Origin of the sequence: Asticcacaulis sp. W401b (assembly GCF_046503825.1) — a bacterium.
Lineage (GTDB): Bacteria > Pseudomonadota > Alphaproteobacteria > Caulobacterales > Caulobacteraceae > Asticcacaulis.
In genome coordinates this window covers 228,805-280,452 of sequence record NZ_JBKFEE010000006.1, presented here as the reverse complement: position 1 = coordinate 280,452, position 51,648 = coordinate 228,805, and the positions used below count along the sequence as shown (strand labels likewise).

The window sequence follows — 51,648 nt, the reverse complement described above, 5'->3', positions numbered from 1 at the left end:
GAGAAATTAACCCTTCAGACACACCACTCAACACAAAGACCGGTCCAAAAACTCAGGCCGGTCTTTTGCTTAACCAGACACCCCTCTGGTTATACGTGTCGCGGGATGGAGCAGCCCGGTAGCTCGTCAGGCTCATAACCTGAAGGTCGTCAGTTCAAATCTGGCTCCCGCACCCAAACTTCCAGTAAATACAATGCATTAGAGGCCTCCTTCGGGAGGCCTTTCTGCGTTTGTGGCTCAAATCCACCTAGCACGCGTCTAGCACAAAGTTTGACGAACTGACGCGAAGGTGTCATCGTCTCTCCTGTGACGCGAGTGGAGGGGTAAAGCGCATGGCCAGCCACGAGATTTTGGGCGGTAAGGTTCATCTGTATCGGCGTACTGGTCGCACCTGGCATTGCTCTGCCAGCATCAACGGCGTGCAGCATCGGTCCAGCACCAGGGAGGAGGACATCGTCCCCGCTAAGGAGATTGCCGAGGACTGGTACATAAATCTGCGCGGCATGTCGCGGGCCGGTCTGATCAGGAAGAAAGAGATCAGCTTCGATAAGGTGGCGGATCAGTTCGAGCTGGAATACGAGGTCATAACGGAGGGCCAGAGGAGCCCTCGCTGGGTTGAGGGCCACAAGCACCGTCTGAGGCTGCATCTGCGCCCCTTCTTCGGGAAACTGGGTATCTCAGAGTGTGGAACGGCGTCCACCCCGGGACATCCTCATCCTATTTTAACCGCCTGATTTGCAACAGTAAACTCTGGAATGCCGCGGGTTCCGATCGGCGCCGACCGGGGCCCGGCATTCCAAATATCTCATCGAAATCAGATGATTATTGAAATTGCCGTGGTCCCACTTTTGGCGCCGATCTACACCTTTGATTTTGTTAAGCCGAATGGTTAGCACAAAAAGTGCCAAAAAACCTGACGGCTTTACATGGCGCTGGCGGCGTCCGTCGAAGGTCGCCCCGGGGCGCCACCATCGGTAATTTGGGAAAGGGAGGGAGCGATGTGGCGAACAGTCGCGGGGAAGGGCGCGCGTTTCGTCTTCGATTAGGACAGCATTCTCCCTCGCGTGACGCGTCCTGTTGTCGGTCTCGGCGCCCTTACCGCGCAGCCAGGCCTCGGGGCACTTGGTCGCTGTTACTTCGTTCAACTGCTCCGCCCGAGAGGCAAGCACAGCCACGGTCGACTTAGCGGTCGTGGGCCAGATCCCAGCTCTTCCAGCATCAATATCGTAGGAATCATAGAAGCGGCGTTCCAATTTCATAGCCAAGGTTTCTGTAACCTGACTCGCGCTTTTGGGCCATTCTCGACAACACCGACTCGTTGCGGTCTCGATAATCATAGATGCGAACGTTGGTCTTCCCGGCGTACAGCCGGTGCAGCCGCCCGACATATTGAGCGAGTGTGCCGCGCCACGAAATTGGCATCGTCAAGAAAAGCGTGTCGAGGCGAGGATCGTCGAAACCCTCTCCGAGATAACGGCCGGTGGCCATGATGATGCGCTCTTCAGAAGGTGCTATTTCAGCGAGCTTCGCCGTTATTGCACGATGTTGCCGGATGCCCATGCCGCCGTGCAGCACGATAACATTGCGGGCGAATTTCCCAAGGCGTTCGGCCATCTGAAGCAGATGGTCCTTGCGTTCCGTGATGACGACCGGACTGCGCCCGTTCTCTAATGCCTCCAGGATGTCATTGAATATGAGATCATTTCGTCCCTGGTCGGCCGCAAGCTGTTTGTAGAGCTCCTGGATCGACAGCTTTTCTTCAGGCGCGGCTCGTTCGGCCCTAAATGTCGTATTTCGGAAAGTGACCTGGTGACTGAACGGGCGCAGAGCCGCCTGCGACTTTGCATCTACTCGGTGGCGGATGGGGCCACACTGCATGAATATGATGGGATGGTGGCCGTCCTTTCGAGCGACGGTCGCTGACAGCCCAACGACGTAACGGGCCTTAGCTTCGCGCAATAGCGCTTCGAAGCTTACCGCGGAAAGGTGGTGGCATTCGTCGACGATGACCTGGCCATAGTCAGCAATGTGATCGGCAACGACGCCATTCCTGACCAAGCTCTGCATCACGGCAATGTCGATCCTTCCGGTCGGCTTTTTCTTGCCGCCATGAATGACGCCGATCTGCTCTCCGGGCGCATCGAGGAAGGTTTTCAGCCGGGCGACCCATTGGTCCAGCAACTGGCGTCGATGCACGAGAATGAGCGTGTTTGTCCCGCGCGCAGCTATGAGGCTTGCGGCAACGACTGTCTTGCCGAATGCCGTGGTTGCAGCGAGCACGCCCGTGTCATTGGCCAACAGTGCTTTGGCAGCCCTGGTCTGTTCGTCTGTCAGATTTCCAACAAACGCGGTCGAGATCGGGGCACCGAGGTTTCGCTCATCCCTCACGTCCACCCGGACGCCTACGGTAGCAAGGAGACCGAGAACCTCGTCAAGGCATCCTCGCGGAAGCGCGATGTGCTTTGGGAAGAGTTCGGCGCAGGAAATGATCCGAGGCTTGCCAAAGGTCGGAAGACGCATCGCCTGAGCTGTGTAGAATTCCGGGTTCTGGAATGCGGCGATTCGGATCAGTCGATGGACCAGATTGGAAGGAAGGTCATCTCTTGGGATGAAGACCTGGCTGCCGAGCACGATTGTTATGCTCTGGGGCAGGGGGCCTGTGATGACCTCGCCCTTCAACCGACGCGACGGGAGCATCGTCCACGGTGTTTCTTCATCATCGACAGGGAGACTGACGCCCAGAATGTCTCCGGTTGACGCCGCCGCACCGACGAGTTGGCCCACGTGGGTCTCGTCCATGCGCTCGATTGTAGACAGGTAGGCCCACTGGTCGGCATACGGCCTGAAGGTCTCGTCGATGAAGAGGCTGTTTCCGTTTTCACGTGCCAGGTGCTGAAGTGGCAAAGCGATCAGATTGCCAAAGCCGCCCGTCGGCATCGTATCCTGATTGGGGAAGAGACGGTCGTAGGATTCAAAGCTCAGATCGGGATAGGCCTTCATTGTAGCGGTAATGAGCAGCGAGCCGAGACGTCGCGCCTCAACCGAAGAAATAGGCGCCGAAAAGAATATCCAGGCGTGGGCACCGTTTCCTGACCTCGACCGCTCAACGGCCACCGGAACGCCGAGATCTGTGGCCGTGTGGCGGAAGGCAGCCACGTCGGCTTGCCAGGTCCGTTTGTCGAAATCCACAGCCAGAAACCAGCAGGTTTCATCGGGGAGCATGGGATATACGCCTGCGACAAAGGCGTCCGATTTGCCAGCGGGCTTCCCTGTCAGATGTCGCAATGCTGCCACGTCATCAAAGGCTTTGAAGGCTTGATTAGGACAGTCCCCGCATTTGACACGGGGTTTGTCGCAGATCCCTTTGGCCCATTCATTGTGACAGGCCGGAGAATAGCCTGACTTGCCTGTTTTAGGATTGTCCCACCGTTGAGCGTAAACATCCGTCCGGCCACCAAACAGGCTGCGAAACAGTGCAAGCTTATCGGCTGTTTTAGAGTTCATCGAAACTGCAGGGGCCTGCAGGGTATGTGCTGGCGTGACCGCACGGAGGCGGAGAGTTTCAATTTCTTCGACCAGGTGAGCCCGCGCCGTATCGATCTCGGTCAATGCCTTCTCAAGTTTGGCAAGGCGCTGTTCGAGTTCCTCGGCCGACATGGCTATTAAATCCCGCGGCTTTTGCGCAAGGTCTTTGCCCAGAACACCGATAATGGCAGGGCAAACAATCGGTCACCGAGGCTGAGCGGTTGAGATCCCAGGTAAATAATAATGCCGGTCGTCTTCCAGCTTTTGCCGGGCCCCTCGGACATGAACCACTTCAGGTTTTTAAGGTCCGCCGGCGTGATCGTGGTAGATGCCTTGATCTCAAAGGCGACGAGCTCTCGTCCTGTTTCAAGCAGGATATCCACTTCGCGGCCAGCGTCGCCACGCCAATGCCATGGCCGCCATTCGGAATCCGCGTAAGGAAGGTTCTTGATTAATTCGCTGAAGACCCAAGTTTCCAGGAGGCCGCCCAACGCCGCCGGATGGGCGTCAGCCGCAAAGCTATCGGCGCCCAGGTTGCGTAGGGCGGAGGCAATCCCAGTATCTAGCATATGAATTTTGGGGTGACGGATATCGCGGCGTACCTCCCCAGATGCCCAGGCGGCCAGGCGCTTAACCAGGGATAGCCGTTCAAGGACATCGCAATATTGATCCGCCGTTTGGCGCTGAATACCGACATTTGAGCAAAGCTCTTGCATGTTCAGCTCATTTGCGGTTCGCACGGCTAATTGATCGATCGTGCGTCGCAGGGCGTCTGTTTTGCGGACTTTTAAAATATCGGCGACGTCGCGATCGACGATACTGTCAATATAGGCGCGGTACCGGCGCTGCCGTGCGCGCTCGCCGAGCGGTCGGATTTCAGGGTAACCGCCCTTTGTTAGGAGATCGATCGCCTCAGTGCGCGTGAATTTAGGCAGGTCTGGCAAGCTAGCGAGGTCGGCGGAATGCTGCGCCCAGTCCAAGAGAGCGGTCGGGGCTTCACGGTAGATTTCCGCAGCCGATAACGGGTGTAGCACGAGCGTTTGGACGCGTCCGGCGAGCGAATCCATGACCTCGGCACTCGAAAATATATTCGATGACCCCGTGAGCAGTATTTGGCCCATGCGGCGATGCAGATCGACATGGGCTTTGATTGCCAGGGCGAGGCGTTTTGACCGTTGCGCCTCATCGATGATCAGGGGAGTGGCGCCTTCGGCAATCAGGGCTTCGAGTTGGCCGTGCGGATCAATCTCGAATGCGGTAAGGGTCGCTTCGTGATCTAGCGTCACGAAGCGGCCACGCCCATAGAGTTCGCGCACGAGTGTGGTCTTGCCGGCCTGACGGGGGCCAATGACGTTGACGACGCGGGCCGATTGCAAAGCCTCTGTTAGTATCGACGTCATATGCCGGGGGAAAAGATCGTTGTCCATTATCTCGTGAGGATTCATTGAAACGTGCGGTTTGTATATTCCGCTTAATGCGGAATGTACATTAGATAGTGTGCGAAACGATCATTAGGGATGGCTTGCACGTTTGAAAATAGTTCTTTGCGCACTCGCGCACAATAGCTGCCAGCGCCCACTTCGCATTGGGTAGGAAAATGCCGAGTGCCGGGTAACGGTATTGGCGGTGTCATGGATGGCTTGACCCAGCACGCTCGTATGGGCGGTGGCCTTTAGTATAACCAGCTAAACTCATGACGAATGGGCTGAGCATCTCATGATTTTAGCACACAAGTTAGCACACTTATTAGTCAGGTTTCTAAATTTTTATTATATTCAATATAATATACGACTTTTCGGCAGGCTCATAACCTGAAGGTCGTCAGTTCAAATCTGGCTCCCGCACCCAAACTCACCAAAAGCCCGCCTCAAAATGGCGGGCTTTCGTGCGTCTGGCGCTTGGATTTATAAAAAAGCCAACCTCCCGACGGACTTCATCATCGTTAAGGCACCCGCCGAAGAAGGCCATGTTTTTGTCTTCAGGCAGAGACCGTTTTGAGGAAATCATCGATGGTCTGGACGAGTGTTTCCTTTTCCGCCTCCAGTTCCTGAGTGCTTTGACCCACGCGGGTGGCAGAGTGTTTGGTGCGTTCGACCGACTGTGCCATCATCTGTACGCTTTGTTGGGCATTGGCGGTGCAGCCCGCAGCTCTCGTGACATTGACGGCGATTTCCTGTGTCGCGCGGCTTTGTTCCTCGACCGCTGCCGATATGGCGACGGTAAAGTGCTGGACTTCATCCATCTTGCCGGTGATGGCCTTAATAGACTCAACCGCCGTTCGGGTTTCAGACTGAATTTCAGCAATCTGCGCCGAAATATCCTGTGTGGCCCGGCTCGTCTGGTCCGCCAGCGCCTTGACTTCGGTGGCGACCACGGCGAACCCTTTGCCCGCCTCTCCGGCTCTTGCCGCTTCGATCGTGGCGTTGAGCGCCAGCAGATTGGTCTGTGAAGCGATGTTCTGGATCAGATTAACAACGTCCCCAATGCGTTCCGAAGATTGCGCCAGACGATCGATTTTGGCCTGACTTTCCGCGCTGACCCGTGTGGTGTCCTGCACGACGGTTTGAGACATCGAAATCTTCTCGCTTATGTCGGCGATAGAAGCCGCCAGTTCCTCGGAGGCGGCGGCCACGATCTGTACATTATCTGTGGCTTCCAGCGTGGCGGCGGAGGCGCTTTGCGATTGCTCGGCTGTCTGAGCCGAGATGTCTTCGAGCGTCGCACTGACGTCCTGCATACCACGGGTGCTGTGGTGCAGGGCCGACAGGGCCTTGTCTATGCGGTCCTTGAAAGTCTGGATCGCCTTTTCCAGATTTTCACGACGCGTGCGCCGTTCGATGCGGCCGGCTTCGGCGCCGACCTCATTCTCTTCGCGCTCAATTTGTGCCAGACGAAAGCTGTCTATGGCGCGGGCAATCGCGCCGATTTCGTTCTGCTTATGTGTGTGTGCAATTCGTTGATCGAGTACGCCACTGGCTATGCGGCGTAGCTGGTCACTGAAATCGCTTAGTGGACGGATGATGAACCGCAGTACAAACCACAGGCCGCCGGCAACCAGAAGCGTGAGCAGAGCCCCTGCGAACAGCATGTAAAGCTGTGAGGTTTGTGCGTTACGCACACTGGTGTTGCTGGCGGTCTGCGCAAATTTCGAAATGGACTGGTTTTGCGTTTCGATTAGGCCCAGAACGGTATCGAGGGCCTCGTACTCCGCCTTTGCTGTCCCGTCAAATGTGCCCATGAAAGCGTTACCTGCGGCGGTACCGTCTTTGACATAGGCATCGGCCATAGCCTGACCGGTCTGATAGTAGGCGGGAAACCTCTCTTCCACTACCTCCAGTGCGGTCTTGATTTCACTCAGTTTGAGCGTGTCCGCCAGCGCCTTTGCATGGGTGATCTGTTCTTTGAATTCCGCCGCGTTTTTGGCCGCTTCACCGGGGCCGTCGTCGAGTCCGTCCAGTCCGCGTGTCGCAGACACATCCGTCAGGAACTGCTGAACCTGAACAATATGGACCTGAATTTGCTTGGCGGTCAGGGAGAGTTCACCCATCAATGCCCTGCGGTGGTTGGCTTCCTGCGCCGTGCGCGCCAGATGGATCTCGTGCTGTAACGAAAAGAACAAAAGGGCGCAGAACAATCCCAGGCTGCCGATGAGCAGGGCTCCGGCAATCTTTATCTGTGACGACAGTAAACGCAAACCGCTCTCCCCATGGTTGATAAGTCATTGTTATCTGGTTTGTTTTTAAGCGGATGCGGTAAATTGGGGATTAAATCGTTTTCAAAGAATGGTGTGCGGACTTGTGGCCACGGCCTCAACACAAAGGCCCACCTTCGCAGGCGGGCCTTATGGGGTGGCGGTGTGTGTGTCAGACGACTACACCCGCGTCAGGCGTTTGATCACGCGGTCGCGGCCCATGGCGGCCATGACCTCATGCAGGTCGGGCGTTTGCGGCTGGCCCAGAAGCAGGACGCGGAAGATCTTCGCCACGTCGGCGACCGTGCCTTTGTAGAGTTCGGGGTTACGCTTGTAATCGCCGGCCTTTTCGGCAAAGCCGCGGTCGCGGGCAATGGTCTTGACCTTATCGAACCACGCCTCCTTGCTGTCGGCTTCGTCATAGACGCCCATGAAGTCGCTCACGATCTCACGCACCTCTTCGGCGGTGCGATGGCCCAGAACGCTCAGCGCGTCTTCGGCCGTGGAGGTAAATTCGGAGTCGAAGAAGGGGGCCATCAGGGCCCTGGCGTCCTGCCATTTGGCGATGTCCTTGCGCGCGTTCGGGCCGCCGCGCTCGATCGACAGGATGGCGGTGGCGTAGGCCTTGTCGGCCTCGAGAACCGCCGCAAAGGGGGCGTCGTGCTGTTTGGCCCATTCGACGATCTGCGCATAGACCTCGTCGGCGCTCAGGCGGGCCACGATGTCGCGGCTGATATTATCGAGTTTGGTGAAGTCGAACAGCGGTCCGTTGCTCTTGGCCAGACGCTCGAACGACAGCGGGAAGCTGCGGTAATCGGCGGTGGGGTTTTCCTTGCGCCAGTCTTCGAAATTGGAGTTGGCCAGGTTGAGCAGGTATTCGATCAGGGCAGCGGGGGGATAGCCGTGATCCATGAAGTAGATGACGCTGGCTTCCGGGTCCTTGCGCTTGCTCAGCTTGCGCTTGGACGACCCGTCCAGCTTGTTGATCGGCGCGATATGGGCATAGGTCGGCGGCGTCCAGCCCAGCGACTGGAACAGTTGCAGGTGCGTCGGCAGCGAGGCCAGCCACTCATCGCCGCGGATGACGTGGGTGGTGCGCATCAGGTGGTCATCGACGGCGTGGGCGAGGTGATAGGTCGGCAGGCGGTCGGACTTCATGATGACGATGTCCTGATCGCTTTCCGGGAAGGTGCGCTCACCGAAGATCAGATCGGTGACGGCGACCTTTTCGGCTGGATTGCCGGGCGAGCGGAAGCGGATCACATAGGGCTTGCCCGCCTTAAGGGCCTCAAGCGCCTCTTCCAGCGACTTGTGACGCCAGATGGCCCAGTCGCCGTAGTAACCGGGGGCGACGCTGCGCAGCTGCTGGCGCGTGCGCAGTTCGTCCAGTTCTTCGGGCGAGCAGAAGCAGGGATAGGCCTTGCCCTGCTGCATCAGGTGGCGGACATAGGCCTGATAGAGGCTCATGCGGGCGCTTTGGGTATAGGGGGCATAGGCACCGTGTTCGACGCCCTGAACGTCGCGGCCTTCGTTTACGACGACGCCGAAGTGCGCAAAGGCGCTGGAGATGAAGTCCGTGGCGCCTTCGACCTCGCGCTTCTTGTCGGTGTCTTCGATGCGCAGGAAGAAGACGCCGCCGCTTTGTTGCGCGAAGCGTTCCGAGAGTAGGCCGACATAGAGGGTGCCAATGTGCATCATGCCCGTCGGGCTGGGGCCGACGCGGGTGACCATGGCCCCTTGCGGCAGGTCGCGCGGGGGGTAACGGGCTTCCAGCTCAGCCGGGGTCGGCAGGGCGTCCGGGAAGATCAGGTCGATCACTTCGGACAATAGCTCGGCATGGGGGGCAGGGGTCATGGGGTTCTAAAAATCAAGAGGCGTAAAAAAGGGTTCGGGTAGTTACATCACATTCGACAGGATGGCTACCCGTGGCAGGGATGCGGGCAACAGCCATGCAGAGATTTTTGAAGGAGAAGGTGGTGGTTGGAGGCGGGATCGAACCGCCGACCTGCGGGTTATGAATCCGCCGCTCTAACCATCTGAGCTACCCAACCAGCCGGGTTTCCTCAGGCGGACAAAGGTCCACGCCTTGGGAAGGCGCCCGCTATATCCAAATTGAGCCGGGGGTTCAAGTGCGCTTTTTCAGTTTTCAGGCTGAAATGAGTTGATAAGGCTTTTGAGGCGCGCGCGACCGGCGATCAGCCCATAGGTTTCCAGCGCATGAGCTTGAGCCTGAAAAGCGCGGTCGAGGATGGGTAGCCAGTCCTGCAGGATGGCCTCAAGGGCATCGGCCAGCGCTTGCGGGTCTTCGGGCGGGATCAGGGTGGCCAGTTCGCCGTCCTGAAGGATATGGCGAGGCCCGTCGATGCGGGTGGAGACGATGGGGACGCCGGCGGCCATGGCTTCGGCGACCACCAGACCGAAGGGCTCAACGCGCGACGACAGGACGAACAGGTCGAGCGACGCCACAAACTCATCTGCCGGTTCGATCCAGCCCAGAAGGGTAGCGCGGTCTTCCAGCTTCAGTTCGGTGATCAGCGCCTCCAGCGCCGCCTCTTCCGGGCCGTCTCCGGCGATGAGCAAGGAGACCTCAGTGCCGCGGTCGCGCAGAAGACCTGCGGCGCGGATCAGCACGTCAAAGCCTTTGTTGACATGCAGCCGCCCCAGCGAGCCGATACGCGGCGCATCGAGGGGAAAGGTCTTGACCGGGTGCATGACCAGCGGCGTGAAGTTTTCCAGAAGGTGCGTGTCCAGACGCGGATAGCGCGCGGAAATGGCGGCCTGAACGGCGGGTGACACGGCGATGGCGGCGCGCAGTTTGGTCAGGCCCGGCTTGAAGCGGAAATTGTGCACCACCCCCAGAGTCTGACGCCCCAGCCCCGCCAGCGGGTGCCCGGCCAGAGCGATGGCGCGGTTGCCGTGGGCTATGATCAGGTCGGCCTGAAAGCGTTTGGCCAGCGCTTTCAGGCGCAGCGCCGCCAGCGGGTCACCGGTAAAGCCGCTGTTGAGGCGGGCGAACTGTGCGGGTTTGAGCTTTTCGGCCAGCACGCCTTTGGCGTGACCGATGCTCAGCACCTCAAACCCTTCGGCCACCAGCGCCTCGTGATAGCGCACGGCCATGCTTTCCAGCCCGCCGCGTCCCCTGGCCAGCATCAGATTGACAATACGCATGAGTGGCTCCCTTTGCCCCGGTGTACTCCGGTGTGTGTGCCACGAAAAGGCCTCGCGCCCGAAAGGGACGGTTTTCTCGTCCCACAGACGGTCAGTCAGCGGAATAAGGGTGGATTTTTTTGCACAATGCGCTTTTATGGAAATGACTTTTCACAAAATGCAGGCGAGGGGGCAAAGGTGTCCGCTGATATCGACGAACTGGATGCGCGGATACTGACTCTGGTGCAGGAAGATGCCAACCTGTCGGTGGCGGAGATTGCCGAGAAGGTCAATCTGTCGCCCTCACCTTGCTGGCGGCGTCTGAAACGGCTGGAAGACATAGGCGTCATCCGCAAGCGCGTGACGCTGCTGGAGCCCGACCAACTGGGGCTGGGTTTTGAGGTCTATGCGGCGGTCAAGCTGTCTTTGCCGTCGCGCGAAAACCTCGAAGCCTTTGAGGCGCGGCTGGCCGAATGGCCGGAAATCGTCTCCTGCGCCACGGTGACCGGGCGTGAAGACTATATGCTGCGTATCGTGACGCGCGACATGCACGCCTATGACGACTTCATGCGCGACAAATTATTGGCCTCTGACCTCGTTTCCGCCATAGAAAGCCGTATCGTCATCCGCTCGGTGAAAACCACGACCGCCTTGCCGTTGAAACTTGTCGTCTCCGGAGCAGACGGTTAGGCTTTCGTCGGGTTGAATGGATGAGAGAGGACCGGATGAAGACGTCCCTGATCGCGTTGGCGGTATTGGCCGCGGTAATGGCGGGCCCCGCCGCCGCGCAAAAGATTGACCCGGCCTCTGACCTTGGCCGCTTTCATGCCCTGCGCGCCGAAGGCATGGCCGCCTTGCAGAAGGATGATCGGCAAACCGCGCTCGACCGCCTGACGCAGGCGGGAGAGATTTTGCCGGATTCGCCGTCGGTCCTGCTGCTGAAGGCGCAGGCGGCTTTGGAGCTGAAGCGCAAACCGGCGGCGCGGGCGGCGCTGATCGACTATCTGAAGCGGGGTCTGGTGCTCGATCTGGGGCGTTATCCGGAATTCAACGCGATCTGGGACGCCGATCTGGAATCGCTTCAGGCTGCCAATACGGCGCGCATCGGCAGCCTGAAGACGCTCAATCGCCTGACCGGCCTCACTCTGGTCGAAGGGGTGGCAGTGCTTGACGACGGGACGCTTCTGGCCACCAGCCTGCGCAACGGCGTCGTCGGGCCGCTCACCGACGCGGGCATAGACAAGCGCCTGTCGTTGCGGGCCGGTGTGGCCGCCAATGCCATCGCGGTCAGGGACGGCGTTCTGTGGGCCTCGACCTCGGCATCGCGTCAGACCGTGGGCTATGCGCCCGATGCCAAAATTGTCTCCAAGCTGATCAAGGTCGATCTGGCCACCGGCAAGATACTGGCGCAGTTCGAAGACAAGCGGCCGGACCGCCGGCTGGCCGACCTGCATGTCGGCAAGGAAGACCTCTATGTGTCCGATGGCAATACCGGTGAAGTGCTGCGCCTGACCGGCTATCAGGGCAAGCTACAGGTGCTAATCCCCGAAGGCTATCTCGGCTCACCGCAGGGGCTTGTGGAGAATGCTGACGCCAGCGCGCTGATCGTCGCCGACTATGCGTCGGGGCTTTACCGCGTCGATCTGGGCAAGGGGACCCTGACGCGGCTGGTTGCGCCTGCGGGGGCGGCACTGCTGGGGATTGACGGACTATATCGCTACGGCAATGATCTGATTGCCATACAAAACGGCTTTAAACCCAACCGCATCCTGCGCCTGCGGATGAGTGCCGACTGGAGCGCGGTGGAAAAGGCCGAGGTCCTGCTGCGCGGGCACCCCGACCTTGAGGAACCGAGCGGCGGTCAGGTGATCGGTGACCGCTTCGTCTTTGTGGCGCGCAGTCAGTGGTCGGAGTTTGACGATAAGGGCAATATCCGCCGCGATACCCCGGCTCCGGTGGTCATCGGCGAAATCCCGCTCAAGCCGTAAATCCGGACAAAGGACGTGCAACACGTCCCTGTACGGAACACAAAGCGTTAACCGCGTTACGTCGGATGCGCGAAAAATTCAATTGTCTCAATCCCGTGTTTGGTTAACGAAAGGTCTTTACCGCCGTTAACCTTTGTGGCAGTGGTTGGCACCGTTCCTGCTTGGAAGCAGGACACGCAGCCCATCCTGTACCCATACGGGATAACAGCGCTGCACAGAGGCGGAGACGAGGATGCGGGCACTGGCAGTCGCGATGGTGGGTATGATGTTAGCGGGTACCGCGGGTGCCGCCGATCTGCGCACCGATGTGTCCAAGGCCCCCTTTAACGGTCTGTCCACTTCGCTCAAGGGCGACTTTGACGGCGATGGCCGTATCGACGACGTGGTCTTCAGCGCCGAAGAGGGCGACCGTCAGGCCGTCTATATGCGTCTCGGTCGTGGCGAAGAGGTCAAGGTCATCAGCCTGGATGCGCGTCTGGCCGCGCAGGTGCAGCGTGCCCCGGCGGCGACCTATGCCGTCGATTGCGGCAGCTTTGCCGACCACTGCAATGGCAATATCGAAACGCACACCGACGGTCTGATCCTGTCTCTCGATGACGGCGTAACGGTACTGGTGCATTGGAACGGGCAAGCCTTCGATCAGGACTTTGTCCACAGCGATGAGGTGCGTTTAAGTCGCGCCGTGGCGACCCTGTTTGCCTTTAATCCGTAAGCAAAAACAATGCTCTGGTGCCTAAATACCGGCACGCTTGAGATAGTCCCGTTTTTTAGATTTAATCGCATTCTCAGGCCTCCGTTAGCCCTGAATTTTAGGTTTTCATCAACCCACTGTCCGTAAGCCTTGGACATGGGGTGTGGCGACGTCATGGCTGATGTCGCACAGAAGAAAAGACACATATTATGGGACGATCGGCTGACTATTCCGGCGAAAGGTGCGCCATTGCGGCGGCCATAGACATCGTCGGAGAACCGTGGACCCTGCTCATCGTGCGCAATGCCTTTCTGGGGCACAGCCGCTTTGAGCAATGGCAAAAGAGCCTGGGCGTGGCGCGCAATGTGCTGGCGGCGCGGTTAAAGCGTCTGGTGGCGCTGGGCCTGATGCAGGCCGTGGTGTATTCCGAACGCCCGCTGCGCCACGAATATGTGCTGACCGAAAAGGGGCGCAGCCTCAAGGGCGTGCTGGTGTCGCTCTATGGCTGGGGGCGTCAGCACGTCTATGATGACGACGATGGCCCCTTCTTTGAGCTGGTCCACGACGACTGCAAGGGCCTCTTTATCACCCAGCCCAAATGCGAGGCCTGCGGTGAAATGATCGACGAACACAGCGTGCTGAAGGCGCGCGAGGACGGCCGGGGTATGACCCTGTCGGAACTCTATGCCCGCAAAGGGATCGCTGTGGATTAGAGCGATGTGCGGAAACGGAGTTCGGCGAAGCCAAAAGTGTGAGCGGTTTTCCGCAAAAACATCGCGACAAAACAAAAATTTAGAGCGAAATGGCGATTTCGCTTAAGTCATTTCGCTCTACACCGCAAACTCTATGGCGCGGGTGCGTTCAATAAAGCCGCCCCCTAGCACGCGGTCCTCGTCCGCCGGATCATAGAGGACGCAGGCCTGACCGGGGGCGACGCCTTCTTCCGAAGCGTCAAATACCACCTCGACCTGACCCTCATGCAGGTTAAGCCGCGCCGGGACCGGCGGGCGGGTCGAACGCACGCGCGCCAGCACCGGCAGTTGGGCGGCGGCGGCGGTTTCCAGCGTCTCTTGATCGCCCAGCCAGTTGGTTTCCTTCATGACGAGGGCAGCCGTGTTCAGCGCTTCACGCGGGCCGACGATAACCCGGCGCGTCTCGGCATCGAGCTTGATGACAAACAAGGGCTCGCCCACGGCGATATTGAGCCCGCGCCGCTGACCAATCGTATAGCCGGTAATGCCCTGATGCCGCCCCAGAACGCGCCCGTCGAGGTGCACGATGTCACCCGCCTCGCGGCCCTGCGGGCGCAGCCGGTCGATCAGGGTGGTGTACTTGCCTTCCGGCACAAAGCAGATGTCCTGCGAATCCGGCTTGGCGGCGACGTTGAGCCCCATCTGACGGGCAATGTCGCGCACCTGCGGCTTGGGGATATCGGCCAGCGGAAAGCGCAGGAAATCGAGCTGTTCGCGCGTGGTAGCGAACAGGAAATAGGACTGGTCGCGGTTGCGATCGACGGCGCGGCGCAGTTCGGCGCGGTTGCCTGTATCGCGGCGTTCGACATAGTGGCCGGTGGCCATGGCCTCAGCCCCCAGATCGCGGGCGACGTCCAGCAGGTCGCGGAACTTGACCGTCTGGTTGCAGCGGATGCACGGCACCGGGGTTTCGCCGCGCAGATAGGAGTCGGCAAACTCCTCGATCACTGAGTCCTTGAAGCGGCTCTCATAGTCCAGCACGTAGTGGGCAATACCGATCTTTTCGGCGGCGATGCGGGCGTCGTGGATGTCCTGCCCGGCACAGCAGGCGCCGGTCTTTTTCAGCGCCTGTCCGTGGTCGTAAAGCTGAAGCGTGACGCCAATCACCTCATAGCCAGCGGCATGCAAAAGGGCGGCGGCGACCGACGAATCCACCCCGCCTGACATGGCCGCGACGACGCGCGCGCCTTGCGGCAGGCCGACGCTGTGGCGCACGCGCGCAATCGCTTCGCCCAGATCGGCGGTATCAAAAACAGGCACAGGGCAGGCAGGTACAGACGCGGTCATGGCTCGCTAAATAAGGCTTTTGCCACCAAAAGAGTAGGGGGCGGTGCAACTATTTGAGCGGAATGATTATAGAAATCATTCCGCTCAAAACAGAAGGCCCCGCCGGAAGACGGGGCCTTTTTGCTTTCATCCCGAATGGGCGGCTCAGGCGCGGGTGCGAAGGCTTTGGGGCGACGATCCGGCGGGAGGGCGTCCCGGGTTTTCATCTCAAGGCCTTCAGACCCAAGCGTGAACGGCGCAACATTCAGATGGCCCCGCGCGGGGTCTTTGGACGTGGCTAACCACGTCCTTATAATAGACCCTGCGGCCTTGTGGATAAATTCACAAAGCGGTGAGCGCGCCTATCTCAGCAGGTCGAGCAGGGACACCGACTTGAGATTTGCCACCACCTGCGACGCCGCCTGCACCGTCAGGTCCGCCTGTTCCAGCTTGGTATAGGCGTCGGCCATGTTGATATCGGTCTTGTTCGAGATGAGATTGCTCAGGCTGCTTTCCTGACCCTCCAGCGATTTCAGGGTATTTTCGACGCGATTCTGGAACGTACCGTTGAGCGCCGTATGGTCCACCATCTTGGTATAGGCGGCATTCATGCGTGTCGCGAAGCCCTGAAGCGTGGCCTGCTGCGCATCGGTCATCGTGCCCTGCATGGGGGCATTGGCATCGATAAAGGCCTTCATTTCGCGAAAGAGGGTGACGCCTTCGTCGCCAATTTCGCTGGCCAGCATACCGGTTTGCAGGGTGGTGGTGGCATCGATCTTTGAGGCTTTTTTCACGCTGCCGTTCTTGAAGGTATCGGCTACAGCGGTCGCGGCCAGATCATTCAGCGAAGTGGCCGCCAGCGGGGCTTCGCCCTCATTGCCGCCGCCGAACAGGTAGGTACCCTGATGTTTGTAGTTCAGGCCGTCGGCAAAGGCCATATAGCTCGATTGCAGCACGGTGGTCAGCCCATCCAGCGACTTACTGGCGATGGCGTCCATGAGGCCATCCTTACCGGTGGCAATGCCGTCGCTGGCGCGTTCCAGCGCGACATTCTGGCTGTCGAGGCGGTCAGACACGCTTTGCGCCACCTGGCTGTAGCCGGTAATGCGTTCCAGCGATGACTGATAAGCGGCGATGATTTCCGCCCCGCGGCCATAGCCGGCGTAGTCGGTCGCCACCTTTTGCGTCGATAGCTGATTATTGGCCTCGTCCTTGCGGATTTGCGCCTGCATGAGGTTCGACAGGGCATTGCCCCACATCTGACCGGTAGAGATACGCATGTTTATTTACCTCAGAACATTCTGAACAGGACATCGTACATCTCCTTCGCCGCCTGAATGAGGCGCGAGGAGGCCGAATAGGCCTGCTGATAGGTGGTCAGGTTGATCAGTTCCTCATCGAGGTTGACGCCTTCGGCGGCGCTGCGACGTGAGGTGGCTTCGGCGGCGAGGGCGTTGGCCCCGTCCATGCGCGACTTGGCCGTCGCGGCGGTGGCCCCCACCTGTCCGGCGAGGTCGGCGGCATAGCGGGTGAGGGTCGAGCTACCGCCCGCATTGGTCCCGGCGGCCTTGAAGGTGACGCTTTTGGTGGCGATGGCCGCCAGACGCTGAGCCCCGCTGCCGTCCCCGGCCACCAGCGCCGGTGTCCCCGAAGCCGCCGAAAGGTTCAGCGTCGCCATCGACAGACGATCGAGATTGTTGGCGATGGTCGGGTCGAGCGCCAGGCTGTCCGTGCGTTCGGCCGCCAGCCCGCCCAGCCCGAACATCTGGCTGAACGAGGCGCCGGTGCCAAGGCGCGTCGTGGAGTCTTCGGCTATACCCAGACTGTTGGCCGGATTGCCAAAGCCGCGGAAGGTCAGTTCGCCCGAGGTGCTGAGCGAGAAGGTGCCATAACGGCCCAGCCCGCTGGAGGTGTCGTTCAGCGTATTGACGAGATCCGTCATAGTACCGCCCGCCGAGAAGGCGATGTCCACGGTTTGCACGCGCGACCCAGAGCTGATCATCACGTTGAACGTCACGCTGCCGCTGTCGAAGCCGTGGGCAGAACTGGCCGTCAGGCCGGTGGCGTAGTCGAAGGGCACGTCGCTGCGCACCAGATCGTTCAGGCCGAAAAAGTGCGAGAAGCCCTTGCCGTTTTTGAGGGCCGGACTGGTCGGGTCGTCGCCGATGGCCACGCCATAGGTGCTGTTGGTGGCAGCGAAGCTCAGCTTGCCGTCGGCGAAGCTGAGGGTTCCGGCGCCATTCAGGGCCGTATTAATCTGCGACAGCAGGGTCGAGTCGGAGGTCAGGACCGCCGTCCCGCCATTGATCGACACCTGGCTGTTGCCGGAGGCGTCGCGGCTGAAGGTCAGGGCGACCTGGCTGGCAATTTTGTTGGTGTTGTCGAGCACGGTCAGACTGGTCGTGCCGCTGCCTGTACCGGCGGCATTGGCAAAGCCGTTGAGGGCCTCGGCCAGGGTCTGGTTCATCGCCTTGCCCGTCAGCGAGTTCGGGGCAGGCACGGCGGAGGCGGCGTTGTGCGCGGCGTTGAGCTGATCGGCATAGACCGACATATATTCTGACAGTTGCGCGCTGACGGCGCTGGACTCTTTGTCGCGCACGTCCAGAAGCCCGCGCAGTTCACCGGACTTGATATGCTCGGAGAAATCGCGCTTTTCGCCGTTCGGACCGGTGACGATGATCGGGTTGAAGTTCGTCGCGGCGGTAACGGGGTTGGTCGGTTGATAGGACAGGGCCGCCCGCTGATCGCCGGCCAGCACCATGCCTGAGGTGGTGCGGACCGTCACGCCGCCGTTGCTGTTGGTGCTGACCTCGACATCGATCAGCTTTGACAGTTCGTCGATATAGCCCGTCTGTTTGGTCTGCGCCCCCGACGCGTCGCTGCCGTTGACATTGGCCTGCGAAATGGTCGGGTTGAGGTCCGAAATGTTCTTGATCAGGTCATTGATCGCCTTGATCGTCGTGGCGACGCGGCTGTCGGCATTGGCGCGGGCGTTCTGGATTTCTCCGGAGATACGCTGGCTCTCGTCGAAAAAGCTTTCAAGCGCCGACAGCACTTCCTGACGCGCCGCGCTGGACGCCGGGGTTTCCGCCGCGGTGCCGGCGGCCGACAGGGCCTTGTCGCCAAGATTGAACAGGCCGTTCGCGTCGGTCAGGTCGCCAAACTGCGACTGGATCTGGTCGAACAGATCGTGGAAAACCTCGGCCTGCGAAGCGGAAGAATTGGCCCGCACGGCCGCCTGTTGCAGATATTTGTCAGCGGCCAGCATGACCTGACCGGCCATGACACCCGCCCCCTGAGAGCCGATGACGCTGGCCTGCTGGGTGCCCACCTTGCGGATATAGCCCGGCGTATTGACGTTCGAGATATTGTCCGAAACGACGCGCAACTGGCTTTGCGCCGTCATCAGGCCGGAGGCACCGATATTGAGGATCGAGTTGAGCGACATGATCAGGCCTCCCGCTGAGGCGGTTTAGGCAAGCCTTGCCCGACGAGCGGCAGAATTTGCCGTCCCTTCCGGACCGAGTTGGAAAATTTATTCATACTTTTCATTGACTTGCTTTTTTCCGCGCGCGGCGCAATGCGTAAACCGAAAGGAAGGTTTCAAATAGGATGCCACTCTGATCTGGCGGTGCAGGCAGGCGGCAGAGAGTGCGCGTCCCCCGGCAAGTTTGTTCCGGCTGCGGGGGCATCGTCCCGGCAAAATACGCCGGGCGCTATTTATTAAAATCAATAAAAACAATTATTTATAATTTGGCATGACCTTTGCGATCAACGGATGACGATGTCCGGACGCAAAAGGCGTTCGCCTGATCTCAGCCGCAGCCCCTGAACGGAGGCGACGGCCCTCAGCGAAGATTTTCCTTTTGTCCGCAGACCTGCTGCCTTCGAATGCGACCCCTCTGCCGAGCGCCCCCATGGTGGCGACGGGTGGCACGGCTGCGGCCTCTGCCGAGGCGGAGGCGACGCTGGCGACCCTGTTCACGCAGGCTTTGGCGGCGGTGCAACCCGACGAAGCCGGGCCGCTGCCGCAAACCGTGTCTTCGGAAACCGCTGACGATACGCCGGAGCCGGCAAAAGGGACGGGGGAGCTGAGCCCCGACGTGCTGGCCGTGCTGCTGGGGCAGCAAGCGCCTCAGCCCGTGGTCACGGCCGCCCAGCCCGCAGCGACAGAGGCTGCGGTCGCTGACGCGCTGGCTGCGACCGCCGTGCCTCAGGTATTGGGCGAAGGGACGCAGGCCGCGCCAGCGCTTCAGGCCGCGCCAACGCCCGCCGCTGCGGCCTCGGCGTCAGCCTCCCCCCTCGTCAAGGGCGCGGTGGCGCTGCCCCTGCCGACAATGACCGGAGAGGCCACACCTCAGACAACGGATGAGGGGGCGGAAGACGCAGTGTCCGATGAGCTGAGGCCGACGTCCGATAAGGATAAGGCCTCTGAGACCTCGGTGACGTCGGCGACGAAGGCCGAGGCGCGGTCTTTGTCCGACACTTTGCAAACCCTGTCCGGTGCGCTGAAGGGCGCCTCAGAGACCAGCGCCTCACCGGCGACGACGGCGCAGGCCCAGCCACCGTCACAGGCCGCCAATCCGGCGCTCACGCAAATTCAGGCCCAGACCCTGCCGCAAAATGACAGCGGGGTGCGTTTCACGCCGCCCGCGCCGACGCCGCAGGACACCGTCCGCACCTATAGCCAGTCGGCACATGCCGCCGAAAACATCGCCGCCCTCAGCGCTCAGATTACGCGGCGACTGGGCAGCAAATCGACCAGCTTCGATATGGAACTGCGCCCCACCGACATGGGTAAGGTCGAGGTGAAGCTGGAAATCGCCCACGACGGCAAGCTGACGGCGCATCTGCGTTTCGACAGCCCGGTGGCCGAGAGCGAGTTCAAGGGCCGTCAGGACGATCTGCGCCGTCAACTGGAGCAGGCGGGCTTTCAGATGGATGACGCCTCGCTGAGCTTTACCTCTGGCGATCAGGGGCGCGGTCGTCAGTACACGGCCTCGCAATCGTCCGACTACGAATTAACGGTGCCAGAAGCCGATACCACGGTCGCCGATGCCCATACCCTCATCGACGCGCAGCTTCTGGCCGCATCTGCCGATCCCGCCTTTTATGCCCGCCTGTCTGCCGATGGTTACGGCCCGGCGCGCACCCTTTCGCTCAGTTTGCTCGTGTAAGGAACTGTCATGGTCACGTCTGTATCCAATACGTCCGGCACGAATACCAGCGGGACATCCTCCACCGCCTCAACGACCGGTGGGCTGGCCACCACCTATGAGACCTTTCTGGGCCTGCTGACGGCGCAGATCAAGAATCAGGACCCGCTGTCGCCGATGGATTCGACGCAATGGACGAACCAGCTTGTCCAGTACACCAGCGTCGAACAGCAACTGAAGGCCAACGAGTATCTGAAGTCGCTGGTGGGCCTTGGGGCGGGCAATGTGGCCAATTCGGTCAATATGATCGGCAAGACCGCCGTGGCCGATATCGACACCCAGACCTTCAAGGACAAGCCGCTCACCTGGCATTACGAACTGGCCAATTCGGCGTCACAGGTGGATGTCGAGGTGCTCGATGCCGACGGCAAGACCGTCTGGAAAGGCACCTCTGACCAACTGAATAAGGGTGACAACAGCTTCACCTGGGACGGCAAGGATTCGACCGGCGCCACGGTGAAGGAGGGCAATTACACGCTCAAGGTCACCGCTACCGGGGCCAATGGCACGACCATTTCCAATGCCGTTTCCGTTCAGCAGCGTGTCGATGCCACCGAACTGATCAATGGCGAGATCGTCCTGCGTATGGGCTACTCGCTGATCCCCATGTCCTACGTCACCGGCGTGCGTGAAACCGCCGATGCCTGATCCCGTCCTCTCCCTTTCCCTGCGTTTTTGTCTGGAGACTGAACTATGAGCCTGAGCGCCTCCATGCAGGCCGGCGTTGCCGGTCTGGCCTCCAATTCCAATGCCCTGTCGGCGATTTCCAACAATATCGCCAATTCCAACACCACCGCCTATAAGCGCGTGCGCACGGATTTTCAGTCGATCGTCACGGCGTCCTCCACGCCTACGGGCTATAATGCCGGCGGGGTGTCCTCAACGACCCGTCACATGATCTCGACGCTCGGCACCCTGCAAAAGGCGTCGAGCCAGCTCGATCTCGGGATCGACGGTCAGGGCTTCTTCATCACCACACAGTCGTCCGTTCCGAGCGCCGAAGACGCCCGCGTCTTTACCCGCGACGGCTCCTTCTTTGCCGATGAAGACGGCTATCTGCGCAACGCCTCGAACCTCTATCTTCAGGGATGGCCCATCGCGGCGGGCGGCAGCCCCACCCTGTCGGCGGCGGACCTCAGCCAGTTGCGCACCATCAACGTCGAAAACATCGCGGCGCAGATCGAACCGACCACGTTTGCGGAAATTGTCGGCAATCTGAACGCCAATCAGGCGGTTTCGGATCGTGCCGATGAATACGCGGCCAGCCCGACCACCCTGCCGATGGCGGCCTACGACGCCTCTGCCCCGAATACGACCACCTCCACCCGCCCAGACTATGAAATCACCATTCCGGTCTCGGACAGTCAGGGCGGCGAGCGCAAGCTGACCGTTTCGATGGTCAAGCTGGCTGCCGATCCCACCGCCACACCGCCCATCGCCGCCAATACCTGGGCCTATGAAGTCTGGTCGCCGGATGTAAAGGACTCGACCGTAACACCGGCGACCGCCGCGTCCACCAACGGGATCGTCTCACGCGGGCGTCTGGTCTATAATTCGTCGGGCAAGCTGAGCGATATTCAGGACTCGACGGGTGCCTCCACGGGTTCCACCGCGCTGAACCTCAGCTTCAACTGGAACAGCGCCATCGGCGTCGCCGCTCAGACGGTGAAGGTCGAGTTCAATGGCGAGCAAGGCGGGCTGACGCAGCTCAACTCCGCCAGCACCAATCGCGTTGATGCCAATGGCACGCCGTTTTCTGGTCTCGACAAGGTGCAGATCTCGAAGGAGGGGCTGGTCACGGCGATCTTCAAGAACGGATCGACGCGCGACATCGCGCAACTGGCTCTGGCGACCTTCGTCAATGCCGACGGCCTGACGCCGGTTTCGGGCAACGCCTACACCGTCTCCAATGACTCCGGTCCCCTGACGCTGAAGGTGCCGGGCGTTTCCGGGGCGGGTCTGCTGGGGGTGGGGACGCTTGAGGCCTCAGACGTCGATCTGTCCGAAGAATTTACCAACCTGATCGTCACGCAACGCGCTTATTCGGCAAATTCCAGAACGATCACCACGGCCGATGAGATGATGCAAGAGTTGCTGAATATCAAGCGCTAAGTATTGAGTTTGATTAATTTGTAATAACGAGCGGTAAAGCATGGTGAATGGAGTGTTAATATCCTGATCTGCCGTTATTAGTAATATATTTACTAAGGCAATTAAGCGGATATTAGATTCCATGCGTTATCTTGCCATCCATGGTGATGGTAAGAAAGGCGTGAAGAATCATGCTGCAAGAACAACGCCGCGATAGCAAAGGCGAAAAATACGTGATTGGACCAACCGGTGCCAAATTAACCCTGAACGACCTGCCGCCGCCGGGAACGGAGCGTTGGGTCATTCGGCGCAAGGCCGAAGTCGTGGCCGCTGTGCGCGGGGGCTTGCTGACCTTCGAAGAGGCCTGCGAACGCTATGGCATTACCTCCGAGGAATTCCTCGGCTGGCAGAAGGCGATCGACAGCCACGGTATGGCGGGCTTGCGCACCACGCGCATCCAGCAGTACCGTTAATCTCATTGCGTTTCGTAACCGAAACGCAATGTATGGAATCGTCAAATCCAGGCCCTGAGCGTTTTCCGATATACGGAAAACGCTCTGAGTCTTTTTAATGCGGCCCTTCGCCTGGATTTGGCATCTTGGCTAAGAGCTTCGCCTGTGGCGAAGCGCAAATTAAGAATTTACCCGTTTACCCGATCCCTTAACGGCTCGTTTACGCTTCACTGGGAAATTACTGCCTAGTGACCCGCAAACGGGTCCGTAGTTGTGTCTGATGGCAGGGTATCGGGGTCGTGGATTTCCTCAAACAGTTTGGGCTTAGCCGTCTGGCCGTCATTATCGGCGTGTCTATCGGTGTGGCTGCCGTGCTGGCGGCGATTGCGCTGAACATGACGGGCAAGCCGCAGGCGCTGCTCTATTCTAATCTGGATCTCAAAGAAGCCTCTGAAATCACCGCTGCGCTCGATCAGGCGGGGATCAAGTATCAGGCCAAGGGCGACGGTTCGACCCTGATGGTGGACCGCGACACGGTGGGGGAAACCCGCCTGATGCTGGCGTCCAAGGGGCTGCCGACCGCCGGTTCCGTCGGCTATGAGCTGTTCGACAAGGCCCCGGCGCTGGGCCAGACCGAATTTGTGCAGAACCTCAACAACCAGCGCGCCCTCGAAGGCGAGTTGGCGCGCACCATCGCCTCGTTGAAGGGCATCAATTCGGCGCGCGTGCACCTCGTCATGCCCAAGCGCGAGCTGTTTCAGGAAGAGGCGGCAGCCCCCACGGCCTCGGTCGTGGTGGGGCTGAGCAATACCGAACTGAGCGGTGATCAGGTGCGTGCCATCCGCAATCTGGTCGCCGGGGCCGTGCCGAACCTCAAGGCCAATGCGGTGACGCTGGTCGATGACAAGAATCGCCTTTTGGCTGCCGGGGGCGAAGATGACAACCTGCTGGGGGCCGGTGGGGCCGAGCGCAAGACCGAGATCGAGGAAACCCTGCGCAAGCGGGTGAAGGACATTGTCGAAGGCGTGGTCGGCCCCGGTGCGGCGCGCGTGACGGTGACGGCCGACCTCGACCTCAACTCGCTGACGCGCGAACAGACGCAGTATGACCCTGACGGTCAGGTGGTGCGCTCAACCCGCACGGACACTTCGACCGATTCGTCTACCGACAACGCCAATAATGGCACGGTGACGGCGCAGGCCAATATCCCCGGCGGCGCGGCGGCACCCGGACAGGGCGCGACGGGTAATCAGAGCGAGACGACCGGCGAACTGACCAACTACGAAATCTCCAACACCAAGACGACCGAAGTCATCGCGCCGGGCGCCATTAAGAAGCTGGCCGTGGCGGTGGTGGTCGATGGCACCTGGACGCCGGCCGCCGATGGCAAGTCGCCCCCGACCTATGCCCCGCGCTCGGCGCAGGACATGCAGCAGATCGAGGAACTGGTCCGTGCCGCCATCGGCTATACGGATCAGACGGCGACCAACCCCAATGGCCGCAAGGATGAGCTTAAGGTCACCAATATCCGCTTTGCGCGTGATGCGGCGGGTCTAGGCGGCACGGCGGCTTCGGCGGGCATGTTTGATTTCACCAAGGACGACATCGTGACGGCCATTCAGTGGTTGATCTTATTGGTGGTGGCGCTGCTTGTTCTGTTCTTCGTCGCCCGTCCGTTGCTGAAATTCGTCAATAATGGCGCGGTGGCCGGGCCGGGAGGTGTGCCCGCTCTGGCCGGTGCCGGTGGCCCGGTGCAGATGGTGATGGGGGCCGATGGGGTGCCGGTCCCTGTGCCCGCAGCCGCGCTGGACTACCAGGGGGCACCGGGTACCGGGCTGGCGCTTTCGCCGGTCGATAGCCGCATAGATATTGCCAAGATCGAGGGGCAGGTAAAGGCGTCTTCGGTCAAGCGCGTATCGGAATTCGTGGAACGCCACCCGGAAGAGTCGATCTCGATTCTGCGGTCGTGGCTGCACGACAGTTAAGGCGTAACCTATGGCGAAGAACATCATAGACGATCCCAAACGACTGAACGGCGTCGAAAAGGCCGCCGTGGTCATGCTGGCGCTCGGTGAAGAGCATACAGAGCTGTGGCGTCAGCTCGACGAGGAAGAGATTAAGGAAATCTCTCAGGCCATGTCCTCGCTGGGTACAGTCTCTTCGAACGTGGTCGAAGAGCTGCTGGTCGAATTCGTGTCGGGCTTGTCTAATTCCGGCACCATCATGGGGTCTTATGAACAGACACAGCGCCTGCTGCAATCCTTCCTGCCGCCCGATAAGGTCGATGCGCTGATGGAAGAAATCCGGGGTCCGGCCGGTCGCACCATGTGGGACAAGCTGGGCAACGTCAACGAAGCGGTGCTGGCCAACTATCTGAAGAACGAATACCCGCAGACGGTCGCCGTCGTGCTGTCGAAGATCAAGTCCGACCACGCGGCGCGCGTCCTGTCGGCCCTGCCCGAAGACTTTGCGCTGGAATGCGTGCAGCGGATGCTGCGCATGGAGCCGGTGCAGCGCGAAATCCTCGACAAGATCGAACAGACTCTGCGCGTCGAGTTCATGTCGAACCTGGCGCGTACCTCCAAGCGCGACTCGCACGAACTGATGGCGGAAATCTTCAACAATTTCGACCGTCAGACCGAAAGCCGCTTCGTCGCCGCGCTGGAAGAACGTAACCGCGAGTCGGCCGAGCGTATCCGTGCTTTGATGTTCGTGTTCGAAGACCTGTCGAAGCTCGATCCGGGCGGCGTGCAGACTCTGCTGCGGGCGGTGGAAAAGGATCAGCTGGGGCTGGCGCTCAAGGGGGCGTCGGACAGTTTGCGCAACCTCTTCTTCTCCAACATGTCCGAACGCGCCGCCAAGATCATGCGCGACGACATGAACTCGATGGGACCGGTGCGCCTGAAAGACGTCGATTCCGCGCAGATGGCCATGGTGCAGGTCGCCAAGGACCTCGCGGCCAAGGGCGAAATCATGCTGGCCGGTCAGGGAGGCGATGATGAGCTTATTTATTAAGTCTCTTTTCTCCGCGTCGCTGTGCAAAGGGCAAGGAGTCTTCGCATGACCCACACCCCGCCCCGATACAAAAAGTTCGACTTCGGCACCGTCTATGGCGACGGCGGGCATGTGCTGGCCAGCACCCCGAAGGAGAAGAAATTCTTCACCCCCGACGAGGTCGAGGCCATCCGTCAGCAGGCCTATACCCAGGGCGAGCTGTCGGCCATGGCGCGCGCTCAGGCGGCGCAGGCGCAGGCCGTGCAGGCTCTGGCTGAGGCGGCCGGCCACGGGCTGGAGGCGCTCAATGCCGTGCTGATGAGCCACAAGGCCGAATGCGTCGAGCTGGCGCTCGTTTGTGCGCAAAAGATCGCCGCTCAGGCGCTGGAGCTGTTCCCCGAAGCGCCGGTCAAGGCGGCTCTGGAGGCGCTGGGCGAAGAGATTTCCGGCGCGCCGCGCCTGATCATCACGGCCTCATCGCCGGACGCCAATCTGCAAAAGGCCGCGCGCGAAGCCGCCGCCCTGACCGGGTTTCAGGGGGCGATCCAGTTCCGTGAGGCCGGTGGTCGCCACGTCGGGGCGTTTGAGATTCAGTGGCCCGAAGGGCGCGCTGCCTATGATCCGGACCGCATCACCGAAGCGCTGCGCGCCGCGCTCAAGGAAGTCTTGCTGGCCGAAATGGCCCACAGTCAACACCCGGCCCACACGCCGGCAACCCGAGAGGCATCATAGCCATGTCTGAGAATTTCCAACTGGAAGAGTTCGGCGAAGGTCAGGCCATGGTGCCCGGCGGCGACGACGAAGGCACCAAGGCGGCGGCCGATCTTGCGCCGGTCTTCGATGTGCCGGTCAACATCTCCGCCGTTCTGGGCAAGGCCTATATGTCGGTGTCGCAGCTTCTCAAGCTGGGGCAGGGCAGCGTGCTGGAGCTGGACCGCAAGGTCGGTGAAGCCATTGATATTTACGTGAACAACCGCCTGGTCGCGCGTGGCGAAGTGGTGGTGGTGGATGAACGTCTGGGCGTGACCATGACGGAAATCATCAAGTCTGAAGATTCGGCCGGGTAAGGAGTAGGGATATGAGACTGCTGGTTGTTGGACGCCTGAGCGGGCAACTCTCCGCCGCCGTGAAGATGGCTATGGATGCCGGGGCCAAGGTGGCGCACGTCGAAACCGTGACCCAGGCCACCGACGCTTTGCGCAAGGGGCAGGGGGCGGACCTGCTGATGGTCGATTACGAGCTGGATATCGGCGCGCTGATCGAAGCCAATGAGCGCGAACGCATCCACGTTCAGGTCGTCGCCTGCGGCGTCAATCCCGACCCGCGCAAGGCGGCGCAGGCGATTACCGCCGGGGCCAAGGAATTCATCCCCCTGCCGCCCGATGCCGAGCTGATCGCCGCCGTGCTGGCCGCCGTCGCCGACGACTCGCGCCCGATGATTTCGCATGATCCGGCCATGCAGGCGGTGATCAAGCTGGCCGATCAGGTGTCGGCGTCGGACGCCTCGATCATGATTACCGGCGAAAGCGGCGTCGGTAAGGAGGTCATGGCGCGCTACGTCCATGAAAAATCGAAGCGCGCGCAAAAGCCGTTCATCTCGGTCAACTGCGCCGCCATTCCGGATAATCTGCTGGAATCCGAGCTGTTCGGCCACGAAAAGGGGGCCTTCACCGGCGCCATGGCGCGCCGCATCGGCAAGTTTGAAGAGGCCGATGGCGGCACCCTGCTGCTCGACGAAATCTCGGAAATGGACGCCCGCCTTCAGGCCAAGCTGCTGCGCGCCCTGCAAGAGCGCGTCATTGACCGCGTCGGCGGGGCCAAGCCCGTGCCGGTCAATATCCGCGTGCTGGCGACCTCGAACCGCAATCTGGCGCAGGCGGTCAAGGAGGGCACCTTCCGCGAAGACCTGCTCTATCGCCTCAATGTCATCAATCTGGCCATCCCGCCGCTGCGCGAACGCCCGGCCGATATCGTGGTGCTGTCGGAATTCTTCGTGAAGAAATATTCCGAAGCCAATGGCATCCCGCTGAAGCCCATCGGTCTGGAGGCCAAGCGCCGCCTTCAGGCGCACGGCTGGCCCGGCAATGTGCGTGAGCTGGAAAACGCCATGCACCGCGCGGTGCTGCTGTCGGCGGGGGCGGAAATCGACGCGGAGGCCATCCGTTTGCCGGACGGTCAGCCGCTCAATCCGGTGGCCCCGATCGGCATGGACTACATCAACCGCGCCGCTCAGGCCGCCGAAAGCGCCGCGCGCTCTTTCGTTGGCTCTACCGTGGCCGAGGTCGAGCAGAAGCTGATCCTCGATACGCTGAGCCACTGCCTCGGCAACCGTACCCACGCGGCCAATATCCTCGGCATCTCGATCCGCACCCTGCGCAACAAGCTGAACGAATACGCGGCTCAGGGCTTAAGCATCCCGGCCCCGCAATCGGGCGCTTCGGCGGCGTAAATGTCGGTCTTCAGCCTGTCCGGACGTATCAAAAGCTTTGTGTACGCCTTTGCCGGTATAGGTTTCATGCTGCGTACCCAGCATAATGCCTGGCTTCATGCCGTAGCCTCCTTAGGGGTCGTGGGTGTTGGATTGTGGCTAAGGGTAACACCAGCCGACTGGCGCTGGCTGATTGTAGCCATGGCTATGGTCTGGGTGGCGGAGACCTTTAATACCGCGGTCGAATATGTCTGCGATGTGGTGTCGCCCGGCTATTCCGAGAGCGTAAAACGCGCGAAGGATATAGCCGCAGGGGCGGTTCTTCTGTGTGCCTTTGCCGCGGTTCTGATCGGCGGTTTCACCTTGTGGCCCTATCTCAGGTCGATAGGGTAAGAAGTGGCCACTCCTGCCTGATCCGGGTGCAGGGGCCGTGCCCCTGCCCGCCGGAGGCTCTTTAAAAGCCTACTCACTAATCGGCCTTAACTCTTTCTTCACCACGGCATAGGTAATTTTTGCCTAATGCCAGGAGTTTATCTTCTGCGCGAAGGTACAGGCTTTTGTTTCGGGGACAGTGAGTGGCGGACGCGGCAACAGCCAATACAGGGGTTCAGCCCTTCAAGCTGTCTGAGGTCGCGGGCTGGCTGAAGCGCGGTGAAGTCGTGATGGCCGTCGGCATCATGATGATCATCGTCTTCCTGATCATCCCCATCCCGGCCATCCTGCTCGACCTTTTGCTGTCTATCTCGATTGCCACCTCGGTGCTGATCCTGATGACGGCCATCCTGATCAAGAAGCCGCTGGAATTTTCGGCCTTCCCGACGGTGCTGCTGATCACCACCCTGTTCCGACTGGCGCTGAACGTCGCTTCGACGCGCCTGATCCTCAGCCACGGCCACGAAGGTCACGCCGCCGCCGGTGCGACCATTCAGGCCTTTGGCCAGTTGATCATGCAGGGCAACTTCATCATCGGGCTGATCGTCTTTGCGATCTTCATCCTGATCAACTTCGTGGTCATCACCAAGGGGTCGGGCCGCATCGCCGAAGTGTCGGCGCGCTTCACCCTCGACTCGATGCCGGGCAAGCAGATGGCCATTGATGCCGACCTGTCGGCGGGCATCATCGACATGGAAGAGGCCAAGCGCAAGCGCAAGGAAGTCGAGATGGAGTCGAACTTCTTCGGCGCCATGGACGGTGCCTCGAAGTTCGTGCGCGGCGACGCGATTGCCGGTCTGATCATCACCGCCATCAATATTGTCGGTGGTATCCTGATCGGCATTCTGTCGCACGGTATGCCGGCGGGTGAGGCGGCTTCGACCTATATTCAGTTGACCGTCGGCGACGGTCTGGTGACGCAGATCCCGGCCCTGATCATCTCGATGGGCGCGGGCTTTCTGGTGTCGAAGTCGGGCGTCGATGGCTCGGCCGATAAGGCGCTGGTGGCGCAGCTGGCCATGAACCCGGTCGTGCTCGGCATGGTGTCGGCCACGGCGGGCGTGCTGGGCCTTGTCCCCGGTATGCCGATCATTCCGTTTGCCGCCATTGCCATCGGCGCTGGCTTTCTGGCGTGGAAGCTGGGGCGCAAGCCCAAGGAAGACCCCGCCGCGGCGGCTGCCGCACTTGAGGCCGCCCCTGCCGCCCCGACCGAAGAAACCATGGCTGAAACGCTCGCGATCGACGATGTGAAGGTCGAGCTGGGGCTGGGGCTTCTGGGCCTGATCAATGACAATGACGGGCGCAAGCTGACCGATCAGATCAAGGCGCTGCGCCGCACTCTGGCGCAGGAATACGGCTTCGTCATGCCGTTCGTGCGCCTGATGGACAATATGCGCCTGCCGACACAGGGCTATGCCATCCGCCTGAAGGAGATGGAGGCCGGGGCCGGTGAGGTGCGTCTGGGGCAATTGATGGTGATGGACCCGTCGGGGCGTCAGGTCGAACTGCCGGGCGAGCATATGAAGGAGCCGGCCTTCGGGATTCCCGCCACCTGGATCGACAATGCCCTGCGCGAAGAGGCGACCTTTATGGGCTATACGATCGTCGATCCGGCCACCGTCCTGACCACGCACCTGACCGAAATCCTCAAGGACAATATGTCGGAGCTTCTGTCCTATTCCGAGGTGGCGAAGCTGCTGAAAGACGCGCCGGAAGGGCAGAAAAAGCTGATCGACGACCTGATCCCGTCAGTGGTGACGGTGGCGACGCTGCAACGGGTGTTGCAGGCGCTGTTGAAAGAGCGCGTTTCGATCCGCGACCTGCCCGCCATCCTCGAAGCGCTGGGCGAAGTGGCGCCGCATACCAAGTCGGTAACCCAGATGGTCGAGCACGTGCGTTCGCGTCTGGGGCGGCAACTGTGCTGGCAAAACCGCGCCGAAGATGGAGCCCTGCCTATCGTCACCCTGTCGAACGACTGGGAAAACGCCTTTGCCGGGTCGCTGATCGGGGTGGGCGAGGAGCGGCAGTTGTCGATGGCCCCGTCGCAGCTTCAGGAATTTATCCGCGGAGTGCGCGATACGTTCGAGCAGGTGTCGATGTCGGGTGAGGTCGCCGTGCTGCTGACCAGCCCCGGCATCCGACCCTATGTGCGCTCGATCGTCGAGCGCTTCCGCGGCAATACCACCGTCATGAGCCAGAACGAAATCCATCCGAAGGTCCGCCTGCGGACGGTGGGACAGGTGTAGTATGACGAATGCACTCGATAGGGACGATAAGGATTTCAGCGATTACGAGCGTAAGATCGTTCGTTGCGTGCGGGAATATGGCTGGTTCGCGACAAGTGTGTTAGCGGACCAGGAAGGTCCGGATTTCACCTATTCTATTGGGTTTGAAGCCACTGTTTCGCAGCCTGAAATCATCATGTTCTCTATCAAGCATGGGCATGATTTTCTTGGCGATATCTACAGCCTTATGAAGAACGGAAAAACCTTTGAACCCGGCATCAGGGTTCCCGAAATTTTGCGAAATCTCGATGTTGTTTTCCTTCCGGTTGATAAGCGCTTTTATTCTGAATACCCCCTATCTGCCCGTTGGTTTTACGGACATGAGAATTTTGCACTTTGGCAAATGGTATGGCCTGATCATAGCGGGTTTTTCCCGTGGCAGGACGGCTTCGCCCCTGAGTTCGCGGAGTCTCAGCCTGACCTGAGTTCTGGCAATTGGGGTGGCTTGAAAGCGGAATAGTTTGGCTCTTATGCCGTTAGCGATTCTCCGCTATCACTTGACAGAAGAGGCCGTTTTCCGGTTTTAGAACCAAAAAACGCACCAGCGTTTCAAAGGAACCAATATGGGCGTGATCAAAAAAGCCTTCGGCAGCACGAAGCCGAAAGACATTGTCGTCGATCTGATGACCTTTGACCGCCTGCTGACCAAGCCGGTCATCCATATCATCTACTGGGCCGGTCTGGCGCTGGTGGCGCTGGGGCTGTTTGCCGTGGTAGGCGGCACCGTCGGTATTGCCATGCGCGAAGAAATGCCGTGGGGGATTTTTCTGGCCGTGCCGTTCCTGATCGGCGGGCTCCTGTTCCTCGTGGCGGCGCTGCTGCTGTGGCGGTCCTTCTGTGAATTTTACGTCGCCATCTTCCGCATCGCCGATGATCTGCGGGCCTTGCGCGCGGTGACCGAAGGTGCGAAGCCGGTGGTGGCGGAACCCGCCGCCAATCCGGTATTCACCGCTCCGGTCGAGGCCCCGGCCGCCGAAACGGTCGAAGGCGATGTGCTGGAAAACCCATTCTTCGTCGCCAGGAAGGCAGACTAATTCTCCTCCCTGCGCGAAGCGTGGGGAGGTGGCGGCGAAGCCGACGGAGGGGGATGACTCTTTCGGCTGGGTCGGCGCTAATCTTTAAGGATAGAGCGCGTTTTAGGCATCTGCGCTATCCCCTCCGTCATCTTCGCTTTCGCTCAGATGCCACCTCCCCATTGCTGCGCAACAGGGAGGAGAGTTATCCCAGCGCTTTGACGAAGGCCTGACCGACGGGCTTCAACTGCCCCGCATCATCGAACAGGAGCGGCTCGTCGGCGATCAGCCCCCTGTCCTTGCGGTTATACCACGAGTCCTTGTCGCGCAGGCCCCAGATGGTCAGGCCGAACTGCTGCGCCGAGGGCAGGGCCGCATAGGCTTCGGCGGCCTCTTCGTAAAGGGCGCGTTGGGCATCGCGGTAATCTTTGAAATCGAGCGCGTTTTTCGCGGCCTCTTTCAGGCTGATGTCGAGTTCCGACAAATGGATTTTCAACCCCGTCGCCGCCAGATCACGCAGGGTCTCACGGATCGCGCCTCTGGGCAGATCGGCGGCGATATGGGTCTGCGTACCCAGCACATGCAGAGGCACGCCGCGTGTCAGCATCCCCTCGACCAGAGACAGGAAGCGTTTGCGCTTGGCCGGATAGTATTCGAGGTTGTAGTCGTTGAGGATCAGCGGGCAGGCCGGATCGGCCTCATGCGCGGCCTGATAGGCGATGTCGATATAGGCGTCGCCCAAAACCTCGCGCCACAGACAGTCGCGCAGGTCCGAACCGTCGTCGAGAATGGGCTCATTGACCACGTCCCAGCCATCGACAGAACCGATGTAGTGGGTCATCACGTCGCGGATATAGGCGCGATAGGCGACTTCGAATGCCGGGCGGTTGCTTTTCAGTTTCTGGAAATAGTCGCCGTCCTGCGCGTACCAGATCAGGGTGTGCCCCAGAACGGACTGACCAGAGTTGCGGGCCTGCTGCACGATGCGGTCGGGCGCGTCGAAGCGCAGGCTGCCGTCGGGCTGGAGGATATATTCCATCTTCATTTCCCATTCCGGCGTGAGGCGGTCGAAATGGGTGGCGATCATGGCGGCCCACTGCGGGTCGCCCATCTGCGCGGTCATGGCGCAGACGCCGAGCGGAAAAGGCGCGTGCGATTTCAAAGGCGCGATGGCACCGGTGGCCGCTTCACCGCGCCCGCAGGCGCTGAGCAGGGCGGCGCCCATACCGGCCCCCAAAGCGGCCAGAGCCGTGCGGCGAGGGAAACCTTGGGGTTTTGTCGTCACCTGTCCCCCCGCGATAGTGTTAACCGGCGAAGCGCAGACGCAGGGCGGCTTCGTCCATGGCCGCACTTTCGCGCTTCAGTTCAGCGGCCACCTTCGACAGGCGGGTCGTTTCGGCGACGTGCTCAAACTTCTTCAGTTCTTCAAAGGCCCCGTTCAGCGAATCGCGAATACCGGCCTCTTCGTGCGCGATCAGTTCCAGTTCCGAGACGCACTGTTCGCGGCGCTGAGCCCAGCCCTTTTTATAGGCGGTCAGGTCGAAATTGAAGGCGGGCTCCTGCGCGGCGCGGGCGATTTCAAGCGCCAGCTCGGCATCGAGGGTCGAAATCTTCATTTCGACGTGGGTGCGACGGGTGGCGACCTCGGCCAGACGTTTCTGCAACGTCTCCACCTCGAAAGTCGAAATACGGATCAGAGACTTTACCCACGAGGCCATCACGCTACTCCCTTATTGAGAGCTGAGAATCTGGCCCAAAAGGGTAAAGGAGTCGTCAAGACTTGTGGCCTCATCGGGGCTTTGCGACAGAAATTGTTCGATGCTGGGGTTGAGCTGAATCGCCCGATCGACCAGCGGATCGGCCCCCGTGCGATAGGCCCCGATGCGGATCAGTTCTTCCATATTGGTATAGGCCGACATGACGGCGCGGGCATTGCGCACCACCTCCCGTTCGGGGAGGGTCTGACAGCCTGGCATGGTGCGGCTGATGCTTTTCAGCACGTCGATGGCCGGGAAGCGGCCGCGTTCGGCAATCGAACGGCTCATCACGATGTGGCCGTCCAGAATACCGCGCACGGCGTCGGCAATCGGCTCATTGTGGTCATCGCCATCGACCAGCACGGTGAACAGCCCGGTAATGGGGCCGGTTTGCGTACCGTCGGGCAGCATCGGACCGGGACCGGCGCGCTCCAGCAGCTTGGGCAATTCGGCAAAGCAGGTGGGGGTATAGCCCTTGGTCGTCGGCGGTTCACCCGTGGCCAGACCGATCTCGCGCTGGGCCATGGCAAAGCGCGTCACCGAGTCCATCAGGCACAGGACCTCAAGCCCCTGATCGCGCAGAAACTCCGACAGGGCCAGCGTCATATAGGCGGCTTGCCGCCGTTTCAGGGCGGGTTCGTCCGAGGTGGCGACGACGACGATGGCGCGCGCAATGCCGGCCTCGCCAAGCGTTTCTTCGACAAATTCGCGCACTTCGCGGCCGCGTTCGCCGATCAGCCCGACCACCACCGCGTCACAGGCCGCTTCGCGCGCCAGCATGGACAAAAGCACCGACTTACCGACGCCGGAACCGGCAAACACCCCCAGGCGCTGACCGCGGCAGCAGGTGGTAAAGACGTTCATCGCCCGCACGCCGAGGTCGAGGCGCTCCCCCACGCGTGCGCGCGAATGGGCGGGCGGCGGGGCGGCCTTCAGCGGGTAACCGATGCCGCCCTTGGGCAATGGCCCCAGCCCGTCGATGGGATCACCGAAGGCGTCAATAATCCGCCCCAGCCAGGCGGTCGAAGGATAGACCTTGGCCCCTTCGTTCGAAATGCGGATTTCGGCACCGGGGGCGACGCCTTCGACCGGGCCGAAAGGCATCATCAGGGCGCGGTCTTCGCGGAACCCGACCACTTCGACGGGCAGGGGAGCATCGTGGCGGCGCATGATCTCACAGCGCGAGCCGACCTCCATGAACGACATGCCGCCCTTGGCTTCGATCAGCAAGCCATTGACCACGGCCACACGGCCATAGACCTGCATCGGGTCGATATTGCGAGCGGTATGGAGAAGGTCCTGCATGGCCGCAAGTATGGTGAACGGGGCCTTAAGAAAGGTTAACGGATTGCCACTTTTCAATAGTCGAAAGACCTGGCACGGTGCTCTCTTAAGGGGGACAGATGCGCGCCTATTATACCGCCGACCGGGAGAAATTCTTCAGCGATTCCGATGATCAGATTCTCGGTGAACTGGCACGGGTCAATACCTTTGCGCTCGATCTGGAACAGAAGGGCGCGTGGCTTCAGCAGATACGCATCCTGCGCAATGCGCTGACGGCGATTGACGCCTTCACCCTCTATTTCGAGTTCACCATCCCGCGCATGGGCAAACGCGCCGATGCGGTGGTGGTCATTGGCGACTGTATCTTCATCATTGAATTTAAGGTCGGCAGCGAAGGCTTTGACCGCCACGCCATCGAGCAGGTCGAAGACTATGCGCTTGATCTGAAAAACTTTCATGCGGGCAGTCATCATTTGTCGATCGTGCCCATTCTGGTGGCGACGCGGGCCAAGATGTCGCCAATATCGCAACTGGAACTGGCGCTTGATCAGGTATCTAAACCGCTGCTGTCCAACATCATCGACCTTTGTGACATCCTCCGACACGCGGCGGCGCAGCACCGTCACCGTCAACTGGATGTGGCCCAATGGGCCTCCCGTGGTTATCGCCCGACCCCGACCATTATCGAAGCGGCGCGGGCGCTCTATGCCCGACACGATGTCAGGGATATCGCGCGCTCAGACGCCGACGCCATCAACCTCAGCCGCACGCAGGATTTTATTGCCGCAGTGATTGAGGATGCCAAGTCGCACCAGCGCAAAACGGTCTGTTTCGTCACGGGCGTGCCGGGTGCAGGTAAGACTTTGGCAGGACTTAATATCGCCACTCAGCGTAGCGAATCTCATGCCGACGAATACGCGACTTTTCTGTCAGGGAACGGGCCTTTGGTCGATGTGTTGCGTGAGGCGCTGGCGCGCGATCAGAGTGCGCGCACCGGGCGTTCCAAAAAGCATGTCGAACGCGATGTGCGCGCCTTTATCCAGAATATCCACCATTTCCGCGACGACTATGCGGGCAGTGCGACCGTGCCCAGCGAACACGTGGTGGTGTTTGATGAGGCGCAACGGGCCTGGACCCGCGCTCAGGCATCCAAATTTATGCAGGCCAAACGCGGCATTGCCGATTTCGACATGTCCGAGCCGGAGTTTTTGCTCAGCGTGATGGACCGTCATCCCGACTGGTGCACGGTGGTGTGCCTGATCGGCGGCGGGCAGGAGATCAATACCGGCGAGGCCGGCTTGTCCGAATGGATGGCGGCCATCCGGGCGCGTTTCCCGCACTGGCGAGTCTATGCCTCGGCGCAGATTGTGTTGCCGGACTATGATCTGAACCACGATGCGCGCCACTTTATCCAGCAGGAGCAGGTGACGCTGAGCGACGACCTGCACTTGGGTGTCTCGATGCGCTCTTTCCGCGCGGAAACTTTATCCGGCTTTGTTGCGCATCTGTTGAACGGTGAAGCCGAGGCCGCCCGTACCGCTTTTGCGCAACTGACGGCCTATCCTATCGTCATCACCCGCGATCTGAATGCCGCGCGCCGCTGGTTACGCCGCAAAGCCCGAGGCACAGAGCGCTATGGTCTGGTGGCCTCCTCAGGCGCCTACCGTCTTAAACCCGAGGGCCTGCACGTGAAGGCCAGTATCGAGCCGGCAAACTGGTTTTTGAATGATCGCGAGGATGTACGCTCGTCCTGGTATCTGGAGGACGTGGCAACCGAGTTCGACGTGCAGGGGCTGGAACTGGATTGGGTGGGTGTTTGCTGGGATGCCGATTATCGTTACTCAGACGACGGCTGGCAGCACCGCAAATTCGCCGGCACCAAATGGCGCAACGTGAACAATGCGTTCGCGCAGCTTTATCTGAAGAACGCCTATCGCGTTATTCTCACTCGCGCGCGGCAAGGCATGGTTATCTTCGTGCCCAAGGGCGATGTCGATGACCCCACTCGCCCGCCCGGATTCTATGATGCGACTTGGCAGTTTCTGATAGACTGCGGCTTGCCTCCACTGGCGGTATCGGGTTAGCTCCGCCGCAAATTCCGGAGGGTCGTCACACATGCTATCCGTCAAAGATTTCGGTGCCACGGTCACGGGGGAGGCGCTGGATACCTCTGCCATTCAGGCAGCGATTGATGCGGCGGCTGTCAATGGCGGCGTGGTGCGGTTTCCGGCCGGGCGGTATCTCAGTTTTTCGCTAAATCTCAAATCGGGTGTAACCCTGCATCTGGATAAGGGCGCGGTGCTGATCGCCGCCGACCCGGCACGGCATGGCGGGCACTATGATCTGCCCGAAGACAACCCTTTTGACCTCTATCAGGATTTCGGCCATTCGCATTGGCGCAACAGCCTGATCTGGGCCGAAGGGGCGGAGCGCATCGCCATTACCGGCGAGGGCACGATCGACGGCGAAGGCCTGACCCGCGAAGGGCCGGGCTCTCAGTGGCGAAAGCAGGCCGGTGAATTTCCCCTGTCCATGCGCGGCCTGTCGGCGGAGGTGATGGCCGAACTGGCCCCCGAAGTCTCGGCCATGCAGGGGCTGGGCAACAAGGCCATTGCGCTGAAAAACTGCCGCCACGTGACGCTGAAAGACTTCACCATAAAGAACGGCGGGCATTTCGCCCTGCTGGCCACTGGGGTCGAGGATATGGAGATCGAGGGCTTAAGCCTCGATACCAACCGCGATGGGCTGGATATCGACGCCTGCCGTCGTGTGACCATCCGTCGTTGCCGCGTCAATACGCCCAATGACGACGCCATTGTGCTGAAATCGAGCTTTGCCTTGGGTGAGGCGCGGGCCTGCGAGGACATCACCATCGAAGACTGCACCGTGTCGGGCTATGATCTGGGGACCCTGCTCGACGGCACCTATGGCCGCACGCAGGACCGCGCCCCGGATCAGGACCGCGTTACCGGGCGCATCAAGATCGGCACCGAATCCAATGGCGATTTCCGCCGCATCCGCATCCGCAATTGCCGCTTTGAGCGGTCGCGCGGGCTGGCGCTGGAGACGGTCGATGGCGGCGTCATCGAGGACGTGGTGTGCGAAGACCTCAGCCTGTCTGAGATCACCACGGCGCCGATCTTCCTGCGCGTCGGCGCGCGCTTGCGCGGGCCGGAAGGCACCAGGGTCGGCGGCATCCGTAACGTGACCATCCGCAACCTGACGGCCACCGACATCCTGCCCGACTATTGCGCCCTGATCATGGGCCTGCCCGAAAGTCCCATTCAGAATGTGACGCTGCAAAACGTCGCCCTGACCTATCGCGGCGGTTTGAGCCCGGCGGTGGTCGCGCCCTTTGTCGATGACCTGCCGAGCGCCTATCCGGAGCCGTCCATGTTTGGGGTCACGCCCGCCTGGGGCCTGTGGGCGCGGCACGTTGACGGGCTTGAGCTAACCGGGCTTAAGATGGCGACGCAAACCCCGGATGCGCGGCCCCAGACCGTGTATCACGCCGTTTCGCTTAAGCGATAATTTTCCGCATGTGCGAAATTATACAAAAAATTCAGTGTGTTAATTTTGTGACGATTGTCGCCAAAACGTCATAAATTGACGGTGCGTCACACTTGTCATTCCCGCCAAACGGGCATTCCCTCCTGTGCATAACATAAACTCCGTACAGGGCGGACCCTCACATGAAACGCACCAGCCTTATCGCGCTGACCTCCCTCCTTGCCTTGTCGGCGGGGGCGGCCTCGGCCCAGACCTATGATCGCGTCATTAGCTTTGGTGACTCGCTGAGCGATTCTGGCAATCTCTATGCCGTAGCGGGCGCGACGCAGCCGCCGGCGCCGTATAATCGCCGCTTCACCAATGACAAGGTGTGGGTCGAATATCTGGTCGGCACGATGAACGGCTACACGACCACAGGGGCGCTGACCGGCAATGTCAACTTCGCCTTTGGCGGGGCGCGCACCGATACGCAGGCCAATCCGCCGGGCACCGCGGTGCAGCTTCAGGCCTATCAGGCGCGCGGCGGCACCTTCGGGGCGCGTGATGTGGTGACGATGTGGGCGGGGGCCAACAACCTGTTTCAGGGCCTGCCGGTTGCGGCGACGAACCCCTCGACGGCGACGGGCGTGATGGGCAGCATTGCCACTTCGGCGGCTGGCGATATCGCGTCTCAGGTCAATACGATCGCCGGGGCCGGTGCGGGCACAGTGCTGGTGCTGAACCTGCCGGACCTCAACAATACGCCGCAGTTCAAAGGCACCACGGCGCAGGATCTGGCCGGTTTCTCCAGTTCGTCCTTCAATTCGGCGCTGAACACGGCGGTGAAGACCGTCGCCGCCAACCGCCCCACCACCAATATTGTGCAGGTGGACATCAATACGGCGTTCAAGCTGATTATCGCCAATCCGTCGGCCTTTGGGCTGAGCGATGTGACCTCAAGCTGCGTGGCGACCACGGCCTGCGTCACCGGCGGGGCTTCCGTGCAGAATAATTACCTGTTCTGGGACGGGGTGCACCCGACCGCCGCCGGGCATAAGCTCGTGGCGGCTGTGGCGACGCAATACCTCTACACGCCGACCCTGTCTGAGGGGGTGAGCCTGTTTGCTGATGTGTCCTATGCGGCACGGCGTAACGCCATGCTGGGCTTCAATCAGCGTCTCTATGAAGGTCAAAAGGGCGTCTTCGTCGAAGTGATCGGCGATCAGGCGCAATCGGAACGCACGGTTAACCTGCAATCGGCCCCCGGTGCGACGGCGGTGGGTTTGAAAACCAAGGCCTATGATTACGACCTGACGGGGCTGCGCTTCGGCACGGTGTTCGGGCACGGCGAAGCCACTACCTTTGGCGCGGGCGTCACCCTGCTGAAAGGTGACGCCACGGGCTATCTTTTGAGCGCCAAGCCGACGGTGATCAGCTTCGATGCCGGAGCCAAATGGGATAAGGGCCCGCACTTTGTCACCTTCGGTCTGGGCATGGGCTATGAGGAGTTTGAGGACTATCGCCGTCAGACGACGCTGGCCGCCGTCACCATCCAGCAGGAAAAAGTGCAGGGGTGGTCGGCTTCGGCGCAGGTCGAAACCGGCTGGCGGCACGATATGGGGGCGCTGTCTCTGACGCCGGTGGCGCGCCTGTCGTGGGTCAGCGGCCATATGCGCGGCTTTGACGAAAACTACACCGTCGGGGCCGTCAGCTTTGACGGGCGTAAGGTGTCGACGCTGTCCGGGGCGCTGGAACTGCGGGCGCAGGCGCGCCTGAGCGACAAGACGCGCCTGACGGGCTCGCTGGGCTATGAAGACGTGCTGAGCGGTGAGACGGACCCGCTGAAAGGCCAGTTGATCAATAACACCGCCCTGCCGTTCAGCCGCGAGATGGGCGAACGCCCCACGGAAGGTGTCATCGCCGGGGTGGGCCTGACGACCGAAGTGATGGGTTTTGGCGTCACCGCGCGCTATGCGGGCAGCTTCGGCAAGGATGACCACAAGACCCAGTCGGCCCTGATCGCCCTGACCAAGGCCTTTTGATACCAACGGCCGAAGATGCTGACCGCATCCGGCCGTTGAAGAAACGAGACTGTCTCATATGTATCAGCGACATGAGACAGTCTCGAATGGAATACCAAGGGTCATTTTCAATGCCCCTTGGTATGAGCCGACATTTAAAAATTTTGCGGACACAGACGGAGGCTTCTAGCGGGAGGCCTCCGTTTTCTTTGCCGGCAAAGGTCGCCGCGCATTCAGGCGTATAAAAACATCTTGAAAATCAGAAGTATAAATCCGCCCCTTGCCGCATTTCGCCCTGACTGTGTGCGAAAAAAGACTCTTTCTTAAAAAAGAATGAAAAAAGACCTGGGGAAAAGCCCCCCTCTTGACTCGCGACTCTTGTCAGCGATTCGCAAATCAGCGTACCCCTTTTTGAGATTTTGTTAGGCTTAACTAATCTTAAGGGATTTGCGGGCTAGCCTCCAATTCTCACCATCGGGGGCGTTCGCGCCTTCACCTTTGTGTTTGCCATAGCCGGGAGGGGCTACATGCGCGTACTGCTGATTGAAGACGACAGCGCGACTGCTCAAAGCATTGAGCTGATGCTGAAATCCGAAGGTTTCAACGTCTATACGACGGACCTGGGCGAAGAAGGCGTGGATCTGGGTAAGATCTACGATTACGACCTGATCCTGCTCGACCTGTCGCTGCCTGACATGTCCGGCCTCGAAGTGCTGCGTCAACTGCGCGTCGGCAAGGTGAATACCCCGGTCATGATCCTGTCGGGCACCTCCGAAATCGAAACCAAGGTCAAGACGCTCGGCGGCGGTGCCGACGACTATATGACCAAGCCCTTCCACAAGGATGAGCTGATCGCCCGCATTCATGCGGTGGTGCGTCGCTCCAAGGGCCACGCCCAGTCGGTCATCAAGACCGGCGACATCATCGTCAATCTCGACGCCAAGACGGTCGAAGTCGCGGGCAACCGCGTGCACCTGACCGGCAAGGAATACGAGATGCTGGAGCTTCTGTCCCTGCGCAAGGGCACGACGCTGACCAAGGAAATGTTCCTCAACCACCTCTATGGCGGTATGGACGAGCCGGAACTGAAGATCATCGACGTCTTCATCTGCAAGCTGCGCAAGAAGCTGGCCGTGGCCAATGACGGCAACTCCTATATCGAAACCGTCTGGGGCCGTGGCTATGTGCTGCGCGACCCGCAAGAGCAGGGCGGCATCGTCGCCGCCTGAGCCTCACGGCCAAGACTACACAAAAAACGCCTGCCGTCCTCTCACGGCAGGCGTTTTTTGTTGTATAGTCGCTATTGTTTGCTCATTACTCATGTCATGAGCAATCTCTATCCAGATAGAACCGGCTGGGCGACAGGCCCGCTGTCGGAACTGCCGTTTGAAGGGCCGTTTCCCGATTTCACGCCTTTCGAATCTTATGTGCTACAGGAACTGGCTTCCGAGTTTGAGTCTCACGAGCATGTTTTTCGCGAGCAATTACGCCATGCGCAGGTGATCGACCGCATCAATACTGGCGCGGGATTTTACACGCGGGTGAAAATAGAGCCTTCATCCTGCCCAGCGTTATCCTATCGCCAGCAAGGTTCTCACTTTGACGTTGCGGATGTCGAACACGGTATAGGCATTGTTTTGTGGGGTGATGAGGGGTATCTGGACACTATCGAAGGCTACACTTATGGCGATGTGTCTTTGGTAGGCAGAGAATTGTCAGGCCTGCATATTCTCGCGTCGGCCCCCTAGGGATTAATCCACCGCTTAATCCGTCACGCACTGGGTCGGCATCTTTTTGCCGACGGTCCAGGTGGCGTCGCGGCCTTTGCCGCGGAAATCGTGCTTGCCCGACGAATACCAGATGCCAGAGGCCGCCACCTGCTGCGGCAGGTGCAGTTTTGTGCCGTCTTTCAGCGTCACGGTCGCCGCCTTTTCGCTGAAGGCGATGCGGAAGGTCGTCCCGTCCTGACAGGTATAGAGCGCGCCCGTTGGCGCTTCGACCACAGGCGGCGGCGGGGGAGGCGGGGGTGGCGGGGCCATGCCGCTATCGGTCGGGGTGGTCACGCAGCCCGCCAGGGTCAGGGCGAGCGCGGAAAGAGCGACGATAGACAGGCTGCGACGCATAGGGTCCTCCACATTTGTCGGCGACAGCATAGCCCGTTTCCGGGGCTTGCGAAATAAGCTCACGATAAGGTTTACCGGTTCTTTTTGTCAGGACTTTCTTAACCGTATCTGTAAACCGCAAACTCATGAAGCTTTGATAACGTGGTTTCGGGAAGGGCGTTTTCCTCCCACCTGCAGACGGCCGCCGGGGTGTGGGGCCGGGGAGAGCCTAGATGTTTCATCGTCCGATCCATGTTCTGTTCCTGGCCGAGCGTAACTCCTCACGTTCCATTCTGGCCGAAGCCCTGCTCAACCGTCTGGGGGCCGGGCGCTTTGAGGCCTATTCGGCGGGTGTGACGCCGGCCGTGGCCATCAGCCCCTATGCCATCGCGCTGTTGCACCGCATCAACTACAATATTCAGACCCTCGTGCCCAAGGGGATCGAAGCCTTCGGGGCGGCGGATGCGCCTGAACTCGACTTCGTTTTCCGCCTGTCGCACCACCTGCCGAAGGGCCGCCTGCCGCAATTCAAGGGCAATCCGCGCCTGATCGACTGGTTCCTCCCCGATCCTGAAGATGTGATGGGCTCCCCGGCCATGATCGCCACCGCCTATGCCGACCTGTTCGGCGCACTGTGCTCGCGAATCGAAACGCTGAGCCAGATGAGCCCGGCCTTTCTGGCCGGTGAAGCCGCCCCGGACCGGCTGGAGCGCATGGGCGAGGCCTATATCCGTCTGGCCGCTTAATACCAACGGCCGAAGATGCTGACCGCATCCGGCCGTTGAAAACTCGAGACTGTCTCATATGTGCCCTCGACATGAGACAGTCTCGAACCGAATACCAAGAGTCATTTTCAATGACCCTTGGTATACCTGTTTTATACGTTTCTCCCTGACCTTGGGGCGGTTGTCATCGGCAACCGCCCTTTCTTTATGCCTTCCTTACGTTCAATGGCTGAAAAACCCGGCGAATTCGTTTGCAAATTCCCGCGTCGGGGGTTTTTACCCACATCGCTTTCATGTATGGTTTTTGGCATGGAAATGGATGATGCCGTTGTTGCCTTGTTTGCCCTTGCCCATCCGGGCCGGTTGGAAGCCTTTCGCACCATTGTGCGCGCAGGTCCGTCCGGTATGCCCGCCGGTGAGATTGCCCGCGCGATCAAGGCCCCTGCCAATACCACCTCGACCCACCTCAGCATTCTGACGGGGGCGGGCCTGCTCAAGGCCTATCGCAGCGGTCGCTCGATCATCTACAGCGCGGAGCTGACGCATCTGTCGGGGCTGGCCGACTATCTGCTGAACGATTGCGCGCAGGGCAAGCCGGAGGCGTGGAGCCAGTTGACGGTTCCGGAACCCGCCACCAGAAAGACCGCCTGATCGTCAATACAGGCAACAAAAAACCCCGCTGGTTTCACAGCGGGGTTCTTCATGTCAAGGGTTTGAACTCAGCTACCGAACTTGCGCACCGGCTGGGCGCCCACGGCCTGATTCTTGATATAGAGGCCGCGCATCCCCGCCATTGGCTTGAAGACATCGGTGATGCCCAGCACGGTTTCCGCCGCGCCGAGGAAGAGGTAGCCGTCATCGGCCAGCAGGGTGGCCATCTGCTCCAGCACGCGCTTCTTGGTTTCGATATCGAAATAGATCAGCACGTTACGGCAGTAGATCACGTCCTGACGACCGACGGAGCGCAGATCATCAAGCAGGTTGAGCTTTTTGTAGCGCACGGCCTGACGGATCTTGGGCGAGATGCGCCACATTTCGTCGATCTTCTCGAAATGCTTGACCATCATCTGGATGGGCAGGCCGCGCTGCACTTCAAACTGGGTATAGAGGCCGGCCTGCGCCTTTTCGAGGCAGCGTTCGGAAATGTCGGTGGCCAGGATGTCGAGATTGACGCGCGGGAACTGGGCGCGCGACTCTTCCATCATCATAGCCAGGGAATAGGGCTCCTGACCGGTCGAGCAGGCGGCGCACCAGATCTTGATGTCGCCGCTGCGGGCCTTGGCCAGCGCCGGCAGGACGTCGGATTTGAACTGATCGAACGGCGTCTTGTCGCGGAAGAAAAAGGTCTCGTTCGTCGTCATCGCGTCGGTGACGGTATAGATCAGTTTCTCGTCACGCTTGGTGCGCAAGGCCGTCAGCAGGGCGGCGACATTGGCATAGCCTTCGCGGCGCGCCACGGGGGCCAGACGGCTTTCGATCAGATAGGTCTTGTCCGAGCCGAGGATCAGGCCGGAGCGTTGCTTCAACAGGGCGGCAAGGTGTTCGGTATCTTCCGGGGTCATATTATTCTCTCACCTTTGGCGATGGCCCGGCACGTCTGCGCCAGACCGTCGATGGGTTTTATAAATTCGGCCAGACCGGCTTCGGCGACGGCACCGGGCATCCCCCAGACGACCGACGACTTTTCGTCCTGAACCATCACGGTGGCATTGACATCGACCAGAGCCCGCGCGCCGTCGCGGCCATCGTGGCCCATGCCGGTCAGGACGACGGCGACGACGTTCTTGCCGTACAGTTCTGCGCCGGATTTAAACAAAGGATCGACCGCCGGGCGGCACCAGTTGACGGGGGCCGACTGATCGAGGCGAAGCGACGGCTGACCGGGCGTGCCTTTCAGCGTCATGTGGAAATCGCCGGGCGCGATATAGATGTGGCTGCCTTTGAGGCCCATACCGTCCTGCGCTTCGACCACGTTCTGCGGCAGGGCCTTGTCGAGGTGTTCGGCGAGGATGGTGGTAAAGGTCGAGGGCATGTGCTGAACGATCAGCACCGGGATGCGCCAGTCGGGACCAAGACCCGCGAGGAAGTTGCGCAGGGCCGGGGGGCCGCCCGTGGAGGCACCGACCAGCAGGATATCACAGCGGCGCGGGCCGGTCATGGTCCGCACGCGCGGTGCGGCGGCCACGTGGCCGTTCGGCGTTGCCGGTGCCGGTGAGCCGGCCGGGCGGTCGATGCGGCGGATCGGCGCGACGATACCGGGGGTGGGGGTATTAAGGTTAACCGGGGCGCTTGGGGCCGTGGTTGCGGCACCGGCGGCCGCGGCATTGGGCCAGGCGCGCGTGCGACCACACAGGGCGCGCACCTTGGTCAGAAGCTCGCTTTTGAAGCCGTCTGCCCCGCCGATACGGGCGGAGTCGGGCTTGGGCACATAGTCGGCCGCCCCCAGTTCAAGGGCGCGGATGGTGACCGAGGCCCCGCGGGTCGTCAGGGTCGAGGCCATCAGGATTTTCAGGCCCGGCTTGGCCGCCAGCATCTTGGGCAGGGCTTCGAGGCCGTTCATGTTCGGCATCTCGATATCAAGGATCAGCACGTCGGGCTGAAGTTCCTTGAGCTTGTCGATGCCTTTCTGGCCGTCCGTGGCGGAGCCGACGAGCACCATGTCGCTTTCCGCTTCGATCCAGCGGGTGACAAGGCCGCGCACGACCGCCGAGTCATCAACGATCATCACCCGCAGGGGGCGCAGCGATACCGAGGGATTGGGGTTAAGCGACATACGCTGGGAATACCTTAGATAAGGCCGACTTCGGTGAACTTGGCTTCGAGGATTTCACCGTCGAAGGGCTTCATGATGTATTCCGAAGCGCCTTCGGTCAGGGCCTCGGTGATGTGGGCCAGATCGTTTTCAGTGGTGCAGAAGACCACGACGGGGTCGGTACCACCCTCTTCCTTGCGCAACTGACGCAGGAAGGTGATGCCGTCCATGACCGGCATGTTCCAGTCGAGCAGGATGGCGTTGGGCATGGACGACTTGCAGTAGTTGAGGGCTTCGAGGCCGTCATTGGCCTCGGCCACTTCAAACTGGAGGTTTTCCAGAATGCGACGCGCCACCTTGCGGATAACGCGGCTGTCATCGACGACGAGGCAGGTTTTCATATCGCTTTTTCCTGAGCCCGTAAGCGCAATCCGAAAAGTGGGCACCGCTTTTCGGAGTCAATCGCGCACCAAACCTTAGGCGGCCTTGAGGTGGGCGGCGTCCAGAAGGGTGTGCGGGTCCAGAACTATCAGAAGTTCCTTTTCCAATTGATAAACGCCGACGATAATTTCGGCCCAGCGCGGCGGCAGGTTGCCCGGCGGGGCGTGGAACTTTTCGTCATCCAGCTTCAGCACCTCATCGACCGAGTCGATGACGAGGCCGTAGGAATCGCCATGCACTTCGAGACCGATGGCCAGCGGTTCCGGCGCATCGGCCGGGCGCGGCGACAGGCCCAGGCGGCGACGGGCGCAGACGGCGGTGACGATACGGCCGCGCAGGTTCAGCACGCCGGCGATTTCGGTGCGCGACAGCGGCACGGGCGTCAGGCCGCGCGGATGGAAGACGTCATGGACGCGGGCGGCATCGACGCCAAACAGCTGGCCACCGACACGCAGGGTCACGTAATCACGGATACTCATAATGAACCTCAGGCAGCTTCGGTGATAAGGTCTTGGGCGGGCTGACGGCGGGCGTGTTCGGCCAGACCGCGCAGCAGGTAGTGATCAACGTCGAGGATTTCGCAGGCGCGACCGGTGATGACGGCGGTGCCGCGCACGCCCGGACGATCCGGCGACAGTTCGATATTGAGGAAGTCTTCGACCACATCGACGATCTCATCGACGGCCAGAGCCATGGCATAGCCTTCGCCGGTGAAGACCAGCAGCGGCTGAATATCCTGCTCCTTGAAGCCGTAGGTATCGGCGACGTTGAGGATCGGCATCAGCTTGCCACGGTATTGCAGCGCGGCGCGGCCATCCATGCGCTCGATCTTTTCGGCTTCGATGTGTTCGAGGCGCGTGATGTGCTCCAGCTCGACCGCCTTCGGGGCACCGCCACCGGCGCGGAACAAAAGCATGGCCACCTTCTGGCCCTGTGCGCTTTCGGCGATGGCGTCTTCGGCGGACTCTTCAACCTTTTCTTCCAGCATGTTGCCGGCGCGTTCGGACAGGGCGTTCGGATCAAGGATCAGCACCACCGAGCCGTCGCCCAGAATGGTCGCCCCGGAGAAGATGTCCACGTCGCGCAGGATGGAGGCCAGCGGCTTGACGACGATTTCTTCGGTGTCCAGAACGTCATTGACGACCAGACCGTAGCGGCGCTCACCGACCTGAATGACCATGACGAAGGTGGCGTTTTCTTCGGTGGCGGCTTCCAGTTGCAGCGTCGGCCCAAGCTGGACCAGCGGCAGCAACTTGTCGCGCAGACGCAGGACGAGGGCGTCGTTGATCTTTTCGATCTTGTGCTCGGCATTGGCGCCGGTGCGGACCAGTTCCATGACCGAGGTTTGCGGCACGGCGAACTTCTGACCACCGGCACCGACGATCAGGGCCGAAACGATGGCCAGCGTCAGCGGAATTTTGATGGTGAAGGTCGTGCCCTGACCGGCGATCGAGTTGAGGTCGATCTGACCGCCGATCTGTTCGATATTGGTGCGCACCACGTCCATGCCGACGCCGCGACCCGACAGGTTGGTGACCTTGGCCGCCGTCGAGAAGCCCGGCGCGAAGATGTAGCGGTGGATCTGCTGATCGCTCATGCCGTCCACTTCGGCACGGGTCGCCAGACCCTTTTCGACGATCTTTTCTCGGATGCGGGCGGTGTTCAGGCCGCGACCATTGTCCGAAATGCGGATGACGATGTAGCCACCTTCGTGGAAGGCCGCCAGTTTCACCTGACCATTGGCCGGCTTGCCCAGCGCAATGCGTTCTTCGGTGGGTTCCAGGCCGTGGTCGGCCGAGTTGCGCACCATGTGGGTCAGCGGGTCGCGGATCAGTTCCAGAACCTGACGGTCCAGTTCCGTGCCTTCGCCTTCCATGATCAGGTCGATCTTCTTGCCCAGTTCGTGCGAAAGGTCGCGCACCAGACGGGGCAGCTTCTTCCACGCCGCGCCGATGGGCTGCATGCGGGTCTTCATCACGCTGTCCTGCAATTCGCCGGTCAGGGTGGACAGGCGTTGCAGCGGGGTAGCGAAGGCCGAGTCTTCGCGGTTACGCGAGATTTGCAGAAGCTGGTTGCGGGTCAGAACCATTTCCGACACCAGCGTCATCAGGCCTTCCAGCACATCGACCGACACGCGGATCGACTGGGTGGTGGCGATACCGCCGTTTTCATCACCGAGCGCTGCCGCCAGCGCACCGGACGCCGCCTCGATGGGTTCAGCCTTCGGGGCCACAGCGGCGGGCGCTTCGACCTTGGGTTCAGGCTTGGGTTCGGGCTTCGGGGCTTCGGCCTTGACTTCGGCCACGGGCTCCGGCTCCGGATCGCTCATCCAGTCGGGGGCTTCGGCGGCGAGGAAGGCGGCTTCCAGTTCGTCGAGCGACACTTCGCCCGGACGCAGAGGGCGTTCCAGCTCCGGCTTCACTTCGGCGATGACGACTTCGGGGACATCGGCATTGATCGGACGGTCGGGGACCTGAACCGGCTGAACGGTCTCGATGGCCACTTCGCGACCTTCGGCCATGGCCTCCAGTTGCGAAATCAGGTCATCATCGTCGCCGTCGGGCTCATTGCCCGTCTGTTCCAGACCATTGAGGATCAGCTTGATGCGGTCGATGGAGTGCAGAACCAGCGTCACCGCCGTCGGCGTGACCTCCAGCTTGCCATCGCGGAAGCGACCGAGCAGGGTTTCACCGGCGTGGGCCACGGCTTCGAGGCGACCCAGCCCCAGGAAGCCGCAGGTGCCCTTAATGGTGTGCACCAGCCGGAAGATATTATCGAGCGTCTTTCGTTCGTTGGGGTTGGCCTCGAACTTGACCAGTTCACTATCGACCACCTCAAGGCTTTCGGCCGTCTCGGTCAGGAATTCCGCAATCAGATCGTCCACTTTACACCCCGTCAGAACACTATGGCCGACCCTGAAATGAGGGCGTGGGTCGGACCTTTGACCGCCCATCATCAGATGGTTTGGTTAAAGGAGTGTTTGCAGAACGGGCTGGAAACGTGAACTTTGTTATTTTTTTGGTAGAACGATCTTAATGCCGAGTGAATCGGGCTCCAGAGTGACCGCAAGCGTGCCGCCGGCCTCCTGCACGACGCTGTGCAGCCAGAAGGGCTGTATCCATTGCCCGCTCAGGCCGTCCGACAGGGGCTGACCGTTCAGGCCCTCGACCGCTTCGGGTTTGAGGCGCGCGCGCGGGCCATTGGATTGCGCCGTCAAAGTAATGGCCTCATCCGTCTCTTCGCGACGAAGGGTCGCCGTGCCCCCGGTCGGCAAGGCGTTACCGGCAATATAGCCAAGATTCATCAGGGCACGGGCTGCCGGCTTTTCGAACACGACCTCATCGGCCACGTCGAAATCGAGCGTGGCGCGCATGGTCGAAAAGACGTCGGACAGGGTCTTGTTCAGCTCCTTGGCCGAAAAGGCTTCGGCCGAGGTCGCGGCCCCGAAGGCTACGCGAGCGAAATGCACCAGCGTGACCAGCTTGGTCGCCGAGGTCTGGATCAGGTTGACGGCATCGTCGCGCATGTCCTGCGCCGACGGATCGCTGAGCAGGTCAAGGCCCGATATAATGGCCCCGGTCGGCGAGATAAAGTCGTGGCACAGCTTGGCCACCAGTTGCGTCGCCAGTTCGTGCGGATTGGGCAGGGCCGCGACCTTTGCCGGAGTTTCGGTTTCGGAACCCTGTTCAGGCGTCGTAAGCGAAAGGTCATCCATGGTCTTTAAAGTCTCTGCGTTGGGATCGGGGTTTCAGGCAGTTTAGTTCTGATCGCGCCATGTGTGAGGTGATTTGCCTTATCAGGAAACACCCTTGCGGCTATAATCCATAAAATTCGCATGACGAAAGGCGGTGCGACCTCGCGCCACTGGTCAGGCGATCCCATCTTCTGTAGGGCTGGACACTTTGGATTACGTGCCCGCTCACTGCGCCGGTCAGCCCATGCGGGACGCCACGCCTTATTTCTAAAAACCGTTACGGAGGTTTCCCATGCCCGACACGCAACCGCAATCGACGGCCCCGCGCTATGCCCGCAAAGGCCGCGGCAAGGTGTTTGAATCCATTCTCGACACCATCGGCGATACGCCGCTGGTCAAGCTGCCGCGTCTGTCGGCCGAATACGGGGCCAGGGCGACGGTTCTGGCCAAGCTGGAATTCTTCAACCCGCTGGCCTCGGTCAAGGACCGCATCGGTGTGGCCATGATCGAAGCGCTGGAAGCGACGGGGCAACTGAAGCCCGGCGGCGTTATCATCGAGCCGACCTCAGGCAATACCGGGATCGCTCTGGCCTTTGTCGCTGCGCAAAAGGGCTATGAACTTATCCTCGTCATGCCGGAATCCATGTCGCTGGAGCGCCGCAAGATGCTGGCGCTGCTGGGGGCGCGCCTTGAGCTGACCCCGGCGGAAAAGGGGATGCGCGGGGCCGTCAACCGCGCGCAGGAACTGGTCGCCGCCACGCCGGGTGCGGTCATGCCGCAGCAGTTTGAAAACGCCGCCAACCCGCAAATCCACCGCATTTCGACGGCCGAGGAAATCTGGAATGATACGGACGGCGCGGTCGATGTGCTGATTTCCGGCGTCGGCACGGGCGGCTCGATCACCGGCATCGGTCAGGTGCTGAAAGAAAAGAAGGCTTCGGTCGAAGTCGTCGCGGTTGAGCCCGAAGCCTCACCAGTCCTGTCGGGCGGTGAGCCGGGGCCGCACAAGATTCAGGGCATCGGCGCGGGCTTTGTGCCGGGCATTCTGGACAAGGGCGTCATCGACAAGGTCGAGAAGGTGTCGAACGACGACGCCTTCGCTACCGCGCGTCAGGCGGCGCAGCTCGAAGGTCTGCCGGTCGGCATTTCGTCGGGTGCGGCGCTCAAGGCCGCCTTCCGTCTGGCGGCGCAGGACGCCTATGCGGGCAAGACCATCGTGGTCATCATCCCGTCGTTTGCCGAGCGTTACCTCTCGACCGCTCTCTTCGACGGACTGTAAAATCACGCCGCTCCTCTGATCACAGGGGAGCGGCTTCCTATGGTGGTGTTCGGGGTCGGCTTTAACCTCTTTTAATATCTCGCTAGGCATAGTGCTTGCCATGAGCACGCCGCCTGACTCGCAAGCCCTGAGC

Annotated in this window: 45 protein-coding genes and 2 tRNA genes (1 of these 47 only partly in view); 28 read left to right on the top strand and 19 right to left on the bottom strand. The window is 60.7% G+C overall.

Annotation, left to right across the window (positions count from 1 at the left end):
* Positions 1–99: 99 nt before the first annotated feature.
* A tRNA-Met gene (locus ACK8OE_RS14575) sits at positions 100–176 on the top strand.
* Positions 177–332: 156 nt separating this feature from the next.
* Complete coding sequence (locus ACK8OE_RS14570; protein ID WP_410273114.1) at positions 333–734, top strand: hypothetical protein; 402 nt, start codon at positions 333–335, stop codon at positions 732–734.
* A gap of 499 nt (positions 735–1,233) precedes the next feature.
* On the opposite strand, the gene ACK8OE_RS14565 is transcribed toward ACK8OE_RS14570, so the two are convergent.
* The 6 genes from ACK8OE_RS14565 to ACK8OE_RS14540 form a co-directional block, all read right to left on the bottom strand.
* Entirely contained in the window at positions 1,234–3,657 is a 2,424-nt protein-coding gene (locus ACK8OE_RS14565) for a TOTE conflict system archaeo-eukaryotic primase domain-containing protein (RefSeq protein ID WP_410273113.1), read from the bottom strand.
* A gap of 5 nt (positions 3,658–3,662) precedes the next feature.
* Positions 3,663–4,952, bottom strand: coding sequence for an ATP-binding protein (locus ACK8OE_RS14560; RefSeq protein WP_410273112.1), 1,290 nt, complete (start codon positions 4,950–4,952; stop codon positions 3,663–3,665).
* 551 nt (positions 4,953–5,503) lie between these two features.
* Positions 5,504–7,219 carry a methyl-accepting chemotaxis protein gene (locus ACK8OE_RS14555; protein ID WP_410273111.1) on the bottom strand — a complete coding sequence of 572 codons (1,716 nt, stop codon included), beginning with the start codon at positions 7,217–7,219 and terminating at the stop codon, positions 5,504–5,506.
* Between the two features lie 177 nt (positions 7,220–7,396).
* The gene (gene gltX, locus ACK8OE_RS14550) at positions 7,397–9,070 is read right to left on the bottom strand and encodes a glutamate--tRNA ligase (RefSeq protein ID WP_410273110.1); all 1,674 of its coding nucleotides are present in this window, start codon (positions 9,068–9,070) and stop codon (positions 7,397–7,399) included.
* A 120-nt stretch (positions 9,071–9,190) separates the two neighbouring features.
* A tRNA-Met gene (locus ACK8OE_RS14545) sits at positions 9,191–9,267 on the bottom strand.
* 88 nt (positions 9,268–9,355) lie between these two features.
* A complete protein-coding gene (locus tag ACK8OE_RS14540; RefSeq protein WP_410273109.1) occupies positions 9,356–10,384 on the bottom strand; it encodes a glycosyltransferase in 1,029 nt (342 codons plus the stop codon).
* 177 nt (positions 10,385–10,561) lie between these two features.
* Between ACK8OE_RS14540 and ACK8OE_RS14535 the strand changes: the two genes are divergently transcribed.
* The 4 genes from ACK8OE_RS14535 to ACK8OE_RS14520 all read left to right on the top strand — a co-directional run bounded on the left by ACK8OE_RS14535 (position 10,562) and on the right by ACK8OE_RS14520 (position 13,755).
* Positions 10,562–11,053, top strand: coding sequence for an Lrp/AsnC family transcriptional regulator (locus ACK8OE_RS14535; RefSeq protein ID WP_410273108.1), 492 nt, complete (start codon positions 10,562–10,564; stop codon positions 11,051–11,053).
* Between the two features lie 35 nt (positions 11,054–11,088).
* Positions 11,089–12,351 (top strand): SMP-30/gluconolactonase/LRE family protein, encoded by a 1,263-nt coding sequence (locus ACK8OE_RS14530; RefSeq protein ID WP_410273107.1) that lies wholly within the window; start codon positions 11,089–11,091, stop codon positions 12,349–12,351.
* Positions 12,352–12,583: 232 nt separating this feature from the next.
* A complete protein-coding gene (locus ACK8OE_RS14525; RefSeq protein ID WP_410273106.1) occupies positions 12,584–13,063 on the top strand; it encodes a hypothetical protein in 480 nt (159 codons plus the stop codon).
* A gap of 188 nt (positions 13,064–13,251) precedes the next feature.
* The gene (locus ACK8OE_RS14520; RefSeq protein WP_410273105.1) at positions 13,252–13,755 is read left to right on the top strand and encodes a winged helix-turn-helix transcriptional regulator; all 504 of its coding nucleotides are present in this window, start codon (positions 13,252–13,254) and stop codon (positions 13,753–13,755) included.
* A 117-nt stretch (positions 13,756–13,872) separates the two neighbouring features.
* Here the strand turns inward: ACK8OE_RS14520 and mnmA are convergent, their stop codons facing one another.
* The 3 genes from mnmA to flgK form a co-directional block, all read right to left on the bottom strand.
* A complete protein-coding gene (mnmA, locus tag ACK8OE_RS14515) occupies positions 13,873–15,081 on the bottom strand; it encodes a tRNA 2-thiouridine(34) synthase MnmA (RefSeq protein WP_410273104.1) in 1,209 nt (402 codons plus the stop codon).
* A gap of 341 nt (positions 15,082–15,422) precedes the next feature.
* Entirely contained in the window at positions 15,423–16,340 is a 918-nt protein-coding gene (locus ACK8OE_RS14510; RefSeq protein WP_410273103.1) for a flagellin, read from the bottom strand.
* A gap of 11 nt (positions 16,341–16,351) precedes the next feature.
* Positions 16,352–18,508 (bottom strand): flagellar hook-associated protein FlgK, encoded by a 2,157-nt coding sequence (gene flgK / locus ACK8OE_RS14505; protein WP_410273102.1) that lies wholly within the window; start codon positions 18,506–18,508, stop codon positions 16,352–16,354.
* A gap of 418 nt (positions 18,509–18,926) precedes the next feature.
* On the opposite strand from flgK, the gene ACK8OE_RS14500 reads away from it, so the two are divergent.
* From ACK8OE_RS14500 to ACK8OE_RS14440, 13 genes are all read left to right on the top strand, one after another.
* Entirely contained in the window at positions 18,927–20,237 is a 1,311-nt protein-coding gene (locus ACK8OE_RS14500) for a flagellar hook-length control protein FliK (protein ID WP_410273101.1), read from the top strand.
* 9 nt (positions 20,238–20,246) lie between these two features.
* Positions 20,247–20,924: a flagellar hook assembly protein FlgD gene (locus ACK8OE_RS14495; RefSeq protein WP_290799251.1), complete on the top strand. Its 678-nt coding sequence runs from the start codon at positions 20,247–20,249 to the stop codon at positions 20,922–20,924.
* A 45-nt stretch (positions 20,925–20,969) separates the two neighbouring features.
* A complete protein-coding gene (locus ACK8OE_RS14490; RefSeq protein ID WP_410273100.1) occupies positions 20,970–22,388 on the top strand; it encodes a flagellar hook protein FlgE in 1,419 nt (472 codons plus the stop codon).
* A gap of 170 nt (positions 22,389–22,558) precedes the next feature.
* Complete coding sequence (locus tag ACK8OE_RS14485; RefSeq protein ID WP_013478113.1) at positions 22,559–22,840, top strand: DUF1153 domain-containing protein; 282 nt, start codon at positions 22,559–22,561, stop codon at positions 22,838–22,840.
* A gap of 278 nt (positions 22,841–23,118) precedes the next feature.
* Positions 23,119–24,804: a flagellar basal-body MS-ring/collar protein FliF gene (gene fliF, locus ACK8OE_RS14480; protein WP_410273099.1), complete on the top strand. Its 1,686-nt coding sequence runs from the start codon at positions 23,119–23,121 to the stop codon at positions 24,802–24,804.
* A gap of 10 nt (positions 24,805–24,814) precedes the next feature.
* The gene (fliG, locus tag ACK8OE_RS14475; RefSeq protein ID WP_410273098.1) at positions 24,815–25,834 is read left to right on the top strand and encodes a flagellar motor switch protein FliG; all 1,020 of its coding nucleotides are present in this window, start codon (positions 24,815–24,817) and stop codon (positions 25,832–25,834) included.
* Between the two features lie 45 nt (positions 25,835–25,879).
* Positions 25,880–26,545 carry a flagellar assembly protein FliH gene (locus ACK8OE_RS14470; protein ID WP_290799242.1) on the top strand — a complete coding sequence of 222 codons (666 nt, stop codon included), beginning with the start codon at positions 25,880–25,882 and terminating at the stop codon, positions 26,543–26,545.
* A gap of 2 nt (positions 26,546–26,547) precedes the next feature.
* Complete coding sequence (gene fliN / locus ACK8OE_RS14465) at positions 26,548–26,880, top strand: flagellar motor switch protein FliN (protein ID WP_013478118.1); 333 nt, start codon at positions 26,548–26,550, stop codon at positions 26,878–26,880.
* 11 nt (positions 26,881–26,891) lie between these two features.
* Positions 26,892–28,262 (top strand): sigma-54-dependent transcriptional regulator, encoded by a 1,371-nt coding sequence (locus ACK8OE_RS14460; RefSeq protein ID WP_126422626.1) that lies wholly within the window; start codon positions 26,892–26,894, stop codon positions 28,260–28,262.
* A complete protein-coding gene (locus ACK8OE_RS14455) occupies positions 28,263–28,634 on the top strand; it encodes a diacylglycerol kinase family protein (protein ID WP_290799238.1) in 372 nt (123 codons plus the stop codon).
* A 182-nt stretch (positions 28,635–28,816) separates the two neighbouring features.
* Entirely contained in the window at positions 28,817–30,919 is a 2,103-nt protein-coding gene (gene flhA / locus ACK8OE_RS14450; RefSeq protein WP_410273097.1) for a flagellar biosynthesis protein FlhA, read from the top strand.
* 1 nt (position 30,920) lies between these two features.
* Positions 30,921–31,418, top strand: coding sequence for a DUF4262 domain-containing protein (locus ACK8OE_RS14445; protein WP_126422632.1), 498 nt, complete (start codon positions 30,921–30,923; stop codon positions 31,416–31,418).
* 103 nt (positions 31,419–31,521) lie between these two features.
* Positions 31,522–31,992, top strand: a complete 471-nt coding sequence (locus ACK8OE_RS14440) for a DUF4282 domain-containing protein (protein ID WP_410273096.1) — start codon at positions 31,522–31,524, stop codon at positions 31,990–31,992.
* 184 nt (positions 31,993–32,176) lie between these two features.
* Here the strand turns inward: ACK8OE_RS14440 and ACK8OE_RS14435 are convergent, their stop codons facing one another.
* The 3 genes from ACK8OE_RS14435 to fliI are packed head-to-tail and all read right to left on the bottom strand — an operon-like array spanning position 32,177 to position 35,033.
* Positions 32,177–33,256, bottom strand: coding sequence for an endo-1,4-beta-xylanase (locus tag ACK8OE_RS14435; RefSeq protein ID WP_410273095.1), 1,080 nt, complete (start codon positions 33,254–33,256; stop codon positions 32,177–32,179).
* Positions 33,257–33,275: 19 nt separating this feature from the next.
* Positions 33,276–33,689 (bottom strand): flagellar export protein FliJ, encoded by a 414-nt coding sequence (locus tag ACK8OE_RS14430; RefSeq protein ID WP_126422636.1) that lies wholly within the window; start codon positions 33,687–33,689, stop codon positions 33,276–33,278.
* A gap of 12 nt (positions 33,690–33,701) precedes the next feature.
* The gene (gene fliI, locus ACK8OE_RS14425) at positions 33,702–35,033 is read right to left on the bottom strand and encodes a flagellar protein export ATPase FliI (protein WP_410273094.1); all 1,332 of its coding nucleotides are present in this window, start codon (positions 35,031–35,033) and stop codon (positions 33,702–33,704) included.
* Positions 35,034–35,131: 98 nt separating this feature from the next.
* On the opposite strand from fliI, the gene ACK8OE_RS14420 reads away from it, so the two are divergent.
* The 5 genes from ACK8OE_RS14420 to ACK8OE_RS14400 all read left to right on the top strand — a co-directional run bounded on the left by ACK8OE_RS14420 (position 35,132) and on the right by ACK8OE_RS14400 (position 42,270).
* Positions 35,132–37,096: a DUF2075 domain-containing protein gene (locus ACK8OE_RS14420; RefSeq protein WP_410273093.1), complete on the top strand. Its 1,965-nt coding sequence runs from the start codon at positions 35,132–35,134 to the stop codon at positions 37,094–37,096.
* Between the two features lie 31 nt (positions 37,097–37,127).
* Positions 37,128–38,543, top strand: coding sequence for a glycoside hydrolase family 28 protein (locus ACK8OE_RS14415; RefSeq protein ID WP_410273092.1), 1,416 nt, complete (start codon positions 37,128–37,130; stop codon positions 38,541–38,543).
* A gap of 161 nt (positions 38,544–38,704) precedes the next feature.
* Positions 38,705–40,543, top strand: coding sequence for an autotransporter domain-containing protein (locus ACK8OE_RS14410; RefSeq protein ID WP_410273091.1), 1,839 nt, complete (start codon positions 38,705–38,707; stop codon positions 40,541–40,543).
* Between the two features lie 506 nt (positions 40,544–41,049).
* The gene (gene ctrA / locus ACK8OE_RS14405) at positions 41,050–41,751 is read left to right on the top strand and encodes a response regulator transcription factor CtrA (protein WP_013478129.1); all 702 of its coding nucleotides are present in this window, start codon (positions 41,050–41,052) and stop codon (positions 41,749–41,751) included.
* A 96-nt stretch (positions 41,752–41,847) separates the two neighbouring features.
* A complete protein-coding gene (locus ACK8OE_RS14400; protein WP_410273090.1) occupies positions 41,848–42,270 on the top strand; it encodes a hypothetical protein in 423 nt (140 codons plus the stop codon).
* A gap of 15 nt (positions 42,271–42,285) precedes the next feature.
* On the opposite strand, the gene ACK8OE_RS14395 is transcribed toward ACK8OE_RS14400, so the two are convergent.
* Entirely contained in the window at positions 42,286–42,675 is a 390-nt protein-coding gene (locus ACK8OE_RS14395; RefSeq protein ID WP_410273089.1) for an MliC family protein, read from the bottom strand.
* 182 nt (positions 42,676–42,857) lie between these two features.
* Between ACK8OE_RS14395 and ACK8OE_RS14390 the strand changes: the two genes are divergently transcribed.
* Together ACK8OE_RS14390 and ACK8OE_RS14385 are read left to right on the top strand one after the other, a co-directional pair.
* The gene (locus ACK8OE_RS14390; RefSeq protein ID WP_410273088.1) at positions 42,858–43,370 is read left to right on the top strand and encodes an arsenate reductase ArsC; all 513 of its coding nucleotides are present in this window, start codon (positions 42,858–42,860) and stop codon (positions 43,368–43,370) included.
* A gap of 288 nt (positions 43,371–43,658) precedes the next feature.
* On the top strand, positions 43,659–44,000 hold the full coding sequence (locus ACK8OE_RS14385) for an ArsR/SmtB family transcription factor (protein WP_410273087.1): 342 nt from the start codon (positions 43,659–43,661) through the stop codon (positions 43,998–44,000).
* 68 nt (positions 44,001–44,068) lie between these two features.
* Here ACK8OE_RS14385 and ACK8OE_RS14380 read toward each other — a convergent pair whose 3' ends face one another.
* The 6 genes from ACK8OE_RS14380 to chpT all read right to left on the bottom strand — a co-directional run bounded on the left by ACK8OE_RS14380 (position 44,069) and on the right by chpT (position 50,257).
* Entirely contained in the window at positions 44,069–44,911 is an 843-nt protein-coding gene (locus tag ACK8OE_RS14380; RefSeq protein ID WP_298327032.1) for a CheR family methyltransferase, read from the bottom strand.
* Complete coding sequence (locus ACK8OE_RS14375) at positions 44,908–46,122, bottom strand: chemotaxis response regulator protein-glutamate methylesterase (RefSeq protein ID WP_410273086.1); 1,215 nt, start codon at positions 46,120–46,122, stop codon at positions 44,908–44,910. The genes ACK8OE_RS14380 and ACK8OE_RS14375 overlap by 4 nt, the downstream gene beginning before the upstream one ends.
* A gap of 14 nt (positions 46,123–46,136) precedes the next feature.
* A complete protein-coding gene (locus ACK8OE_RS14370) occupies positions 46,137–46,502 on the bottom strand; it encodes a PleD family two-component system response regulator (RefSeq protein ID WP_013478135.1) in 366 nt (121 codons plus the stop codon).
* Between the two features lie 75 nt (positions 46,503–46,577).
* Positions 46,578–47,021 (bottom strand): chemotaxis protein CheW, encoded by a 444-nt coding sequence (locus ACK8OE_RS14365; RefSeq protein WP_013478136.1) that lies wholly within the window; start codon positions 47,019–47,021, stop codon positions 46,578–46,580.
* Between the two features lie 8 nt (positions 47,022–47,029).
* On the bottom strand, positions 47,030–49,426 hold the full coding sequence (locus ACK8OE_RS14360; protein ID WP_410273085.1) for a chemotaxis protein CheA: 2,397 nt from the start codon (positions 49,424–49,426) through the stop codon (positions 47,030–47,032).
* A 126-nt stretch (positions 49,427–49,552) separates the two neighbouring features.
* Positions 49,553–50,257, bottom strand: coding sequence for a histidine phosphotransferase ChpT (gene chpT, locus ACK8OE_RS14355; protein ID WP_410273084.1), 705 nt, complete (start codon positions 50,255–50,257; stop codon positions 49,553–49,555).
* Positions 50,258–50,528: 271 nt separating this feature from the next.
* Here chpT and cysK point away from each other — a divergent pair, with 271 nt between their 5' ends.
* Positions 50,529–51,515, top strand: a complete 987-nt coding sequence (gene cysK, locus ACK8OE_RS14350) for a cysteine synthase A (protein ID WP_410273083.1) — start codon at positions 50,529–50,531, stop codon at positions 51,513–51,515.
* Positions 51,516–51,615: 100 nt separating this feature from the next.
* Positions 51,616–51,648, top strand: the start of a protein-coding gene (locus ACK8OE_RS14345) for a DUF2336 domain-containing protein (RefSeq protein WP_410273082.1). The gene runs 1,242 nt beyond the window's last position; only the first 33 of its 1,275 coding nucleotides appear in the window; it begins with the start codon at positions 51,616–51,618; its stop codon lies beyond the right edge, outside the window.

Excerpts from the sequence above, each read along its gene's own strand:
- chpT (WP_410273084.1), bottom strand. The coding sequence starts at position 50,257 with ATGGATGACCTTTCGCTTACGACGCCTGAACAGGGTTCCGAAACCGAA.
- ACK8OE_RS14560 (WP_410273112.1), bottom strand. The coding sequence starts at position 4,952 with ATGGACAACGATCTTTTCCCCCGGCATATGACGTCGATACTAACAGAG.
- ACK8OE_RS14525 (WP_410273106.1), top strand. The coding sequence starts at position 12,584 with ATGCGGGCACTGGCAGTCGCGATGGTGGGTATGATGTTAGCGGGTACC.
- ACK8OE_RS14420 (WP_410273093.1), top strand. The coding sequence starts at position 35,132 with ATGCGCGCCTATTATACCGCCGACCGGGAGAAATTCTTCAGCGATTCC.
- ACK8OE_RS14470 (WP_290799242.1), top strand. The coding sequence starts at position 25,880 with ATGACCCACACCCCGCCCCGATACAAAAAGTTCGACTTCGGCACCGTC.
- fliN (WP_013478118.1), top strand. The coding sequence starts at position 26,548 with ATGTCTGAGAATTTCCAACTGGAAGAGTTCGGCGAAGGTCAGGCCATG.
- ACK8OE_RS14385 (WP_410273087.1), top strand. The coding sequence starts at position 43,659 with ATGGAAATGGATGATGCCGTTGTTGCCTTGTTTGCCCTTGCCCATCCG.
- ACK8OE_RS14365 (WP_013478136.1), bottom strand. The coding sequence starts at position 47,021 with ATGAGTATCCGTGATTACGTGACCCTGCGTGTCGGTGGCCAGCTGTTT.
- ACK8OE_RS14565 (WP_410273113.1), bottom strand. The coding sequence starts at position 3,657 with ATGTCGGCCGAGGAACTCGAACAGCGCCTTGCCAAACTTGAGAAGGCA.
- ACK8OE_RS14510 (WP_410273103.1), bottom strand. The coding sequence starts at position 16,340 with ATGCGTATCTCTACCGGTCAGATGTGGGGCAATGCCCTGTCGAACCTC.
- ACK8OE_RS14570 (WP_410273114.1), top strand. The coding sequence starts at position 333 with ATGGCCAGCCACGAGATTTTGGGCGGTAAGGTTCATCTGTATCGGCGT.
- ACK8OE_RS14415 (WP_410273092.1), top strand. The coding sequence starts at position 37,128 with ATGCTATCCGTCAAAGATTTCGGTGCCACGGTCACGGGGGAGGCGCTG.
- mnmA (WP_410273104.1), bottom strand. The coding sequence starts at position 15,081 with ATGACCGCGTCTGTACCTGCCTGCCCTGTGCCTGTTTTTGATACCGCC.
- ACK8OE_RS14370 (WP_013478135.1), bottom strand. The coding sequence starts at position 46,502 with ATGAAAACCTGCCTCGTCGTCGATGACAGCCGCGTTATCCGCAAGGTG.
- ACK8OE_RS14410 (WP_410273091.1), top strand. The coding sequence starts at position 38,705 with ATGAAACGCACCAGCCTTATCGCGCTGACCTCCCTCCTTGCCTTGTCG.
- fliI (WP_410273094.1), bottom strand. The coding sequence starts at position 35,033 with ATGCAGGACCTTCTCCATACCGCTCGCAATATCGACCCGATGCAGGTC.
- ctrA (WP_013478129.1), top strand. The coding sequence starts at position 41,050 with ATGCGCGTACTGCTGATTGAAGACGACAGCGCGACTGCTCAAAGCATT.
- ACK8OE_RS14495 (WP_290799251.1), top strand. The coding sequence starts at position 20,247 with ATGGTCACGTCTGTATCCAATACGTCCGGCACGAATACCAGCGGGACA.
- fliG (WP_410273098.1), top strand. The coding sequence starts at position 24,815 with ATGGCGAAGAACATCATAGACGATCCCAAACGACTGAACGGCGTCGAA.
- ACK8OE_RS14430 (WP_126422636.1), bottom strand. The coding sequence starts at position 33,689 with ATGGCCTCGTGGGTAAAGTCTCTGATCCGTATTTCGACTTTCGAGGTG.
- flgK (WP_410273102.1), bottom strand. The coding sequence starts at position 18,508 with ATGTCGCTCAACTCGATCCTCAATATCGGTGCCTCCGGCCTGATGACG.
- ACK8OE_RS14455 (WP_290799238.1), top strand. The coding sequence starts at position 28,263 with ATGTCGGTCTTCAGCCTGTCCGGACGTATCAAAAGCTTTGTGTACGCC.
- ACK8OE_RS14445 (WP_126422632.1), top strand. The coding sequence starts at position 30,921 with ATGACGAATGCACTCGATAGGGACGATAAGGATTTCAGCGATTACGAG.
- ACK8OE_RS14390 (WP_410273088.1), top strand. The coding sequence starts at position 42,858 with ATGTTTCATCGTCCGATCCATGTTCTGTTCCTGGCCGAGCGTAACTCC.
- cysK (WP_410273083.1), top strand. The coding sequence starts at position 50,529 with ATGCCCGACACGCAACCGCAATCGACGGCCCCGCGCTATGCCCGCAAA.
- ACK8OE_RS14530 (WP_410273107.1), top strand. The coding sequence starts at position 11,089 with ATGAAGACGTCCCTGATCGCGTTGGCGGTATTGGCCGCGGTAATGGCG.
- ACK8OE_RS14400 (WP_410273090.1), top strand. The coding sequence starts at position 41,848 with ATGAGCAATCTCTATCCAGATAGAACCGGCTGGGCGACAGGCCCGCTG.
- ACK8OE_RS14490 (WP_410273100.1), top strand. The coding sequence starts at position 20,970 with ATGAGCCTGAGCGCCTCCATGCAGGCCGGCGTTGCCGGTCTGGCCTCC.
- ACK8OE_RS14540 (WP_410273109.1), bottom strand. The coding sequence starts at position 10,384 with ATGCGTATTGTCAATCTGATGCTGGCCAGGGGACGCGGCGGGCTGGAA.
- ACK8OE_RS14395 (WP_410273089.1), bottom strand. The coding sequence starts at position 42,675 with ATGCTGTCGCCGACAAATGTGGAGGACCCTATGCGTCGCAGCCTGTCT.
- ACK8OE_RS14520 (WP_410273105.1), top strand. The coding sequence starts at position 13,252 with ATGGGACGATCGGCTGACTATTCCGGCGAAAGGTGCGCCATTGCGGCG.
- ACK8OE_RS14485 (WP_013478113.1), top strand. The coding sequence starts at position 22,559 with ATGCTGCAAGAACAACGCCGCGATAGCAAAGGCGAAAAATACGTGATT.
- gltX (WP_410273110.1), bottom strand. The coding sequence starts at position 9,070 with ATGACCCCTGCCCCCCATGCCGAGCTATTGTCCGAAGTGATCGACCTG.
- ACK8OE_RS14460 (WP_126422626.1), top strand. The coding sequence starts at position 26,892 with ATGAGACTGCTGGTTGTTGGACGCCTGAGCGGGCAACTCTCCGCCGCC.
- ACK8OE_RS14375 (WP_410273086.1), bottom strand. The coding sequence starts at position 46,122 with ATGTCGCTTAACCCCAATCCCTCGGTATCGCTGCGCCCCCTGCGGGTG.
- ACK8OE_RS14380 (WP_298327032.1), bottom strand. The coding sequence starts at position 44,911 with ATGACCCCGGAAGATACCGAACACCTTGCCGCCCTGTTGAAGCAACGC.
- ACK8OE_RS14440 (WP_410273096.1), top strand. The coding sequence starts at position 31,522 with ATGGGCGTGATCAAAAAAGCCTTCGGCAGCACGAAGCCGAAAGACATT.